Genomic DNA, 56812 nt, shown 5'->3' on the forward strand with positions numbered 1-56812 from the left:
CTTATTATATAGGTGAGGAGCTAGTTTTATCTTGAAGCCTAATTCTTTAAATTCACAGAGTTTCTTATCAATTTTATCTTTATTTTCAGGTGAAGCAGGAGCAATAATTCCAATTGTAGATGCTGAAGTAAGCTTTTTACCTTTTAACATAAAAACCTCCAAAAAAAGAGAGCAGTAATGCTCTCTTTTGTTTTTATTATATTTTATGCTTTAAGTATAAATGTGTTAACTGAACATATCTTTTTTATATAATATAAATGCTACTAATCCACAAATGCTAAATGTTATCCCCATAACTAACAAGAATGCGTATGGTTCATGTTGAAAAGGTAAGTCGACATTCATACCATATATACCAGACATTATGGTTGGTATGGCCATCAATATAGTAACAGAGGCCAAAACTTTCATTACTATATTAAGGTTATTAGAAATAACCGAAGCAAAGAAGTCCATAGTACTTGCTAATATGTTACTATATATTTCTGTCATTTCTATAGCCTGTTTATTTTCAATTATAACATCCTCTAATACATCTTTGTCTTCAGAATACTTTTGCATTACTTCAACTTTAAGCAGCTTTTCTAAAGTTATTTCATTAGCTTTTAAGGATGTAGAGAAGTAAACCAGTGATTTTTCTAGAGAATGTAATTGTATAAGCTCCCTATTCTTCATAGATTTATGAAGTCTCTTTTCAATCATTAAACTTTTTTTATCTATTTGTCTTAGATATAAAAGATAATATGTAGATATTCTATTTAATATCTGTAATATAAATCTTGACTTTTTAAAAGTAAAGAATGATTTTATTTTACCGTTTATAAAATCAGTAAGAACTTTACTATTCTTCAAACACACTGTTATAAGAAAACTTTCTGTATGTATAATAGCTAGAGGATATGTATCATACGTTAGTGAGTTATCTTCCATTTCTGTAAAGGGAATATCTACTATAACTATCATATTACCATCTTCTATATCAATTCTTGAAGTTTCTTCATCATCTAATGGCGCCTTTAAGAATTGTATAGGTACGCCAGTTTTCTTAGATATAAGAAGTAGTTCTTCGTCAGAAGGTGCAACCACATTTATCCAACATCCAGTTTCAATATTATCTAGCAGAGTAAGAGAAGAATTATTTTCGCTGGAACTTTTATATATCTGAATCATATTAAAGACCTCCTATTTTATACACGTTTATTATACTATTTTATAAATAATAATTAAAGTAAAAGGATAAAAAGGTTATTATTTTAAAAAGAGTAATAAAGTACAGTAAAATAGACATTTACTATGATATTAGTTAATAAATCCGATAAAGAAGGAAATATGGAAGATTAATATAGATTATTAAATAATTTGGATATGGATTAATTTAATAAAGCTATGTATAATCACAATTATCGTCTTAGAATTACTATTATCTGGGGGAAAGTATTATGATGCATAAAGAAGTAGTTGAGCGAAAAAAAACACATGTTATCGCTTTAATACTGTTATTAATTACTTGTGTGTTATACATTGTAGAAGGAATACAAGCATTAAGAATTGAGAACTCATTTGTTTTAAAAGTATGTGAATTTATATTATTATTATTTACAATTATTTTTATAATATTAGAGTATCTTAGTTGTAAGATTGCTTATAAGTATTCATTAATAGCGGACAAGCTAATTATTAATAAAATATATTATGGAAATGAAACTAATTTAGAAAGCATTAAACTATCAGATATTCTTTATCTAGGTAAGAAGAAGGACATACCAAAGAAATATAGATTAAAATGCACAGGAAAGTATACTTGTGAATTGTTTGGAAATGATAAAGTTTATTGCGTATATAAGAAAGAGAATAAAGTAGGTATATTTAATTTTGAGCCAAGTGAAGATTTTATAAGAAGAATAACAAAATATAAAAAGGCAGTTTAAAATAGAGCAAGACAAAGTCTTGCTCTATTTTTATGTGCGCCTAGCATGGCCGTACACTAATTGGAATATGCAAATATAATAAAAGGCCACTGGAAAATATCCGGTAGCCTAATTCTAAGTAAATTACTTTATATAAATATCTAGAATCAATAGGATTTGTTAGTCTTACACAAACATATCAAATGAAACATTAATTTCTAGTGGCCCAACGGTACGTATGGTGGTGTGAGAGGACGCTAAAAAATAATTATTTAGCTCCTACTCCATTATAGAATTCTTGTTTTATTTCCTGAAGAAGATCTTCACGTTCAATTAAATCTAATGCTGTACATGCTAATGAAGCACATGCCTTATGTATCTGTTCAAAACCATATTCAGATATTGTGCAATCGGCAAAATCAGTTGACCCATACTTAATATTTTCATCATCTTTTATAGATATATAAGGGTGAATTGTAGGTACCTTTTTACTAACAGCCCCAATGCTGAGTCCTGCATAAACATCAATAGGTGAACCTATATTTATAATCCCATTTTCTTTTAAATTGTGAGTAAATATTCTTGAAAGAGTTTTGTTTGTTACAAGTTCTTCGTTATATGATTCATATAATGAAATCTTATTTGGTATATGGGTTAAGTTAGAAACATATCTTACTATTTCACGTAGTTTGTTTTCTGCAAGTTCAGCCATTTCAAATTCCTTTGCACGAATATAGAATTTAGCTTCAGATTCCAAAGGAGTTAGCAAAGGAGTATATCCGCCCTTTGATAGTATGTAATTAACTTCCACATCCTTAGGAAAACCCTTAAGTAAGAAGTTAAGAATATTAAAGGTTAACAATATACAATCTAGTGAAGTATATTCATCTTTACTTAGAAAGCTTAATCCGCTATTTCCAATAAATTTTATGTTAAGAGGAATAATTGCTGATGAAGTACCACTTTCAGCAGTGGTATTATAAGGATGACATTCCATAACTACATCTATATCATCAAAAACTCCTTGCTTTACTAGAGTAAGTTTAGTTCCGCCTAAATATTCTCCAGGGCATCCTATAATAATGATTGTACCATTAGTTTGCTTTATTATTTCCCCTACGGAAATAGATGCACCAATAGATATTGCAGCTAATGCATTGTGTCCTGTTATATGTCCTTTCTCTTTAATAGCATCATATTCACAAAGAAAGCATATCTTAGGATATCCACTTCCCTTACTAGCATAGAATGAATTTGGAATATCTAAGTAGTTCTTTTGAATATTAAAGTTATATTTTTTTAACACTTCGCAAATATATGAGGATGATTTTTCTTCTTTATAGCTTTCTTCAGGATTTTTATATAAATACTCACATATATTCTTTACATCATTGAAGTTTTTAGTTAGAAATGATATGATTTCTTGTTTCATAATAAAACCTCCTAATTATATATTATTTATATTAGTTTTATCTCAATATAGAAAAAATATTATGAAAGTAAGATGAATATATAATAGCTTAAGAGGATAATATTGGATTATAATACTTTTGAATTTATTGTAAGAGATGATATAATAACATTACTAATATCGATAACGAAAGAGGTTATTAATAATGAAAAAAGGATTATTTATTGTATTTGAAGGTGGAGAAGGATCTGGTAAAAGTACAATATTAGAAAAAATATATAATTGGCTACTTGAAGAGAATAAGAATGTAGTAAAAACTAGGGAACCAGGAGGCATTAAAATTTCTGAGCAGATAAGAGAGATAATATTAAGCTCAGAAAATGAAGAAATGGATGGTAAGACAGAAGCTTTACTTTTTGCTGCTGCAAGAAGACAACATTTAGTGGAGAAAGTAATACCAGCGTTAATAGAAGGAAAGATAGTTTTATGTGATAGGTTTATAGATTCTTCACTAGCCTACCAAGGATATGCAAGAGGATATGGAATAGAAGAAATATATAAAATAAATTCCTTTGCTATAGGTGAATATATGCCAGACTTATCTATACTGTTTGATATAGAACCTTCTACAGGATTGGATAGAATAAAAAAGAACTCTAGTAGGGAAGTAAATAGATTAGATAAAGAGAGAGTAGAATTTCATAATAAAGTTAGAGAAGGATATCATGAAGTATTAAAAATAAACGATAAAATGATAAAAATTGATGCATCTAAATCAATTGAAGAAGTATTTGAGGATGTTAAAGAAATAATATTAAAACATATAGGGTAAAAAATTGTTTTTATGTAAAATAGAATTGAGTTTATGATAAAATATAAATATATAGGGAATTGAAGTTTAGGAGGGATGTATTATGAAAATGGTCATTGCTATTGTACAAGATGATGATGCTTTAGATTTAATTGATACACTTACAGAGAAAAAGTTTGGAGTAACAAAACTTGCGACAACAGGTGGGTTCTTAAAGTCAGGAAATACAACATTAATGATAGGTGTAGAGAAAGAACGTGTAGATGAAGTTATAGGCTTAATAAAGGATGTTTGTCAAAAGAGAACAGAGGTTGTAGCTTCACCATCTCCATTAACAGGAGGAGCGGGTGTTTATATGCAATATCCAATAGAAGTTGAAGTTGGAGGAGCAACATTATTCGTAATTGATGTTGATCAATTTTTAAGAGTGTAGATTATAAAAGAGGTGATTTTGTGGAAGAATTTATTGGATTTAATGACATAATAGAAGGATTTAACAAACGTGTAGATAAAGGTACTCTTTCACATGCTCACCTTATTGTTGGACCAGACGGGATAGGTAAAAGTATTTTAGCTAGGAAATTTGCTTTGAAAATATTAAATAAAGAGATAGATAAAGATTATATAGATATAATTCATTATAGAGCTAAGAAAGCTTCATTTGGAGTAGATGATGTAAGAGGAATTATTGAAGAGATAATGAAAAGGCCATATGAAGGAGATAAAAAGGTTGTTATTATACATGAAGGAAATAAGCTTACTGTTCAAGCACAAAATGCTTTGCTAAAAACAATTGAGGAGCCTCCAAAAGGAGTATACATAATATTATTAACTGATAGTATAGAGTTAATGTTGGATACTATAAAATCTAGATGTCAAATATATAAATTAACACCTTTAAGCAAGGATGAGGTTAATAGATATATTAGTAGGTTAGGAAATTTTGATGAAAATAAGGTTTTATCTGCTATAGCATATGGTGAGGGAATTCCAGGAAGAGCAGAAAGAATATTAAATGATGAAAAGCTTAATTTATTAAGAAATTGTATTATAGATTTGTTAACTGATATTGATAGTAGAAGTAATAATATAGTTTTAAATTATGAAAAAAGACTTGATTCTTTTAAAGATAGCAAAGAAGAAGTTTTAAATATATTAGAATCACTTATTAGGGATATTATAGTATATAAAGAACTACAAGATAAAAAAATGATAATGAACATTGATAAGTTAGAATATATTGATAGGTTTTCTAGTAATAAGTCGTATAAAAAGTTAAGTGCAATGTTAGAGAAGATTAGAGAAGCAAGAATAAATATAAGGAATAATGGAAATTATTCAATGGTCATAAGTGTAATGCTTATGGGACTTTCGGAGGGTTAATAATGATAAAAGTAGTAGGAGTAAGGTTCAAAAAAGCAGGGAAAATATATTATTTTGGACCTAATGAATTAAATATAAATAAGGGAGACTATGTAGTTGTTGAAACAGCAAGAGGTGTTGAATTTGGCGAATGCGTAATAGGGATTAAAGAGATAAAAGAAGAGGATGTAATTCCACCTCTAAAAAGTGTATTAAGGATAGCTGACGAAAATGATATAGCTAAGCATAAAGAAAATAAAGATAAAGAAGAAGAAGCTCTAAATATATGTATTTCTAAAATAGAAGAACATGGATTAAAAATGAAGCTAATAGATGTAGAATATACATTTGATAATAATAAGGTGATTTTCTATTTTACAGCAGATGGAAGAGTAGACTTTAGAGAATTAGTTAAGGATTTAGCAACAATATTTAAAACTAGAATTGAACTTAGACAAATTGGTGTAAGAGATGAAGCTAAAATGTTAGGTGGCTTAGGGCCTTGTGGCAGACCAATGTGTTGTTCTTCGTTTTTAGGAGACTTTACTTCTGTTTCAATAAAGATGGCAAAAGAACAGAATTTATCTTTAAATCCTACAAAGATATCAGGAATATGTGGTAGATTAATGTGTTGTTTAAATTATGAACAAAGCACATATGAGGATATTAGAAAGAGATTACCTAAGGTTGGTTCTGTGGTTCAAACTGAAGATGGCAAGGGCGAAGTTGTTAGTAATAATACAGTTAAAGAAGCTGTTAAGGTTAAATTAAGAAAAGGCGATGAAGAGGTAATAGAAGAATTTAAGATAGAAAATATAGCTTTGATTTCAGGTAGTTATGAAGATTCTGTAGATGAAAAAGAAATTAAGTTAGAAATTGAATCAGAAGAAGATAAAAGTCTTATTAAAGATTTAATTAATGAAAAATAGGGGGATTTCTATATGAAATCAGTTATTAAGATTTATGATATGAATAAATCATCTGATGCTATGAATATTCAAGGTGCTATAGCAAGTAATGAAGGAGTTATAGCATGTGAAGTTTCTTTGGATAAAAAAGAAATTCAATTAATATATAATGAAAGTTTTGTTACATTAGATAAGATTATTGAATCTATTGAAATTCTAGGATATATGGTAGTAAGTTAGATAGAAGTTAATTTTATTTAAATTACTTTTAAATGTTATGGAAACATGTTAAAATGTATATGGTGTAATTACCATAAATATTAGGAGGTGTTTTTCATGGCATACGTTATTAATGATTCATGTGTAAACTGCGGAGCTTGCGCTGCAGAATGTCCAGTTGAGGCTATAAGCCAAGGAGATACTCAATTCGTTATAGATGCAGATACTTGTATCGATTGCGGAAACTGCGCAAATGTTTGTCCAGTAGGAGCACCAAACGCAGAATAATTTATACTTAAAAGATCGTCATTTTATGACGATCTTTTTTCTTATATAGTATTTATGTAATTAGAGCTATCTTTGATTATTAATGTATTTAATGATGAGGAGCTATCTAATGTATTAGTATCAATACAGTCTTTATCTATTATAGTTATTTTTTTAGAATTAATAAAAAAATCTTTAGGACTATCTAAGAACTTTGTACAATTGGAGTTTCTATAATACATTGGAATAATATACTTTGGTTTAATTATATCTATTATGTCTAAAGCTTGAGGACTATTAATTGTAAAGTGTCCACCTATAGGTATAAATAATATGTCTATGTCTGATAAAGTGGATATAAGGTCAATTGAAAGATTATGGCCAATATGACCTAGATGACATAGTTTAATTCCTTCAATTTCTGTAGAGTAAATAATATTTTCACCTCTTTTTATCCCATATAGATTATCATGATATCCTTGGTATCCAGTAACTAAAATATCGTAAAATTTATATACACCCAAAGTATTGACTGTATTGCAATTTTTTAATATTGGTATAGAACTTTTATCTATATTAAGATAATTATGACTTAATGTAATTATACTTGGGTTTAGGCTAGATATTTTATTTATTGTAAGATTTAAAGGATCTAATAGAACCCTTCTACCATTTGAGACTTGAATTAAGAAACAAGATTCTCCTAGCCATCTTATAATCATACAAAAACCTCCTAAATATTTATAAGTATATTATGTGGAATTTTATAAAAACTAAACTAAGAAGTAATATTATGGCTTGATAATAATATGAATTAATATTATTATTAAAATATAGGTCAAAGTAAGTCAAAAACAACGTTTAAGAAGGTGATATTATGGCAAGACTTTCAGATATAATTGAAAGCTTTATTAAAGAAATGCTAAATGAGAATGGTGGCGATCAAGTTCAAATACAAAGAAATGAATTGGCTGATCAATTTAGATGTGCACCATCACAAATTAACTATGTATTAACTACACGATTTACCTCTGATAAAGGTTATGTTATAGAAAGTAGAAGAGGTGGCGGTGGTCATATTATAATAAAACAATTAACTTATGATGGAACAGAACAAAGAAGTAGATTAATATATGATGCTATAGGTTCATCAATTACATACCATAATGCATTATCAATAATAGAAAATTTATATGAATTAGATATAATTACAGAAAGAGAAAAAGAAATTATGAAGATTGCTATTAATGATAGATCTTTAATTTCTATAGAAGAGAAGAATAAATCTAGAGCAGATATTCTTAAAGGGATGGTTATGGTCATATTATCATAGGGGTGGTATTTATGTTGTGTGAGAAGTGTAATAAGAGAGTGGCAACAATACATTTAATAAAATTAATCAATGGAGAGAAGTCTGAAGTAAGACTTTGCGAAAGTTGTGCTAAAGAAATTTCTGATATTTCTTTAGTTGGTTCATTAGGAAGCATAGATGAAATTTCTATTCCCAATATTTTAGGTGGTTTTTTTGAATCCATTGATAAAAATAAACCAAATAAAATAGAAGTTATATGTAAAAAGTGTGGATTGACGTATTCTCAATTTAAAGCTAGTGGACAATTAGGTTGCGATGAATGTTATCAAAGTTTTTCTAGTTATTTAAGACCTATGTTTAAAAGAATACAAGGGGATTTAGAGCACATAGGAAAGGTTCCAAAACGTTCAGGTGTTAAGCTTGTTGAGAAAAAGAAGTATGTTAATTTAAAAAAGGAACTACAAAAAGCTATTTTAGAAGAAGAGTATGAGAGAGCTGCAGTCTTAAGAGATAAGATAAAAGATATAGAAAATAGTAGGACAGAGGTGGGCAAAGATGAGAAATTGGATTTATAGTAAGGCCCAAAATGATGATTTAATATTGTGTAGTAAACTTTCCTTAGCTAGAAATTTAGAAGGAATTTTATTTACAGATAAACTAGAGGTGGAGGATGCTAAAAAGAATGTAGATAAATTATCTAATGTTATATTTAGCAAACTAGATGATGAAGAGTTAAAAATAATAAAGTTTTGGGATAATCATATTGATTATATAAAGTCATATGAGGCAAAACTTTTAGTAACTAAGGAATTAGTTAAGAGAAAAGATAGAGCAGCCTTAATTATTAATAAAGAAGAAACAATTAGCATAATGATTAATGAGGTAGATCATTTAAATATACAATGTACTACGGAAGGAATGAATTTAAAAGAAGTATATGAAGTTGCTAATAAGATTGATGATTTAATAGAAGAATATATAACATATTCTTTTCACGAAGATTTTGGGTATTTAACAGCTACTCCTAGTAAAGTTGGTACTGGGATGAAAGCATCAGTAATACTACACTTACCTGCATTGTCAATGAGTGAAGAAATTACTAATATTTCAAAGGGGTTAAGTCAGGTAGGAATGACTATAAATCCAGTATATTCAGATGGTAATATATATGAGGTTTCAAATAGAATATCTTTAGGCATAACTGAAGATGAGATAATTAATAATCTGGAGGGAGTAGTTGAAAATATTATACAAGAAGAGATTAAGTTTAGGGATATAGTAATTAATAAATGTAAAGATGAATTAGAGGATAAGATATTTAGATCCTATGGAATATTAAAAAATGCTAAGTTAATGTCTTATAAAGAACTAGTAGAATTATTATCATATTTAAGGTTAGGAGTAGAGACGTATGTCCTAGACTTAAATAAAGATATCTTGAACAAGCTTCTAGTTTATACAAGTGATGAGGCTATACAAAATAAATTAGGTAAATCATTGACTAATAAAGAGAAAAAAGCTGAAAGAGCTGTATTGATAAAAGAATTATTAAAGTAATTATGGTAGGAGGTGTTGTAAATGTCATATGGGAAATTTACAGAAAGAGCTCAATTAGTAATAATGGGAGCACAAAAAGAGTCTCAAAAATTTAAGCATGGGTATATAGGAACTGAACACATATTGATAGGAATTATGGCTGAAAAGGGATACTCTAGTGAGTTGTTAGAAAAGTATGGTGTAGAAATAGAAGAAATAAGGAATATGCTAGAGGAATACTTAGGTTATGGAGACTCACTTATGCCAAAAGGCGAGTTATTACTAACTCCAAGGACTAAAAGATTATTTGATGAAAGTATTATAGAAGCAAGGAAATTAAATCATAAATATGTTAGCCCAGAACATCTTCTATTGGCATTGATAAATGAGGAAGAAGGAGTGGCGTATACCATATTATGCCAATTAAGACTAAATTTTAAAGAGATAAAAAGCGATCTGATTCTGTTTTTGTCAGGAAAAGAAGATGAAGAATTGAATGATGATGAAAATGAGAGTAGTAAAAAGAAAGATACTCCAATGTTAGATCAATATGGTCATGATTTAACTGAAATGGCAAAGGATGATAATCTTGATCCTGTTATAGGAAGAGAGCAAGAAAATCAAAGAGTTCTAGAAATACTATGTAGAAGGATAAAAAATAATCCATGTCTTATTGGTGAACCTGGAGTAGGTAAAACAGCTGTAGTTGAAGGATTAGCCCAAAGAATTGTTAATGGTAATATTCCAGAAATTCTTAGGAATAAAAGAATTATTAGTTTAGACTTAAGTGCTATGGTTGCAGGTGCTAAATATAGAGGTGAATTTGAAGATAGATTAAAAAAAGTTATGGAAGAAATAAAAAATAATCCAGATATCATCATATTTATTGATGAAATTCATACTATAATCGGTGCTGGAGGGGCAGAAGGTGCAATAGATGCATCAAATATATTAAAACCTGCCTTATCTAGAGGAGCAATTCAGTGTATAGGTGCTACCACCATTGATGAATATAGAAAACATATTGAAAAGGATACAGCTTTAGAGAGAAGATTTCAACCCATTATAGTAGGTGAACCTACAAAGGAAGAAACTCTTGAAATATTAAAGGGGTTAAGGGATAAGTATGAATCACATCATAGAGTGAAAATAACAGATGATGCTTTACATGCTGCTGTAGATTTAGCTGATAGATATATAACTGATAGATTTATGCCTGATAAAGCTATTGACTTAATTGATGAAGCTGCGGCTAAAATCAGAATAGAGAGTTTAGTTGCTCCGCCCAATTTAAAAGAAATTGAAGAGGAAATAGAAACAGTAGTAAAGGAAAAGGAAGAATCTATTAGAATACAAGACTTTGAAAAAGCTGCAAGATTAAGAGATGATGAAAAGAAACTTAAAGATGAGTTAAGTGAAATAAAGAAAGAATGGACTACCAATAACCAAGTTAATTCTCTTACAGTAAGTGAAGAAAATATAGCTAATGTAGTATCATCTTGGACTAAAATCCCAGTAGAAAAGTTAACTGAGAAAGAAAGCGATAAACTACTTAGAATGGAAGAAATTTTAAAGAAGAGAGTTGTAGGACAGGAAGAAGCGGTAAGGGCTGTAGCAAGAGCAGTAAGAAGAGCTAGAGTTGGTTTAAGAGATACTAAAAGACCAATAGGTAGTTTTATATTCTTAGGACCAACAGGGGTTGGAAAAACAGAACTATGTAAAGCCTTAGCAGAAGCTATGTTTGCAGATGAAAATAGCATAATTAGAATTGATATGTCTGAATATATGGAAAAACATTCAGTATCAAGACTTATAGGGTCACCTCCAGGGTATGTTGGATATGATGAAGGGGGACAGCTAACTGAAGCAGTTAGAAGAAGACCATATTCGGTTGTGCTTTTAGATGAGATAGAAAAAGCTCATCCAGATGTATTTAATGTGCTTCTTCAAATTATGGAAGATGGAAGACTTACTGATGGTAAAGGAAAGTTGGTTAACTTTAAGAATACAATAATAATAATGACATCTAATGTGGGGGCTCATACAATAAAGAAACAAAAAACTGTGGGATTTAGTGTAAATGATAGAAAAGAAACTGAATATGAAAAGATGAAAGAAAATATAATGGGAGAATTGAAAGAGAAATTCAAACCAGAGTTTTTAAATAGAATAGATGACACTATTGTATTTAAAAAGTTAGATGATGAAGATATGAAATCTATCATAGATTTAATGTTGAATTCTATTATTGAGAGACTTAAAAATAATAAAATTTACCTTAGATTAAGTGACGAATGCAAAGATTTCTTAGTTACCAAAGGATCTGACACTAATTATGGAGCTAGACCTTTAAGAAGAGTTATAACTAAAGAGGTAGAAGACAAATTAAGTGAAGAATTACTAACAGGAAATATAAAAATAGGAGATACAGTATTAGTTTCGGTAGAAGATAATAAGCTTAAATTTAAAGAACTACAAGAAAGTTAGGATATAAAATAAGCCTGCAAGCACATAATATTATTAGGATTTGCTTATGGGCTTATTTTTATATAATGTTAATTAATAATTATTATTGAATATTTCATAGATTGTGATATAATAAATATATACCCCCATAGGGTAAAGGAGTGATTGCATGAATAAAGATATAAAAGATATAGATTTAGTAATCTTGGGTGGAGGACCTGCAGGTTTAACTGCTGGAATTTATGCTTCAAGAGCTAAGTTAAATATGATAATACTTGAAAATTCTATCTTAGGAGGTCAAGTTAGAAATAGTTATACTATAGAAAATTATCCTGGATTTAAAAATGTAGAAGGAAGCATGTTAGCGGATATAATGCAAGAACAAGCAGAGGAACTTGGAGCGGTAATTGATGAGTTTGATCCAGTAGAGGATGTAAGACTTGATGGTGAATATAAACTTGTAGAAACTGAAAGCTATATTTACAAAGCAAAAAGTTTAATAATTGCAACAGGAGCTTCACCTAGAAAGTTACCTATTCCTAATGAAGGGAAATTTGCAGGCAAAGGAATTCATTATTGTGCTGTTTGTGATGGTGCAATGTATGAAGGAAAAGTTGTTGGTGTAGTAGGAGGAGGTAATTCTGCCTTAGAAGAAGCTATCTTTTTAACTAGATTTGCCAAGAAGGTATATCTTATTAGAAGATATGATTATTTTAGAGGAGAAAAGTCTTTATTAGATCAAGTTGAAAAGAATGAAAAAATAGAGATTCTATACAATGAAGATTTGGTAAATGTAGAAGGAACAAACTTTGTAGAAAAGGCTATAATAAAAAATACACTTACTAGAGAGGAAAAATCTATAGATATAGATGGTGTATTTGGCTATATTGGAACTGAGCCTAAAACAGATATGTTCGGTAAATACATTAACCTAACTAAGAATGGTTATATTATTACAGATGAAAATATGAACACTAATATACCTGGTGTATATGCAGCAGGGGATGTTAGAGAAAAGTTATATAGACAAATAACAACAGCAGTAGCTGATGGTACTATTGCAGCACTAGAGGCTGAAAAATTTATAATATCAAATAGGAGTGAATAAAAATGATAAAAATATATTCAACATCATGGTGTCCAGCTTGCGTAAAAGCTAAAAAGTATCTAGGTTTAAAAGGATTAGCATTTAGTGAGATAAATGTTGCAGATGCTCATGAAGATAGAGAAGAGGTATTTAAGGTTTCAGGTCAAAGAACTGTACCAGTATTAGATATTAATGGAGAAATAATTGTTGGATTTGATAAGAGTGCAATAGATACGGCTATCAATAAGTAGCCTATAGGATAGTATTAAAAGATATTTATAAAGGTATATTTTAATAATGGATATTTAAAAATACTATAAAAAACACCTAGAATGAATTGTTACCTGTATATTTACAGGAGCGTATCATAATGGGTGTTTTTTTATTAGTTTATTTAGTTAAAGCTGTATCTATAGCTGGTTTATCAAAACCAATTACAACAGTTCCATTTATGTCTAAAACAGGTACTCCCATTTGTCTGGATTTTTGAACCATTTCTTGTCTAGCATCCATATCTTCAGCTACGTTAAGTTCTTCAAAAGCTATATTTTTTGATTTTAAATAATTCTTAGCCTTTACGCACCAAGGGCAAGAATCTGTAGTATATACTTTAATCATTATATAATCCTCCTAATAAAAATTAATGGTTATTAATATTAATTTTAGTTTATAACTAAATATAGAAATTTTCAACAATAACTCTTATGTAATATATAATATGAAAAGATTATATGTTTTGTTATTTATTTTATTATATTTTCATTACTTAAATTAGAATTTAATATATGATTATTTATTTCATCATTAGATTGCTGTGATGAAAAAATGTCAGTAATATTAATTTTAGAGTTATCTTTTAAAATATTTTTTCCGGTAATATTTATATTATTTAATGTATTTTCAGTAAGCATAGAATCATCTCCTTAAATTGTTTATAATTAGTATTTGTAAGATGATAGATTTCTATGCTAATTCTTAATGTATAGTGGTCTAGACAAGTTAATTTTGGTTTGATATAATTATTGAGGAGGAAGTTAAGTATGATAGATAAAAGCAGTCCTATTCCTGTATATTATCAATTGAAAGAAGACATTCTAAAGAAGATAAGAGAAGGTGTTTGGAAGGTTGGTCAATGTATAGATAGCGAAAGGGAACTTTCTGAAAACTATGGTGTTAGTAGAATGACAATTAGGCAAGCTTTAGGAGAACTAGTTCAAGAAGGTATATTAGTAAGAGAAAAAGGAAAGGGCACTTTTGTTTGTGAGCCGAAAGTCAAGCAGAAAGATATGATGAGTTTCTCTGAAATAATTAAAAGAACTGGTAGGACTCTAGAAACTAAGGTTATTGAATTTAATAAAATACCTACTCCAGAAGATTTGACAGATACTTTTTCTTTTGAGGAAGTTTATAAGATAAATAGAAATAGAATAGTTGACGGTGAATGTATAGCCAATGAGGTTGTATATATACCTTCAGACTATTGTGGATTTATAAATGAAGAGAAGTTAAAAGGATCTTTATATAAGATATTAGAGGAGTTTGGATACTCTGTGGAATATTCGGAATCATCTATAAAAGCAGTTATAATGGATGAAACTAATAAAAAGATTTTTGGAGTGGATGAGCAAGTACCATTACTTCAGATAATTGGTAAAACTATAAATAGCGATGGAAAGGTACTTTTTGTAGAAGAGGCTACCTATAGATCAGATAAATATATTTTAGAAGTAAATATTTTAAGACGAGAGGGGAAATTAAAGTGAAAGTAATAATAGCTAAAGATTATGATGAAATGAGCAGATTAGCAGCGGAAGAAATGGCAAAGGTAGTAGAAGTTAAACCAAATGCTGTTTTAGGATTAGCTACAGGTGGAACTCCAGTAGGAATGTACAAAGAGTTAATAAAGATGAACAAAGATGGAAAAATTGATTTTTCTAATGTAACAACTGTAAACTTAGATGAATATGTAGGACTTGCTGGAGATCATCCACAAAGTTATAGATATTTCATGAATGATAACTTATTCAATCATATAAATATAGATAAGAGTAGAACTTTTGTACCTAATGGACTAGCTGAGGATATAGCTGAAGAAGGAAGAAACTATGATAAAAAAATAGATGAGTTAGGTGGAACTGATATTCAATTATTAGGTATTGGTAACAATGGACATATAGCATTTAATGAACCAGATCAAGATTTGGTTGCAGGAACTCATTTAACTGGATTAACTCAAAGTACAATAGAAGCAAATGCAAGATTCTTTGATTCTATTGATGAAGTTCCAAAGACAGCTATAACTATGGGACTTGGACAAATAATGAAAGCTAAAAAGATTCTTTTAGTTGCTAGCGGTGAAAGTAAGGCAGAAGCGATTAAAGGTGTATTAAGTGGTAAGATTACAACTTCAAATCCTGCAACTATGTTACAAATGCATAGAGATGTAGTTGTTATAATTGATGAAGCTGCAGCTAAGCTTGTAAAGTAATAAAGTTGGTAATAATAGAAGGTGAGATAAAAATATCTCACCTTTTCTTTTGGTTGGACGATAAATAAATGTAAAAAAATAAATTTGAATTGTAAATTATATTTTAAAATTATGATATTATTATATAGTTAGGAACGAAGATTAAAAATATATAAAGATAACAATATATAAATATAACAATATATAAAGTTGAGTTTTGAATATGGAAAGGAGGAGAGCGTATGGCTAAAATAAAAACTATTTTTACATGTCAAGAGTGTGGTTATGAATCACCAAGGTGGCTTGGAAAATGTCCTTCTTGCAATCAATGGAATACTTTTGTTGAGGAATTAAAAGATAACAATACCATAATAAAAGAAAAAATAAGTAAAAGTATATTGCCAGAAAATATGCCAAAGAGTATAGGGGAAATAAAGTCTGGAGAAAAAGAAAGATTTAAAACAAATCTAAAAGAACTTGATAGAGTACTTGGAGGAGGATTAGTAAAAGGATCTTTAACTTTAATTTCAGGGGACCCTGGAATAGGAAAGTCCACGTTACTATTACAAACAGCTAATAATATAGCGTCTAAGTACGGAAAAGTTTTATATGTATCTGGTGAAGAATCAGAAGAGCAAATTAAAATTCGTGGGGATAGGTTAGGGGTAACTGCTAAAGATTTATTTATAGTTTCCGAAACTAATTTAGATACAATTGATGCATACATAGAAAATATACAACCAGTGTTTGTTATAATAGATTCTATTCAAACTATTTATAAAGAGGGGGTAACATCTGCGCCAGGAAGTGTATCTCAGGTAAAGGAATGCTCAAATGAATTGATGAGAATAGGTAAAGGAAAAAATATACCTTTATTTATTGTTGCACATGTTACAAAACAAGGAGCTCTTGCAGGTCCAAGGGTATTAGAACATATGGTAGATACAGTTTTATACTTTGAAGGTGAAAGAACTGAAGAGTTTAGAATATTAAGAACCATAAAGAATCGTTTTGGAACAACTAGTGAAATTGGTGTTTTTGAAATGAGAGGGGAAGGTTTAGTTGAAATATACGATCCTTCAAAGATGTTTTTAGAGGATACAAACTTTAATCAAGAAGGTTCAGTTGTTATTGGTATAATGGAAGGAACCAGACCAATACTAGTAGAGATTCAAGCATTAGTTACTCAAACTAACGCTCCAATGCCAAGGAGAACTGGTGTTGGAATAGATAATCAAAGATTGAGTTTGATTCTTGCAGTTTTAGAAAAGAAGTTAAGAATACCTTTTTATAATCAAGATGTATATGTAAATGTTGTTGGTGGTTTAAACATAGATGGAACTACAGCTGATTTAGGTTTAGCATTAGCCTTATTATCTAGTGTAAAGAATAAAGGTATATCTTTACCTAAGGTAGCTATAATTGGAGAAGTTGGATTAACAGGAGAAATAAGACCTATAAACTCAATTGATAGATTAGTAAATGAAGCAGAAAAAATGGGGTTTGAATATGCTATAATACCTTTTAGAAATAAAGATAGAATTAGCAATGAATCAATTAAGGTTATAGGTGTAAGTAATTTAAGAGAAGCTATTGGAAAAGTTTTTTAAAAAGTGGGTGAGTGTATGAGGTTAGAGAAAGATTTAGAAATAAAAAAGATATTAGAGTTAATGTGCCCAGGAACTGCATTAAGGGAAGGGTTAGAAAACATATTAAGGGCTAAGACTGGTGGATTAGTAGTATTAGGTGATAGTGAAGATATAATGAGCATAGTAGATGGCGGATTTTATATTAATTCTGAATACACTCCAGCTTATGTATATGAATTAGCTAAAATGGATGGGGCTATAGTAATTAGTGGAGATTTAAAGAAGATAGTTTGTGCAAATGCTCAACTAGTACCTTCATCAACAATTCCTACCTACGAAACAGGTACTAGACATAGAACAGCAGATAGAGTAGCAAAGCAAACTGGAAGGGTAGTTATTGCTATTTCTCAACGTAGAAATATAATTACAGTATACAAAGGTGATATTAAGTATGTATTAAGAGAAAGTAGTATTATATTAGCAAGGGCTAACCAGGCTGTTCAAACTCTTGAAAAATATGTTGCTGTTTTAGATAGAGTAATTAATAATTTAAATTTATTAGAGTTTCAAGATTTAACAACTTTATTTGATGTGGTTACAGCTATTCAAAGAACTGAAATGGTTATGAGAATAGTAGAAGAAATAGATATATATATATTGGAGTTAGGGAACGAAGGTAGACTTATATCTATGCAATTAAATGAGTTAGTAAGACATATAGAGAGAGATGGAATTCTATTAATAAGAGATTACTTTAAGAAAGATGATACTGTTGATAATATATATAAAGATATACAAAAGTTATCTCAAGAGGAATTGCTAGACTTAGAAGTAATATCTAGAGTATTAGGATATTCAGGAGAATCTTTAGTTGATACATTAGTTTCTCCAAAAGGATATAGAATATTAAGTAAGGTGCCTAGAATTCCTTCAAATGTTATAGAAAACTTAATTAAGCATTTTGATAGATTTAATCAAATAATAGATGCTGATATAGAAGAATTAGATCAAGTAGAAGGAATTGGAGAAGCAAGAGCAAGAGCGATAAGAAATGGATTAAAGAGGATAAACGAACAGGTTTATTTAAATAAAGAATTATAAATTAAAACTGTGTCTATAATATATAAGACACAGTTTTTTATTCTACAGAAAGATTTTATCTAAATGTAAACTTACCTAGTGTGTTAATTCTATCATGTTCCTTTAATAGGACATCATAAAGATTAATGCCAAGGTCATTGCATAAAGATGTTAGATAAAAAAGATTATTTCCCATTTCTCTCTCAATAATTTCACGACAGTTGTCACATAAATCACCTTTAATATGTGTATCAAGTAATTCGCTTATATCTTCTATCGAATCATCAGGAAGATGTTGCTTCTTTGCATTAATAGTAAGACATCCACAATTTGTAACAGATTTTGCAATAGCTCTGTTTACCCTAGAACATGACTCAGAGTATTTAGTAATTAAATCTAAAATACTTTTGTGTCTTAATAAAGAATCGTTAACAGAGTTTTGAAAATCATCAAATATTATATCCTTCATGTATCTCACTCCTTTGTGTTTTTAAAGGTGTTACTTTAAAATAATTATAGTTATAAAAAGTTAAAAATGTCAATAATAGGTTGTTGGTTACCCTTAGCCTATGTACCTATAATAATAGAATAATTACTTAATTAATAGGGGGTACAAAAATTAAAAATATCTGAATTTAAAACATATTTTAACTAGAGTATAGTTTGGTATGATATAATGTAAATAAATCCTAATATAGTGGGGATTTAAATAAAATAAATTGTCAATAATTATATAAGGAGGTGGTAAAATGCTTAAAAAATTAATTAGAGGGTTGTTTTCTATAGCAGGACTAATTATTGGTTATGTTGTTGGAGATGCCGTTATTAAAATTGATAAAATTCAAAGTTTAGGTATTCTTTCAAAAACTTATGGTTCGGTCTTATTTATAGTTCTTATTTGTTTATTATTTGGTCTTATTTTTTATCTTATTTCACCTGCGATATATACAGCAATATCTAATTTAATTGATTATATTGAAAAAAATATTCAAAAGTTAACAATTAGCGAAATTGCTTATGGTGCAATAGGTGCTTTAATTACCTTGATTATTACTGCATTATTGACTAGGCCTGTAATGGATTTTCATCCAATAATGGGTCCGTTATTAGTAGTTTTAATAAATGTAATTGCAGCAATAATTGGCATGGATATTATGATAAAGAAAAAGGATGATATAACAAATATATTAGTTGGACTTAAAAAGAATAGTAGCGTTAAAGAAAAGAAAACAAAAACTACTATAAAAACTATACCTAAAGTTCTAGATACATCTGTAATTATAGATGGAAGAATTTTTGATATATGTCAAACAGGTTTTGTAGAAGGACCTTTAGTGATACCTAATTTCGTATTAGATGAACTAAGGCACATATCAGATTCATCAGATGGATTAAAAAGAAATAGAGGCAGAAGAGGACTAGATATATTAAATAAGATTCAAAAGGAGCTACCTATAGAAACTCAAATTTGGGAAGGTGATTTTCCAAAGATTGAAGAGGTAGATAGTAAACTATTAAAACTTGCACAAACTTTAAGTGGAAAAGTAGTTACAAATGATTTTAATTTAAATAAAGTAGCAGAGGTTCAAGGTGTACCAGTATTAAATATCAATGAACTATCGAATGCTGTAAAACCTGTAGTAATTCCTGGTGAAGAGATGACTGTAGATGTTGTTAAAGATGGTAAGGAATCAAGTCAAGGTGTAGCTTATTTAGATGATGGAACAATGATAGTAGTTGAAGGTGGTAAAAAGCATATAGGATCAACAATAGATGTTATTGTTACGTCTGTCCTTCAAACAGCTGCTGGAAGAATGATTTTTGCGAAACCAAAAGATAGCTAAGAGAGGATTAATATGATATCTGCGATTATTTTAGCAGGTGGTAGAGGCAAAAGAATGGGTGCAGATGTGAGTAAGCAATTTATCCATATCAATGATAAGCCCTTAATCTACTACACATTAAAAAGATTTATTAATTGTACTTTAATAGATAAAGTTGTATTAGTGTTGCCTAAAAATGAAATTGAGTATTGTAAAAATGAAATACTCAATAAGTATTTGTTAAAGGTAGATTATATTGTAGAGGGTGGAGCAGAAAGGCAGGATTCTGTCTATAATGGATTAAAGGTGTTAAATAATACAGATATAGTTTTAATTCATGATGGTGCAAGACCTTTTGTAAGTGAAAGAATGATAAAAGATGGTATTGATAATGCCAGAAAGTATGGAGCTACGGCCCCTGGAGTTATGCCTAAAGATACAATTAAAGTTAAGGATGATGAATCTTTTTCAGTAGATACTCCTGATAGAAGTACTCTTGTATCAGTGCAAACTCCTCAAGTTTTTAAGTATGATTTAATTATGAGTTGTCATGAGAGTGTTAAATCTGAAGGAAAGATAGTAACTGATGATACTATGGTGGTAGAATTATACGGAAATAAGGTGTATTTATATAATGGTGAATATACTAATATTAAAGTTACAACACCAGAAGATTTAATTATAGCTCAGTATTTGGCTAAAGACTTTCACTAGAGTTGACACCTTTTTACCTACAAGTTATAATAAGTATTACTAAAAAATTATAAAAGTTTATGTAAAAAGCAATGATGAAGAATAGTAAAAATCGCACTTTCAGAGAGAAAATCCATGGCTGTAAGATTTTCAATAGATTTTGAACCAGCTTCGGAGCAATAGGCAAAAACTATCGGTTTAATACCGTTATCATTATTAGAGAATCAATTTAGGTGGTACCGCGATTAATAATTCGCCCTAATATATTTAGGGCGGATTTTTTTATTTTAAATGTAGATTAATTTGTTAAAACATATAGAATGATACGAGGAGGAAGTTTATTATGAAAATGTCAAATATGTTAATGTTAACATTAAGAGAAGTTCCAGCGGAAGCTGAAATAGAAAGCCATAAGTTAATGCTTAGATCAGGAATGATGAGAAAGATGGCTTCTGGGGTATATAACTATATGCCACTAGGACTTAAGGTTTTAAAAAACATAGAAGATATAATCAGAGAAGAAATGAATGCTGCAGGGGCTCAAGAATTCTTAGCATCTGCGTTACTACCAGCTGAATTATGGCAAGAATCAGGTAGATGGGATGTTTATGGAGCAGAAATGTTCAGATTAAAAGATAGAAACAATAGAGATTTTTGTCTTGGGCCAACTCATGAAGAAGTATTCACTGATATAGCTAGAAATGAAATTAAGTCATATAAGCAATTACCAGTAAATTTATATCAAATTCAAACTAAGTATAGAGATGAAAGAAGACCTAGATTTGGGGTTATGAGAAGTAGAGAATTTGTTATGAAGGATGCCTATAGCTTTGATAAAGATCAAGCAGGATTAGATCTTTCATATAATAAAATGCATGATGCATATGTTAAAATATTTAATAGATGTGGAATTGATGCTAAATGTGTAGCTGCCGATTCTGGTGCAATTGGTGGTGCAAATTCGGCTGAATTTATGGTTAAATCAGAGGTTGGTGAAGATGATGTAGTGTTCTGTACAGTTTGTGATTATGCTGCTAATATAGAAAAAGCAGAAGCTACTCCTGATATAGCAAAAGCAGAAGAATTATTAGAAGTTGAAAAGGTTGCTACTCCTGACAGTAGAGGAATAGATGAAGTATCTTCATACTTAAATGTATCCCCAAAGAAAACAGTAAAACTTTTAATGTACAATATAGATGGAAAGATAGTTGGGGTAGTTGTTAGAGGAGATAGAGAAGTTAATGAAGTAAAAGTATCAAATGCTGCAAATGCTGCCACTGATATAATGATGGCATCTCATGAAGAATATAAAAATGCTACAGGATGTGAAGTGGGATTTGGTGGACCAGTAGGTTTAAAAGTAGATTTATTATTAGTTGATGAAGAAGTTAAGAATATGTATAACATGATTGTTGGAGCTAACGAAACTGGATATCACTTAAAAAATGTTAATTATGGAAGAGATTTTGAAGGGACTGTAGGAGACTTCAGAAATGTAGAAGATGGTGGGAAATGTCCATTATGTGGTGGAAAAGTTTCTATAGCTAGAGGTACAGAAGTAGGGCATATATTTAAGCTAGGAACTAAGTACTCAGAAGCTATGAATGCTACTTTTATAGATGAAAATGGAAAGAATACTCCATTTGTAATGGGATGTTATGGTATTGGAGTTACAAGAACCATGGCTTCAATAATAGAACAACATCATGATGAAAATGGTATAGTATGGCCATTATCTGTTGCACCATATCATGTGTCAGTAATTCCTGTAAATATAAAAGATGAAGAACAAATGAAGGTTGCAGAAAAATTATACAATTCATTAAAAGACCTAGGTGTGGAAGTTTTAATGGATGATAGAAATGAAAGAGCTGGTGTTAAGTTCAAGGATTCTGAAATAATCGGAATACCTATGAGAGTTACTGTTGGTAAGAAGATTAGTGAAGGGGCAGTTGAATTTAAGTTAAGAGCTGGCGGCGATAATGAGGTTATTAAGATAGAAGATGTTTGTAATAGAGTAAAAGCGTTATTTGAAGAAAACAACCTTAAATTAAAGTGATTTAGGAGGATAAAAGATGAAGCTATATAATACTCTGACAAGAAAAAAAGAAGAATTTGTACCTATTACTCCAGGGGAAGTAAAGATGTATGTCTGTGGTCCTACAGTATATAATTTCTTTCATATAGGAAATGGTAGAACTTTTATTGTATTTGATACAATTAGAAGATACCTAGAGTATAGAGGATACAAGGTGAAGTTTGTACAAAATTTTACTGATATAGATGATAAAATGATAAATAAAGCTAATGAAGAGGGAACAACAGTAAAAAACATTGGAGATAAGTATATATCAGAATATTATACAGATGCTGATGCACTTAATATTGAAAGAGCAACTGTAAACCCAAGAGCTACAGAGTTTATAGATGATATTATTGACTTTGTATCTAAGTTAATAGAAAAGGGATATGCTTATGAAGTAGATGGAGATGTGTACTTTAGAACTAAGAAGTTTGAAGCGTATGGTAAACTTTCAGGACAAAGTTTAGAAGACCTTCAAATGGGAGCTAGTAATAGAACTTCATCTGCAGCAGATGAAAGAAAAAAAGATCCTATGGATTTTGCTATTTGGAAAGCTCAAAAGCCAGGAGAACCTGCTTGGGATTGTCCGTGGGGTAAAGGAAGACCAGGATGGCATATTGAATGCTCATGTATGGCTAAAAAGCTACTAGGAGAAACAATTGATATTCATGCTGGAGGAATGGATTTAGCGTTTCCTCATCATGAAAATGAAGTGGCTCAAAGTGAAGCATTAACTGGTAAGACGTTTGCTAATTATTGGTTACATTCTGCTTATGTAAATGTAAATAATCAAAAAATGTCTAAGTCTCTAAATAATTTCTTCACAGCTAGAGATATATTAAAAGAATATGATGCAGATGTAATTAGATTCTTTATGATGTCAGCACACTATAGAATACAAATTAACTTTAGTAAAGAGTTATTGGATTCAGCTAAAGCATCTATGGATAGATTATATAATGCAGTATCTAATTTAGAAAACTTAATAGGTGAAGTTTCTAAAGAAGAAATGAATGAAGAAGAGAAGAGTTATTTGGATTCTCTAGATAAGTATAGAGAAAGATATATTCAAAAGATGGATGATGATTTTAATACTGCTGACGCATTAACTGTATTATTTGAATTATCTAAGGATATAAATACTAATATAACTATTAATTCTTCAAAGGAATTAGCTACAAAGGCCTTAGAATTAATAAGAGAGTTAGGAGGTCCTTTAGGAATCCTACAAAAATCAACAAAAGGTGATCTTGAGAGTGAAATAGAAGAATTAATAGAGCAAAGACAAAATGCAAGAAAGAATAGAGATTTTGCATTAGCTGATAAAATTAGAGATGATTTGAAGGCTAGAGGAATTGTGCTTGAAGATACTCCACAAGGAGTTAGGTGGAAAAAGGTAAATTAAGATATTTATTAAGGGTTGCAGGATTTGCAACCCTTATTTAAAGGAGAATAAAATGTTAGAGGATTTAAGAGTAAGAGAATTTACTAAAGATGAAGCTAGAATGTTAAATCCACTTCAGCTTGCATTAGTTGGAGATGGTGTATATGAAGTGTTTATAAGAAACTATATATTATCTTCTAATTCTGAGTTATCGGCTCATAAAATGCATAAAGAGGCTATAGGATATGTAAAGGCTAAGAGTCAATCATTGGCTATGCATAAATTGGAAGATGAGCTTACAGAAGAGGAGTTATATATATATAAAAGAGGTAGGAACACTAAGTCGGCCACTGTACCTAAGAATTCAGATGTTAGAGATTATAGAATGGCAACTGGTTTTGAAAGCTTAGTTGGATATATATATTTAATAGGAAATAAGGAAAGATTAAGTTATATAATGAATAAAAGTATCGAAATAATAAATAACGAAGAGTAAAGGAGTAACTTACATGGCTAAAAGAGAAAAAAATACTGTAAATAAACATAAAGAAAAGTCGTCTAGAGGCGAAAATCATACTGTAGAGGAAAGAGAAGATTTAATAGCTGGGAGAAATGCAGTTACAGAAGCTATTAAAAGTGACAGGACAATTGAAGCGTTATACATAGCTAAGGGACAGACTGAAGGGTCAATAAATAGTATTATTTCTTTAGCAAAAGAAAAAAAGTTGGTTATAAAAGAAGTTGATAGAAAAAAGTTAGATTTATTATGTGGGGGTATAGTACATCAAGGTGTAGCTGTAAGGATTACTCCATATAAATACTATGAAGTATCTGACATATTAAATTTTGCAAAGAAAAAGGGAGAAGCACCGTTTATTGTAATATTAGATGAAATAGAAGATCCTCACAATCTTGGCTCTATAATAAGAACGGCTGAGTTATGTGGAGTTCATGGAATTATAATTCCTAAAAGAAGAAATGTAGGTGTTACTTCTACTGTATATAAGTCTTCAGTTGGTGCGATAGAACATATGAAGGTAGCAAAGGTAACTAATATAAATAAGGTTATAGATGAGTTGAAAGAAGAAGGTATATGGGTGTATGGAGCCGATATAGATGGTGTGGAATATAGCTATGAAGTGAATTTTTCAGGACCATGCGCCATTATTGTTGGGAGTGAAGGTAAAGGGATATCTAAACTTACTCTTAAAAAGTGTGACAAGTTGGTTAAGATACCTATGGTAGGAAAAATTAACTCTTTAAATGCTTCTGTTGCAGGGGGTATAATGATGTATGAAGTGTTAAAAGGAAGATTAATTAAATAAATGAGGGATACTTGTGAAGTTAGTATTTGTAGATGGGTATAATGTTCTTAATAGTTGGCCTAATTTAAAGACTGATAAAGAGTATACTTTTGATGGTACAAGGGAAAAGTTGATTGACATAATGCATAATTATGGTTCCTATAGTGACTGCAAGGTTATATTAGTTTTTGATGGGTATAAGGTCGCTGGCAATAGAGAGAAAAAAGAAGAAAAAAATAAAAATTTAACTATTGTTTTTACGAAGGATGGTCAGACAGCAGATAGTTACATAGAAAAAGAAGTTCATAATGTAGGTAGAAAGTATGAAGTGTATGTAGTTACATCTGATTGGATGGAACAACAAACTATATTTCAAAGAGGTGCAGTTAGAATGTCATCTCTTGAATTCTACAATGAAGTTATGAAAACCGAAAAGAATATACGAATGAAGTCTGAAAAAATTAAAAATCCTAATAAAAATCATTTGCAAGATAATATTGATAATGAAGTGCTTAAGAAGTTAGAAGATATGCGAAGGAGCAAGTGAAAAATTTGACTTAATTTAATAGGGTAGAGTATAATTTTAATTATATAATATCATAGTTCGGAGGGGGAGAAGTGTTTAACGAAGGGTATTTGATGGAAAACTATTCAGAGTTTGATGAAAAGTTAGATGAAGAAATTGTTTTAGAAGCAAAAAACGGTAATGTAAGAGCACAAGAGTATCTTATATCTAAGTATGAGAACTTTGTGAAGGCAAAAGCTAAATCTTACTTTTTGATTGGTGCTGATAAAGAAGATATATATCAAGAAGGTATGATAGGACTTTATAAAGCCATAAGGGATTTTAAACCTGATAAGTTAACCTCCTTTAAAGCATTTGCTGAACTATGTGTTACAAGACAAATAATAACAGCAATTAAGACGGCAACAAGGCAAAAACATATTCCCCTAAATACATATGTGTCTTTAAATAAACCAATTTATGAAGAAGAGTCAGATAGGACACTTTTAGATGTGTTAGCTGGATTTAGGATAACTGATCCAGAAGAGCTAGTTATAAGCCAGGAGCAAATGGAGCATATTGAGGGAGAAATATCAAAAGTATTATCTGATTTAGAATTAGAGGTACTTACATCATATCTAGATGGTAAATCTTATCAAGAGATTGCTTGTGATTTAGATAGACATGCTAAATCTATAGATAATGCACTACAAAGAGTTAAGAGAAAACTTGAAAAATGCTTGCATTTGGAGTAGTTAATTTGTTGTTGACAAATAAAAAATTTGATAGTAAACTTTATAATTGGTATATTGAAAAAGTCAATATATGAGTGCTCACGTAGCTCAGTCGGTAGAGCGTCGCCTTGGTAAGGCGGAGGTCGTCGGTTCAATCCCGATCGTGAGCTCCACGAAATAAGCAGTGAACGCTAGGCAAAGTTTATTTAAGAAATAGTAAGGAGGAATTACAATGGCAAAGGAAAAATTCGAGAGAAATAAGCCCCACGTAAATATTGGAACAATCGGTCACGTAGACCACGGTAAGACAACACTTACAGCAGCAATCACAACAGTTTTAGCAAACAGAGGATTCGCTGAAGCATTCGATTACGCAGAAATCGATAAGGCACCAGAAGAAAAAGAAAGAGGAATCACAATCAACACTGCACACGTTGAATATCAAACAGATAACAGACACTATGCACACGTTGACTGTCCAGGACACGCTGACTACGTTAAGAACATGATTACAGGAGCTGCACAAATGGATGGAGCTATCTTAGTATGTTCAGCAGCAGATGGTCCAATGCCTCAAACAAGAGAACATATACTACTAGCATCAAGAGTTGGTGTTGACTATATCGTAGTATTCTTAAACAAAGCAGATATGGTAGACGATCCAGAATTACTTGAATTAGTAGAAATGGAAGTTAGAGAATTATTAAGCGAATACAACTTCCCAGGAGATGACATTCCAGTAATAACTGGTTCAGCATTAAAAGCATTAGAAAACCCAACAGATGAAGAAGCTACTAAGTGCATCATGGAATTAATGGAAGCAGTAGATAGCTACATTCCAACTCCAGAAAGAGCAACAGATAAGCCATTCTTAATGCCAGTAGAAGATGTATTTACAATCACTGGTAGAGGAACAGTTGCAACAGGAAGAGTTGAAAGAGGTATCCTACATGTTGGAGACGAAGTTGAAGTAGTAGGATTAAAAGAAGAAAAGATGAAGACTGTAGTAACAGGAATCGAAATGTTCAGAAAGTTACTAGACGAAGCGCAAGCTGGAGATAACATTGGAGCATTATTAAGAGGTGTTCAAAGAACTGATATCGAAAGAGGTCAAGTATTAGCTAAGACTGGATCAGTACACCCACACAGCAAGTTCGTAGGTCAAGTATACGTACTTAAGAAAGAAGAAGGTGGAAGACATACTCCATTCTTTGATGGATACAGACCACAATTCTACTTCAGAACAACAGACGTTACAGGATCAATCAAATTACCAGAAGGTATGGAAATGGTTATGCCTGGAGATCACATCGATATGAACGTTGAATTAATAACTCAAGTAGCAATGGACGAAGGTTTAAGATTCGCGATCAGAGAAGGTGGAAGAACTGTAGGTTCAGGTGTTGTTACTAGCATAATAGAATAATTGATATAAAATTGGTTTAAAGTATTAGGACTGGGTATTAATACCTAGTCCTTTGCAAAGGAAGACCATATTGACAGTAGACAACTTTTATGATAATGTGGAAAAGTAACTCATAATTACAAAATTAATTGAAACAGTAAGAGAAATTGTCTCTTAAAATATAATATATAGGAATAACTGGAGGTGCAGACCGTGAGAGTAAAGATAACTTTAGCATGCACAGAGTGTAAGCAAAGAAACTACAACTCAATGAAGAATAAGAAGAACAACCCAGACAGAATGGAAATGCAAAAGTATTGTAAGTTCTGTAAGAAGCACACTCTTCATAGAGAAACTAAGTAATTAGCGATTTAAGTAAAGACACATACTTACCAATTTTAAGGATGTGATAAAATGGCTGACAATAGTAAAGTTAAATCCAATACTGCTAAAAAAGGCGGTATATTTAAGTTTTTTAGAGAGGTTAAGGCAGAAGTTAAAAGAATAACTTGGCCTTCTAAAAATGAAACTAAAAAAGCATTAATTGCTGTAGCTGTGTTCGTCTTAATCTATGTTGTAATAATAGGCGGATTCGATTATATTTTTCAAAACCTCTTTGAAGTGATTTTGAAACTTAAGTAAGGGAGGTTTAGGTGGATATCACCGGAATAAATATGAGTGAAAGAGCAAGATGGTATGTAGTACATACATACTCAGGATATGAAAACAAAGTGAAAGCTACTATTGAAAAAACTATTGAAAATAGAAATCTTCAAGAACTATTTGTTGATATACAAGTTCCAATGGAAGAAGTTATTGAAGAAAAAGATGGTAAGCAAAAAGTAACTTTGAAAAAGAAGTTTCCTGGTTATGTGCTAATAAAAATGCTAATGTCAGATGAATCTTGGTATGTAGTAAGAAATACCAGAGGAGTGACAGGGTTTGTTGGACCTGGATCTAAGCCAGTTCCGCTTACTGAAGAAGAAATTGAATCTATGGGAATTGTTGAACTTCCACAAGAAATTGATTTAGAAGTAGGCGAAGGGGTTAGAGTAATATCAGGACCATTAAGAGATTTCGTTGCACTAGTGCAAGAAATTAATGCTGAAAAGCACAAAATAAAAGCATCAGTAGATATGTTCGGTAGAGAAACTTTAGCCGAACTAGATTTTAATCAAATCGAGAAGTTAGTTTAATAGTTATATAAATTATTAACTAATGTTTTTTAATTAAGTGGGAGGATTGAAAAAATCCGTAATCACCACAGTATAGGAGGAATAACAAATGGCTAAGAAAGTAACTGGAATGATTAAACTTCAACTTGCAGCAGGTAAGGCTACACCAGCACCACCAGTTGGTCCAGCATTAGGTCAACATGGTGTAAACATAATGGGATTCTGTAAGGAGTTTAATGCTAAAACTGCAAATCAAGCTGGATTAATAATACCAGTAGTAATCACAGTATACCAAGACAGATCTTTTAGTTTCATATTAAAGACACCTCCAGCTGCAGTTCTAATTAAGAAAGAATTAGGATTAGAAAGCGGTTCAGGTGTACCAAACAGAACTAAGGTTGGTAAGTTAACAAAGGAACAAGTAAGAAAGATTGCTGAATTAAAAATGCCAGACTTAAATGCTGCTACAATCGAAGCTGCTATGAGCATGATCGAAGGTACTGCAAGAAGTATGGGCGTAACTATCGAAGAGTAATTCATAAATTCGTGGGAGGTCTAGGCCGTTATTACCACAAAGGAGGCTTATTATGGGAAAGAAATATGTTGAAAGTGCAAAGTTAATAGATAAGAATACTTTATACAATCCAGCAGAAGCTTTAGAGCTATCTGTAAAAACTGCAAAAGCTAATTTCGATGAAACTATCGAATTACATGTAAGACTTGGGGTAGATCCAAGACATGCAGATCAACAAGTTAGAGGAGCAGTTGTATTACCAAACGGAACTGGTAAGACTGTAAGAGTATTAGTATTTGCTAAAGGAGATAAGGCTAAGGAAGCAGAAGCGGCAGGAGCAGAATTTGTCGGAGCTGAAGAATTAGTTCAAAAGATCCAATCAGAAAACTGGTTCGACTACGATGTAGTTGTAGCAACTCCAGATATGATGGGTGTTGTTGGTAGAATAGGTAGAATACTTGGACCTAAGGGATTAATGCCAAACCCTAAGTCAGGAACAGTAACATTTGATGTTGCTAAGGCAATTGCTGACATTAAGGCTGGTAAGGTTGAATATAGAGTTGATAAGACTGCTATAGTTCACTGCCCAATTGGTAAGAAGTCATTCGGTGCTGAAAAGTTAAAGGAAAACTTCCACGCATTAATGGAAGCTTTAATTAAGGCTAAGCCAGCAGCAGCTAAGGGACAATATGTAAAATCAGTAACTGTTTCAAGCACAATGGGACCAGGAGCTAAGATTAACCCAGTAAAAGTTTTAGAATAGTGTTGACTTGAACTGAATTAGATGCTATAATCGGTTGTGTTGTTAAAAAGATAATATTATTTCCGTAGACAGTAGGTGCTATTGCATAACGTATAACAACCTACCGAGGTACCAATAAAGTTAGTTATGTTTACTTTAGGTCTTCCTTGTCTACGGGAAGACCTTTATTAATATTAAGCAGTTATAAACTGTGAGGAGGTGGACACACAGTAATGAACAAGAACAGACAAATGAAAGAAGCAAAGGTTGCTGAAATCAAAGAAAAGTTAGAAAAGTCACAATCTGTAATTCTTGCAAGCTATCAAGGTCTTACTGTTGAAGAAGATACTCAATTAAGAAAGAACTTAAGAGAAGCTGGTGTTGAATATAAAGTATACAAGAATACTTTAGTAACATTAGCTGCTAAGGAATTAGGATTAGAAGCTATTTCTGAATATTTAGAAGGACCAGTTTCTATAGCATTCGGATATGAAGATGCTACTGCTCCTGCAAGAATCTTAAATGATTTTGCTAAGGATCATAAGAAACTTGAATTAAAAGCAGGTATTGTTGAAGGACAAATCTTTGATAAAGAAAAGGTTTCTCAACTTGCTACAATACCATCAAAAGAAGTTCTTATTGCGAAACTTCTTGGAAGTATCAAGGCTCCTTTATCAAACCTTGCATACTTATTAAGTGCAATTAAAGATCAAAAAGAAGCTGAATCAGCTGAATAATAACAAAACAATGTGTTAAGTAATTTTGGAGGTGCAATTAAAATGACAAGAGAAGATATCATTCAAGCTATAAAAGAAATGAGCGTTTTAGAATTAAATGAATTAGTAAAAGCTTGCGAAGAAGAATTCGGAGTAAGCGCTGCTGCTCCAGTAGCAGTAGCAGGTGCAGCAGTTGCAGGTGGAGCTGCTGAAGAAAAGACTGAATTTGATGTAGTATTAGCAAATGCTGGATCTCAAAAGATTAAAGTAATCAAGGTTGTAAGAGAACTTACTGGATTAGGATTAAAGGAAGCTAAGGAAATAGTTGACGGAGCTCCTAAGACATTAAAAGAAGCAGTTTCTAAGGAAGAAGCTGAAGACATCAAGGCTAAATTAGCTGAAGTTGGTGCAGAAGTAGAAGTTAAGTAATTTAACTTGGAATATAAAAAGGTGCTGTATAGCACCTTTTTTATTGTCCAATAGTACGGAAGAAAAAAATAAAAAATATTGACATTAATTTGGGAATATGATACTATCATTAAATGTACTGTTCAATATGGATAAGTATATAAAAATGGCAAAATATGTATAGGTGCATAAAAATGTGGCTATACTAAAAAGATGATGTTCTCCGAAAGCATAAAGTCCTTAGGGAAGCTATGCTTTTGGTTATTTTAGTTTATACAAGGGGTGAAGATTCATGGTACATCCTGTCCAAGTTGGGAAAAGAACAAGAATGAGTTTTGGTAAGGTTAAAGACGTAACCGAAATGCCAAATCTAATTGAAGTACAATTAGATTCGTATCAGTGGTTTTTAAGAGAAGGGCTTCATGAGGTTTTTGATGATGTCAATCCGATAAGCAACTTTACTGGTAATCTAGTACTTGAATTCGTAGACTATAAGCTTGATATGGATAATATTAAGTATTCAGTGGAAGAGTGTAAGGAAAGAGACGCTACTTATGCTGCACCACTAAAGGTTTCTGTAAGATTACAGAACAATGAAACAGGAGAAATAAAAGAACAAGAAGTCTTCATGGGTGATTTCCCATTAATGACTGAACAAGGAACTTTTATTATTAATGGTGCTGAAAGAGTAATAGTCAGCCAATTAGTAAGATCTCCAGGTGTATATTACAGTTATAGTAGAGATAAGAGTGGTAAAAAGCTGTTTTCTTCTACAGTAATTCCAAACAGAGGAGCTTGGTTAGAATATGAAACTGACTCTAATGACGTAATATATGTAAGAATTGATAAGACTAGAAAGCTACCAATCACTATTTTAGGAAGAGCAATGGGATTTGGAAGTGATCAAGAATTATTAGATTACTTTGGAGAAGAAGAAAGATTCAAGGCAACAATTGAAAAAGACAATACTAAAACGAAAGAAGAAGCACTATTAGAAATCTATAAAAGATTAAGACCAGGTGAACCACCTACAGTAGATAGTGCAGTATCTTTAATTGATTCTTTATTCTTTGATGCAAAAAGATATGATTTGTCTAGAGTAGGTAGATATAAGTTCAACAAGAAACTTGCATTAAACTTAAGAATTGCAAATCAAATAGCTGCTAATGACATTATTAATCCATCAACTGGAGAAATAATGGTTGAAAGCGGCCAAAAAATTAGTAGAACAATTGCTGAAGAAATTAGAAATGTAGGAATAAATTCGGTTGATGTTTTAGTGGAAGATAGAGTTGTAAGAGTAATCGGAAATAACTTTGTTGATATAACTAAGCATGTTAACTTTGATGTGACAGACTTAAACATTAAGGAATATGTACATTACCCTACATTAAGAGAAATTTTAGATAATTACTCTGATGAAGATTCAATAAAAGAAGAAATCAAGAAAAATATCAATAAATTAATTCCTAAGCATATTATAAGAGATGATATTTTTGCGACTATTAGTTACGAAATTGGATTGGCTTATAATATAGGATATGTTGACGATATTGATCATCTTGGAAATAGAAGAATTAGATCAGTTGGTGAATTACTACAAAACCAATTTAGAATTGGTTTATCAAGAATGGAAAGAGTAGTTAAAGAAAGAATGACTATTCAAGATCAAGAAGCAATTACTCCTCAAATGTTAATAAACATTAGACCAGTAGCTGCTGCTATTAAAGAATTCTTTGGTAGTTCTCAATTATCACAATTCATGGATCAGATTAACCCACTTTCAGAATTAACTCACAAGAGAAGATTATCTGCTCTTGGACCAGGTGGTTTATCAAGAGAAAGAGCTGGTTTTGAAGTTAGAGACGTTCACCATTCTCATTATGGAAGAATGTGTCCTATCGAGACTCCAGAAGGACCTAACATAGGTCTTATAAACTCCTTAGCAACATTTGCAAGAGTTAATGAATATGGGTTTATAGAAACACCATATAGAATTATAGATAAAGAAACTAATACAATTACAAATGAAATAAGATATTTTACGGCAGATGAGGAAGATCAATATTTAGTTGCACAAGCTAAAGAACCGATTGACGGAAATGGTCACTTTGTTGATAAAAAGGTAACAGTAAGAAATAAGGAAGATGTATTTGTTGTACCAGCAGAAGATGTAGATTTAATAGACGTATCGCCTAGACAAATAGTATCAGTTGCTACTGCAATGATACCTTTCCTTGAGAATGACGATGCCTCAAGAGCACTGATGGGATCAAACATGCAACGTCAAGCTGTTCCATTATTAAAGACTCAAGCTCCTATCGTTGGTACAGGAATAGAGTACAAAGCAGCAGTAGACTCAGGAGTACTTCCTAAGGCTAAAAATGCTGGTGTTGTAACTTATGTAAGTGCTAACGAAGTGAGAATTAAAAGAGATATTGATGGCGGAATTGATACTTATAAATTACTTAAATTTAAGAGAAGTAACCAAGGTATGTGCATAAATCAACGACCAATAGTTGATAAAGGTGAAATAGTATTTAAGAATCAAGTATTAGCTGATGGTCCATCAACAGATCTAGGTGAAATATCATTAGGTAAAAATATCAGAATGGGATTCATTACGTGGGAAGGATATAACTACGAAGATGCTATGCTTATTTCTGAAGAACTAGTTAGAGAAGATGTATTTACATCTATTCATATAGAAGAATATGAATGTGAAGCTAGAGACACAAAATTAGGACCAGAAGAAATCACTAGAGATATTCCTAATGTAAGTGAAGATGCACTTAAGGATATCGATGAAAGAGGAATAATAAGAGTAGGTGCTGAAGTAAGATCTGGAGATATTCTTGTTGGTAAGGTTACTCCAAAGGGTGAAACTGAATTAACAGCTGAAGAAAGACTGCTAAGAGCAATATTCGGTGAAAAGGCAAGAGAAGTAAGAGATACTTCATTAAGAGCTCCTCATGGTGAAGCTGGTATAATTGTAGATGTTAAAGTGTTTACAAGAGAAAATGGAGACGAATTAAATCCGGGCGTAAATGAACTTGTAAGAGCTTATATTGCGCAAAAGAGAAAGATATCTGTAGGGGATAAGATGGCTGGACGTCATGGTAACAAGGGGGTTATTTCAAGAGTACTTCCTGAAGAAGATATGCCATTTTTACCAGACGGAAGACCGCTACAAATATGTTTAAATCCTTTAGGGGTTCCTTCACGTATGAACATCGGTCAGGTACTTGAAGTTCACTTAGGATGGGCTGCTAGCCAATTAGGATGGCATATAGCTACTCCAGTATTTGATGGAGCAACTGAAGAAGATATAGAAGAATGTCTTGAAAAAGCAGGTTATAATGCTAATGGTAAAACTGTTTTATATGATGGTAGAACAGGAGAACCATTTGATAATGAAGTTACAGTTGGTATAATGTATATCTTAAAGCTAGCTCACTTAGTTGACGATAAGATTCATGCTAGATCAACTGGACCATACTCACTAGTTACACAACAACCACTTGGAGGTAAAGCTCAATTTGGTGGTCAAAGATTTGGTGAAATGGAAGTTTGGGCATTAGAAGCATATGGTGCTGCGCATACATTACAAGAAATATTAACTGTTAAGTCAGATGATGTTGTAGGTAGAGTTAAGACATATGAAGCAATAGTTAAGGGTGAAAATATCCCTGAACCAGGTGTTCCAGAATCATTTAAGGTTCTTATTAAAGAACTTCAAGCTCTTTGCTTAGACATTAAAGTTTTAAATGAAGAAAATCAAGAAGTTCAATTAAAAGAATTCGCAGATGAGGATATGGAAAACTTAGAGGTGAATATAGAAGGAACAGAAGAATTTACTTCTGAACCAGAAGCGGAAATTGATGATAGCTATACAGTAGAAGAAGTAGAACCAGAACAAGAAGAAGATTTCGAAAGTTTTCAAATCGAGGGACTACAAGAAGATTTAGTACTAGATGATTTTAATGACGAACACTAATTTTGAAGGGAGGATATACCCTTGTTTGAGTTAAATAATTTTGATGCAATACAAATAGGATTAGCATCTCCTGAGCAAGTAAGAAAATGGTCAAGAGGAGAAGTTAAGAAACCAGAAACAATAAACTATAGAACATTAAAGCCTGAAAGAGATGGTCTATTCTGTGAAAGAATATTTGGACCAATGAAGGACTGGGAATGTCACTGTGGTAAATATAAAAGAGTAAGATATAAAGGTATAGTTTGTGATAGATGTGGAGTTGAAGTCACAAAGGCTAAAGTTAGAAGAGAGAGAATGGGGCATATAGAACTGGCTGCCCCAGTATCTCATATATGGTACTTCAAAGGAATTCCATCAAGAATGGGATTAATACTTGATATGTCACCAAGAGCTTTAGAAAAAATACTATACTTTGCTTCATACGTAGTAATTGATCCTAAGGAAACACCACTTTTAAAGAAGCAACTTCTTAATGAAAAAGAATATAGAGAAGCTGCAGATAAATATGGTGAAGAAAGCTTTGTTGCAGGTATGGGTGCAGAAGCTGTTAAACAACTTCTAGGAGAAATAGATTTAGAAGCACAATCTATAGAGTTAAAAGAAGAGTTAAAGCAAAGTACAGGTCAAAAAAAGGTAAGAATAATTAGAAGACTTGAAGTTATTGAATCCTTCAAAAAGTCTGGTAATGATCCAAAGTGGATGATTATAGATGTAATTCCTGTTATTCCACCAGATTTAAGACCAATGGTACAATTAGATGGTGGAAGATTTGCAACATCTGATTTAAATGATCTTTACAGAAGAGTTATAAATAGAAATAACAGACTTAAGAAGTTATTAGATTTAGGAGCTCCTGATATCATTGTTAGAAATGAAAAAAGAATGCTTCAAGAAGCAGTAGATGCTCTTGTAGATAATGGAAGAAGAGGAAGAGCTGTAACAGGTCCTGGTAATAGACCATTAAAGTCTTTATCAGATATGCTTAAAGGTAAGCAAGGTAGATTTAGACAAAACTTACTTGGTAAGAGAGTTGACTACTCAGGTAGATCTGTTATCGTTGTTGGTCCAGAATTAAAAATGTACCAATGTGGTCTTCCTAAAGAAATGGCTCTTGAATTATTCAAGCCATTTGTAATGAAAAAATTAGTTGAAGATGGAATAGCTCATAACATAAAGAGTGCTAAGAGAATGGTAGAGAGAGTAATGCCACAAGTATGGGATGTATTAGAAGAAGTTATTGCAGACCATCCGGTATTATTAAACCGTGCTCCTACACTTCACAGATTAGGTATTCAAGCATTCCAACCAGTATTAGTTGAAGGTAGAGCTATAAAGTTACATCCATTAGTTTGTACAGCATATAATGCTGACTTTGATGGTGACCAAATGGCTGTTCACGTACCTTTATCTGTAGAAGCACAAGCAGAAGCAAGATTTTTAATGCTTGCGGCTGGTAACATATTAAAGCCATCTGATGGTAAACCAGTTTGTGTTCCTACTCAAGATATGGTTCTTGGCTCTTATTATTTAACAATAGATAAGGAACAAGAAAAGGAAGATAAATATTTCTACTCAAAAGAAGAAGCTATAATGGCTTATGAGTTAAAAGAAATAGGAGTACATGATAAAATACATGTAAAGTTATTTAAGACTGTAGATGGAGTTGAAAAAACAGGAATAATTAAAACTACTGTTGGTAAATTAATATTCAATGAATCAATTCCACAAGATCTTGGATTTGTTGATAGAAATAATAAAGATGAAGAGTTTAACTTAGAAGTAGACTTCTTAGTCACTAAGAAATCTTTAGGTAAGATAATAGATAAGTGTTACTTAAAGCATGGTCCAACTGAAACTTCGATAATGTTGGATAAAATAAAAGCCTTAGGATATCACTATTCGTCAATCGGAGCTATAACTGTTGCTGCATCAGATATGATTGTACCTAAAGAAAAGTATGATTTATTAAGAGATGCGGATGAAACAATAGAAAAGATTGAAAAAATGTATAAAAGAGGTTTCATATCTGATGATGAAAGATATGAAAGAGTTATAGAAAAATGGACTAAGACAACTGAAGAAGTTGCTGATACTCTAATGGAAAGCCTTGATAAATTTAACCCAATATTTATGATGGCTGACTCTGGTGCCAGAGGTTCTAAGTCACAAATTAAGCAATTAGCTGGTATGAGAGGACTTATGGCAAGTCCATCTGGTAAGATTATAGAATTACCAATTAGAGCATCCTTTAGAGAAGGTCTAGATGTACTTGAATACTTCTTATCTACTCACGGAGCTAGAAAAGGTAATGCCGATACCGCCTTAAAGACTGCCGATTCAGGATACTTAACTAGAAGATTAGTTGATGTTTCTCAAGACGTAATTGTAAGAGAAGAAGACTGTGGCGCTACAGATGGTATGGTTGTATCTGAAATTAGAGAAGGTAATGAAGTTGTTGAAGGCTTAGCTGAAAGATTAACAGGTAGATATCTTGCAGAAGATGTAATAAACCCTTCTACAGGAGAAGTTATTGCTAATAACGATACTTATGTTGATTCAGAAATGGCAGAAACAATAGTAGCCACAGGAGTTAAAAAGGTTAAAATTAGATCTGTATTTACATGTAAGTGTAAAATAGGTGTATGTGCTAAGTGTTATGGAATGAATATGGCTACTGCTAAGAAGATAAACATAGGTGAAGCAGTTGGTATAATAGCTGCTCAATCTATCGGTGAACCAGGAACTCAGCTTACAATGAGAACATTCCATACAGGTGGTGTTGCCGGTGCGGATATAACACAAGGTCTTCCTAGAGTTGAAGAATTATTTGAAGCTAGAAAACCTAAGGGTCTTGCAATTGTAAGTGAAATTAGTGGTACTGTAAGAATAGAGGAAACTAAGAAAAAGAGAACTGTATATGTAATGGGAGCTGATGGCGAAGAAAAGAGCTATGATATTCCATTTGGATCAAGACTAAAAGTTAACGATAATGATGTTATAGAAGCTGGAGATGAAGTTACAGAAGGTTCTGTTAACCCACATGATATCATGAATATCAAGGGTATAGATGGTGCTAGAAGATATCTGCTTAGTGAAGTTCAAAAAGTTTATAGACTTCAAGGGGTTGATATTAATGATAAGCACTTAGAAGTAGTTGTTAGACAAATGACTAGAAAGATTAAAGTTACAGATTCTGGTGATACTGAACTATTACCTGGAACAATGATTGATATATTTGACTTCGAAGAAGCAAATGAAAAGGTAAGAGAGTTTGGTGGAGAAGAAGCTACAGGAGAACAAGCGCTATTAGGAATTACTAAAGCTGCTCTTGCAACTGACAGTTTCTTATCAGCAGCATCATTCCAAGAAACAACAAGAGTACTTACAGAAGCTGCAATAAAGGGTAAAACTGATCCTCTTGTTGGATTGAAGGAAAATGTAATAATAGGTAAGCTGATTCCAGCTGGAACTGGTATGATGAGATACAGATCAGTAAAGCTTGATGTTGAAGAAGATTTAACTATGGATGACAGCTTATTAAAGGTAGAATAATACAATTCAAATTTATTGACATGCGTATGCTTAAATGATAAAATACGAGATGTGTGATTTTTAGATTCACATAGATTTGATTGTCTACATGTTTCATGGAGGCAAAGTAATTATTACTTTGCCTTTATGAATTTAATTAACTTGTTTTATCTTTTTATATTTAAATAGATAAATAAAATTCAGGAGGTGAAAGAATGCCAACTATAAGCCAATTAGTAAGAAAAGGAAGAAAAGTAGCTGTTACAACTTCAACTGCTCCAGCACTTAAGGAGTGTCCTCAAAAGAGAGGTGTTTGTACTGTTGTTAAGACTACTACTCCAAAGAAGCCTAACTCAGCGTTAAGAAAGATTGCCAGAGTAAGACTTACAAATGGATATGAAGTTACTGCATACATTGGTGGTGTAGGACACAACTTACAAGAACATAGCGTTGTTCTTATAAGAGGTGGTAGAGTAAAGGACCTTCCTGGTGTTAGATACCATATCGTAAGAGGAGCATTAGACTGTGCTGGTGTAGCTAACAGAATGCAAGGAAGATCAAAGTATGGAGCTAAGAGACCTAAGAAGAAATAGTCTCTTAACCAATTGTAGTGCTTATCTTCAGCATTTACATAGATTTATAACTTAAGTTTATATAGATGAAGGAGTTAGCACTTTACGGTATCGAAATAGTACCGAGTACCGATGAACTTAAATTATCATGTTAAGGAGGGAAGAAAAGTGCCAAGAAAAGGACATATAGCAAAGAGAGATGTATTACCAGATCCAATGTACAACTCAAAGGTTGTTACTAAGTTAATAAACAACATAATGGAAGATGGTAAAAAGGGAGTAGCTCAAAAAATATGTTACAATGCATTTGAAGTTATGGCTCAAAAGACTGGTAAAGATGCATTAGAAGTATTTGAAGAAGCTATGAACAATGTAATGCCTTTACTAGAAGTAAAAGCAAGAAGAATAGGTGGAGCTACTTACCAAGTTCCAATAGAAGTTAGAGCAGAAAGAAGACAGACTTTAGGTATCAGATGGATACTAGCTGCTGCTAGAAAAAGAGGAGAAAAGCTTATGGCAGAAAGATTAGCTGGAGAATTATTAGATGCAGCTAATAATACTGGTGCTGCTGTTAAGAAGAGAGAAGATACTCACAAGATGGCAGAAGCTAATAAGGCTTTCGCTCACTACAGATACTAATATAAAAACTGTTTTGGTTCTTTTACCAAAACAGTTTTCTAGAATTTATAATTACTCGTTGAGAGGAGGAAATTAAATGGCAAGACAATATCCGTTAGAAAAATTCCGTAATTTCGGAATAATGGCCCATATAGATGCAGGTAAGACTACAACTACAGAACGTATATTATTCTATACAGGAAGAACACACAAAATTGGTGAAACTCATGAAGGGGCTTCTCAAATGGACTGGATGGTTCAAGAACAAGAAAGAGGTATAACAATTACTTCTGCAGCAACAACTTGTTTCTGGGAAGGTCATGAATTAAATATCATTGATACTCCAGGTCACGTAGACTTCACAGTAGAAGTTGAAAGATCATTAAGAGTACTTGATGGAGCAGTTACTGTTCTAGATGCTAAGAGTGGGGTTGAACCTCAAACTGAAACTGTTTGGAGACAGGCAGATAAGTACGGCGTACCAAGAATGATTTATGTAAATAAGATGGATGCGACTGGAGCAGATTTCTTCAGATGTGTTCAAACAGTAAGAGATAGATTAAAGGCTAACGCTGTTCCAATACAAATTCCAATAGGATCAGAAGACCAATTTAAAGGAATGGTAGATCTTATATCAAATAAGGCTATATTATTCTATGACGATCTTGGAAAAGATGTTAGAACTGAAGAAATTCCAGCAGATTTAGTAGATCAAGCTGAAGAATACAGAAATGCTATGATAGAAGCAATAGCTGAAACTGATGAAGAATTAATGATGAAATACCTTGAGGGTGAAGAAATAACAGCAGATGAATTACATGCTGCTTTAAGAAAAGCTACAATAGCTAATGAAATTTATCCTTGTATTTGTGGTTCTTCATACAAAAACAAAGGTGTTCAAGAAATGATTAATGGAGTTGTTGCATACTTACCATCTCCACTAGACATTCCTGCTGTAGAAGGTACTAATTTAGAAGGTGAAGCAGCTACAAGAGAAGCTTCAGATGAAGCGCCTTTATCAGCATTAGCATTCAAGATTGCTACTGACCCATTCGTAGGAAAGCTTGCTTTTGCTAGAATTTACTCTGGTATAATAGAAAGTGGTTCTTACGTTCTTAACTCAACTAAGGGTAAGAAAGAAAGAATTGGTAGACTTGTTAAAATGCATGCTAATCATAGAGAAGAAGTTGAATCACTAGAAGCTGGTGAATTAGGAGCAATTATAGGATTAAAGAATACTACAACTGGAGATACTCTATGTGCAGAAAATAATCCAATAATTCTTGAATCAATGGAATTCCCAGAACCAGTTATAAACATTGCGATTGAACCAAAGACTAAAGCTGGTCAAGAAAAGATGGGGTTAGCATTAGCTAAGCTTGCAGAAGAAGATCCAACTTTCAAGACTTGGACTGATCAAGAAACTGGTCAAACAATTATCGCAGGTATGGGTGAACTTCACTTAGATATTATTGTTGATAGACTTCAAAGAGAATTCAAAGTTGAGTGTAATGTAGGTGCACCTCAAGTTTCATATAAAGAAACAATTAAGAAGGCTGTTAAGGCTGAAGCTAAGTATGCTAAGCAATCAGGTGGTAAAGGACAATACGGTCACGCTGTAATTGAAATGGAACCAACTGAAGGAGAATATTCATTTGAAAATGCTGTTGTTGGTGGAGCTATTCCAAAGGAATACATTCCAGCAATCGATGCAGGTATTCAAGAAGCAGCTTTAACTGGTAACATAGCTGGATACAATGTTATTAACTTTAAGGTTAAGTTAGTACACGGATCTTACCATGAAGTCGATTCTTCAGAAATGGCGTTTAAGATTGCTGGTTCTATGGCATTTAAGAATGCTATGGCTAAAGCAGATCCAGTATTATTAGAACCAATGATGAAGGTTGAAATAACTGTACCTGAAGAATACATGGGAGACGTTATAGGTGACGTTAACTCAAGAAGAGGTAGACTAGAAGGTATGGATTCAGTAAATGGAGCTCAAGTAATTAGAGCATTTATTCCATTAGCTGAAATGTTTGGTTATGCAACATCATTAAGATCAAGAACTCAAGGTAGAGGTGTTTACGCAATGGTATTCGATCACTACGAAGAAGTTCCAAAGAGCATACAAGAACAAATCGCTGGAAATAGAAGTAAATAGTTTGTTTGGTGTTACATAAAGGTAACACCAAACACTTATTAATATAAGTATTTATAAGTAAACTACAATATAAATATAGATATTGTGATATTTATAGGTTATAATAATGACTGAAAAAAGTCTTTAAATTTATTGATATATTTTAAGGAGGAATTTGCAATGGCAAAGGAAAAATTCGAGAGAAATAAACCCCACGTAAATATTGGAACAATCGGTCACGTAGACCACGGTAAGACAACACTTACAGCAGCAATCACAACAGTTTTAGCAAACAGAGGATTCGCTGAAGCATTCGATTACGCAGAAATCGATAAGGCACCAGAAGAAAAAGAAAGAGGAATCACAATCAACACTGCACACGTTGAATATCAAACAGATAACAGACACTATGCACACGTTGACTGTCCAGGACACGCTGACTACGTTAAGAACATGATTACAGGAGCTGCACAAATGGATGGAGCTATCTTAGTATGTTCAGCAGCAGATGGTCCAATGCCTCAAACAAGAGAACATATACTACTAGCATCAAGAGTTGGTGTTGACTATATCGTAGTATTCTTAAACAAAGCAGATATGGTAGACGATCCAGAATTACTTGAATTAGTAGAAATGGAAGTTAGAGAATTATTAAGCGAATACAACTTCCCAGGAGATGACATTCCAGTAATAACTGGTTCAGCATTAAAAGCATTAGAAAACCCAACAGATGAAGAAGCTACTAAGTGCATCATGGAATTAATGGAAGCAGTAGATAGCTACATTCCAACTCCAGAAAGAGCAACAGATAAGCCATTCTTAATGCCAGTAGAAGATGTATTTACAATCACTGGTAGAGGAACAGTTGCAACAGGAAGAGTTGAAAGAGGTATCCTACATGTTGGAGACGAAGTTGAAGTAGTAGGATTAAAAGAAGAAAAGATGAAGACTGTAGTAACAGGAATCGAAATGTTCAGAAAGTTACTAGACGAAGCGCAAGCTGGAGATAACATTGGAGCATTATTAAGAGGTGTTCAAAGAACTGATATCGAAAGAGGTCAAGTATTAGCTAAGACTGGATCAGTACACCCACACAGCAAGTTCGTAGGTCAAGTATACGTACTTAAGAAAGAAGAAGGTGGAAGACATACTCCATTCTTTGATGGATACAGACCACAATTCTACTTCAGAACAACAGACGTTACAGGATCAATCAAATTACCAGAAGGTATGGAAATGGTTATGCCTGGAGATCACATCGATATGAACGTTGAATTAATAACTCAAGTAGCAATGGACGAAGGTTTAAGATTCGCGATCAGAGAAGGTGGAAGAACTGTAGGTTCAGGTGTTGTTACTAGCATAATAGAATAATTTTAGAATCATATAATGTTTAAATTTAAACTTGGTTATAAAGAGTAGGGGAGACGTCTTCTACTCTTTCTTTATAGAAAAATTATTATATAAAGAGAAGTTATTTATTATAACATTACTAAACTTTGGATAATATATAAGTATTAAGCATTAAATACATAATAAAGTGCTTGAAAGTGAATAAAAAAGAATATAAAATAAAGTACAGTTGAGATGAAAAAACAGTTAATATTATACAAATAAAAATTAAAAATAATGTAATTAAAAAACTTGAAAACATTAATGAAAAATAGTATAATAAAGAAGTTGCAGAGCAAACAGCGATGAATCAAGAGGTTGCCGGACTTCCGGGTAATTCTTGATGAGTATGTCTGGATCTAGAATCCGACGACAGGGAATCTGTTAGATTTGTTTAAAAGTGTGAAACACCAGGAACAGTTTACAGATAACCGCTGTTGTGCGTTAGAAGTAAAGCGTACATGAAAAGGAGGGAAACCAAGATGTCAAAACAAAAAATAAGAATAAGATTAAAGGCTTTTGATCACACAATATTAGATCAATCAGCTGAAAAAATCGTTGAAACTGCTAAATCAACAGGAGCTAAGGTTGCTGGTCCAGTACCACTACCAACAGAAAAAGATGTTGTTACAATATTAAGAGCAGTTCACAAATACAAGGACTCTAGAGAGCAGTTCGAAATAAGAACTCACAAGAGACTTATAGATATCGTTAATCCATCACCAAAGACTGTTGATGCATTAATGAGATTAAATCTACCAGCAGGTGTAGATATCGAAATAAAGCTTTAATAGCAAAACTTTTAAATAGAGATTGAACTATTATGATTGTGTTACAATCCGCTAATTAGTTTGGGAGGTGTAAGTAAAATGAAAAAAGCTATTATAGGTAAGAAAATAGGAATGACTCAAATTTTCAATGAAAATGGAAAGATGATTCCTGTAACAGTAGTAGAAGCAGGTCCATGTGTTGTTGTTCAAAAGAAGACAACAGAAAAAGATGGGTATGAAGCTATCCAAGTTGGTTTTGGTGAAATAAGAGAAAAATTAGTTAACAAGCCAGCTAAGGGACATTTTGCTAAAGCAGGAGTTTCATTAAGAAGAACACTTAAAGAATTCAAACTTGAAAATGCTAGCGAATATGAAGTTGGTCAAGAAATAAAGGCTGACGTTTTTGCGGTAGGAGATAAGGTTGATGTATCAGGAATTTCTAAAGGTAAGGGATTCCAAGGTGTAATTAAGAGATGGAATGCTCAAAGAGGACCAATGTCACATGGTTCTAAGTTCCATAGAGCAGTAGGTTCAATGGGAGCATCATCAGATCCATCAAGAACATTTAAGAATAAACATATGCCAGGTCACATGGGTGCTGTTAATACAACAGTATTAAACTTAGAAGTAGTTAAAGTTATAGCTGAAAAGAATTTAATACTAATAAAGGGTGGAATCCCAGGACCTAATAAAGGTACAGTAGTTATTAGAAATACAGTTAAGGCTTAATTTCTGTAAGAAAGGAGGACGCACAGGATGCCTACAGTAGGATTATTTAATAAAGAAGCAAAGCAAATTGGAGAAATTCAATTAAACGATAATGTTTTCGCAGTTGAAGTTAATAAGGATGCAATGCACCAAGTAGTTGTTGCATTACTTGCAAACAAGAGACAAGGAACTCAATCAGCTAAGACAAGAGCTGAAGTAAGAGGAGGCGGAATCAAGCCTTGGAGACAAAAGGGAACAGGTAGAGCAAGACAAGGTTCTATAAGAGCTCCACAATGGATTAAGGGTGGTGTTGTTTTTGCACCAAAGCCAAGAGATTACAGAATGTCAGTACCAAAGAGCATGAGAAGAGTAGCTATGAAGTCTGCATTAACTTGTAAGGTTCAAAATGAAGAGATGATCGTTTTAGAAAATCTTGAATTTGAAGCAATCAAGACTAAGTCTATGGCAGAAATGCTAAAAGCTTTCAATGCTAATAAGACATTAATAGTAACAGCTGAATCAAACGAAGTGGTTTATAAGTCAGCTAGAAATATTGAAGGAGTTTCAGTAATTCCTGTAAACAACATCAATGTTTATGATTTACTAAAGTTTGAAAAAGTGATCATGACTAAAGATGCTGTATCAAAGATTGAGGAGGTGTACGCATAATGAAGTTAACAAGCCATGATATAATAAGAAAGCCTGTTATAACTGAAAAGACTATGACAGCTATGGCAGAAAATAAGTACACTTTCATAGTTCACATTAATTCAAACAAGTCTCAAATAAAGAGAGCTGTTGAAGAAGTGTTTGGAGTTAAAGTTGCTAGCGTTCAAACTATAAGAACTATGGGAAAAACTAAGAGAATGGGCGTACATGTAGGAAAGAGATCTGACTACAAGAAAGCTATTGTAACACTTGCAGCAGATAGCAAGGGAATAGAATTCTTTGAAGGATTACAATAGTTAAATAAAGGTGATTTATTGGTGTAAAACACCAGATAAGCTGTAAGAAGGAGGCAACAAAATGGCAGTTAAAAAGTTTAAACCAACTACCCCTTCAAGAAGAGAAATGACAATGGCAACATTTGAAGAAATTACAACAAATGTACCTGAAAAATCACTTCTTGTTTCTTTAAAGAAAAATGGTGGTAGAAATGCACAAGGTAAAATAACTGTTAGACATCGTGGTGGCGGTGCTAAGAGAAAGTATAGAGTAATTGATTTTAAGAGAAATAAGGATGGTGTTCCAGCAAAGGTTGCTACAATAGAATACGATCCAAATAGATCAGCATACATTGCTTTAGTAGTATATGCAGATGGTGAAAAGAGATACATAATAGCTCCAGCTGGTTTAGCTGTAGGAGATGTAGTTGTATCAGGACCAGAAGCAGATATCAAAGCAGGTAATGCTCTTCCGTTAAAGAATATACCAGTTGGTACAGTTGTTCACAACATAGAGTTACAAGCTGGAAAAGGAGCTCAATTAGTTAGATCTGCAGGAGCTTCAGCTCAATTAATGGCTAAAGAAGGAGACTACGCTACATTAAGATTACCTTCAGGTGAAATGAGATATGTAAGAATCGAATGTAGAGCTACTGTAGGAACTGTATCTAACTCAACTAATGATATAGTTAATATAGGTAAAGCAGGTAGAAAGAGACACATGGGATGGAGACCTACTGTTAGAGGTTCTGTAATGAACCCTTGCGATCACCCTCATGGTGGTGGTGAAGGTAGATCACCAATCGGTAGACCAAGTCCAGTTACTCCATGGGGTAAACCAGCACTTGGATACAAGACTAGAAAGAATAAGAAGTATTCTGATAGATTTATCATTAAGAGAAGAAACGATAAGTAATATGAAGAGAACCTATTCTCTTCATGGCTTATCAGCCTAAGGTTAGTGAAGGGAGGCAATATAAGTGAGTAGATCAACAAAAAAAGGACCTTTTGTCCATGAAGGATTAATTAAAAAGATTGAAGAAATGAATGCAAATGGTGAGAAAAAGGTTATAAAGACTTGGTCAAGAAGTTCAACAATTTTCCCACAAATGATAGGTCATACAATAGCTGTTCACGATGGAAGAAAGCATGTTCCTGTATATGTATCAGAAGATATGGTTGGACATAAGCTTGGAGAGTTCGCTTTAACTAGAACTTTCAAAGGGCACGTGGACACAGATAAGAAGTCTAAAAGATAGTATAGGCGCCAGGAAAGGAGGAACAAGATATGGAAGCTAAGGCTATAGCTAAGTATGTAAGAATGTCTCCAATTAAGGTAGGAGCAGTTACAGATTTAATAAGAGGAAAAGATGTTAAAGAAGCTTTTGCTATTTTACAATACACTCCAAGAGAAGCAGCAGTAGTTATTAACAAAGTTTTAAAATCAGCTGTTGCAAATGCAGAAAATAATTTTGCATTAGATACTGACAAATTATATGTTTCAGAAATACACGTTGGTCAAGGTCCAACACTAAAGAGATTTAGACCAATGGACCATGGTAAAGCGTTTAAGATTCTTAAGAAAACAAGCCACATAACTGTAGTTGTTAAAGAAAGAGCTTAGAAGAAGGAGGGAAATATAAGTGGGTCAAAAAGTACATCCTCACGGACTTAGAGTAGGTGTTATCAAAGAGTGGGATGCAAAGTGGTATGCTAATAAAAAAGACTTTGCTGATAACTTAGTTGAAGATAACAAGATCAGAGAATATGTAAAAAAAGAATTATTCTCAGCAGGTATTTCAAAGATCGAAATAGAAAGAGCTGCTAAGAGAATTAAGTTAAACATACACACTGCAAAGCCAGGTGTTGTTATTGGAAAAGGTGGAGCTGGAATCGAAGCCTTAAAGCAAAAGATAAATAAGTTAATTGGCGGAAAGAATGTTTTAATAAACATTGTTGAAGTTAAGAATGCTGAAGCAGATGCTCAATTAATGGCAGAAAATATTGCTGCTCAATTAGAAAAGAGAATCTCATTCAGAAGAGCTATGAAGCAAACAATTCAAAGAGCTATGAAACACGGAGTAAAGGGTGTTAAGACTGCTTGTTCAGGAAGATTAGGAGGAGCAGAAATAGCTAGAACAGAACAATATCACGAAGGAACAATTCCACTACAAACTTTAAGAGCAGACATTGATTATGGATTTGCTGAAGCAGATACAACATACGGTAAGATCGGAGTTAAGGTTTGGGTTTATAATGGAGAAGTTCTTCCAACTAAAAAAGTTGAAAAGGAAGAAGTTGACGCGTAAGAAAGGAGGAATAGATCATGTTAATGCCTAAAAGAGTAAAGCATCGTAAGGTACAACGTGGTAGAATGAAAGGTAAAGCTACAAGAGGAAATTTCCTTGCTTATGGAGATTTCGGTATTCAAGCTACTAGTTGTGGTTGGATTACAAGTAATCAAATCGAGGCAGCCAGAATTGCTATAAATAGATACATCAGAAGAGGAGGAAAACTTTGGATAAAGATTTTCCCAGATAAGCCAGTAACTGAGAAACCAGCTGAAACAAGAATGGGTTCAGGTAAAGGTTCACCAGAATATTGGGTAGCAGTAGTTAAGCCTGGTAGAGTTTTATTTGAGTTATCAGGAGTTAATGAAGAAGTTGCAAGAGAAGCTATGAGACTTGCATCACACAAACTTCCTGTAAAAACAAAGTTTGTTACAAGAAGAGATTTTGAGGAAATGGGTGGTGAAGAATAATGAAGGCTAGAGAATTAAAAGAATTAAGAGCAAATAATCCTCAAGATTTACAAGCTAAATTAGGAGATTTAAAAGCTGAATTATTCAACTTAAGATTCCAATTAGCTACAGGACAATTAGAAAATCCTATGAGAATAAGAGAAGTTAAGAAATCTATAGCCCAAATAAAAACCATCTTAAGAGAAGAAGAGCTAAAGGTTCAACAGTAATCGGAAGGAGGTATTCTTTAAATGGAACAAAGAGCACTAAGAAAGAAAAGAATTGGTAGAGTTGTTTCTGACAAAATGGATAAAACTATCGTAGTTGCTGTTGAAACTAAGGTAAGACATCCGTTATATGGTAAGACTGTTAACAGAACTACTAAGTTTAAAGCTCATGATGAAAATAATGAAGCTAGAATAAATGATAGAGTATTAATAATGGAGACTAGACCATTATCTAAAGATAAGAGATGGAGACTTGTTGAGATAGTTGAAAAAGCAAAATAAGCTTTAAAGACTGAAAGGAGGGTAATTCAATGATACAACAACAAACCTTACTAAAGGTAGCAGATAACTCAGGTGCAAAAGAAATCATGTGTATCAGAGTTTTAGGCGGATCTAAGAGAAAGTTCGGTAACATTGGAGATGTAATAGTTGCTAGCGTTAAAAGTGCAACACCAGGCGGAGTTGTTAAAAAAGGTGACGTAGTAAAGGCTGTTATAGTTAGATCTGTAAGAGGATTAAGAAGAGCAGATGGTTCATACATTAAGTTTGATGAAAATGCTGCAGTTATAATAAAAGATGATAAGCAACCAAGAGGAACTCGTATCTTCGGACCAGTTGCTAGGGAGCTAAGAGATAAAGAATTTAATAAAATCTTATCATTAGCACCTGAAGTTCTATAATAGAGGAGGTGGCTAACTTGAAGGTACATGTAAGAAAGAACGACACAGTTGTAGTTATTTCAGGAAAAGACAAAGGAAAAACTGGAGAAGTTTTAAAAGTATATCCTAAGACAGGAAAAGTTCTTGTAAAAGGAGTTAACATAGTTAAGAAGCACCAAAAGGCTACTAGAAATCAAGCCGAAAGTGCTATTATAGAAAAGGAAGCTGCTATATACAGCTCAAAGGTTATGTTATATTGTACAAAGTGCAAGAGTGCAACTAGAATTAGCAATAAGTTATTAGAAGACGGAGCTAAGGTAAGAGTTTGCAAGAAGTGCGGAGAAACATTCTAGAATCTGAAAGGAGGTAAATCAATATGACAAGACTTCAAGAAAAGTACGAAAAAGAAATTATACCAGCTATGATTGAAAAGTTTGGTTATAAAAATATAATGGAAGTTCCAAGACTTGAAAAGATAGTAATCAATATGGGTGTTGGAGAAGCTAAAGAAAATCAAAAGGTTTTAGAAGCAGCAGTTAATGATTTAACATTAATAGCTGGTCAAAAGCCAATATTAACTAGAGCAAAGAAATCTGTTGCTAACTTTAAGATAAGAGAAAATATGCCATTAGGATGTAAAGTTACATTAAGAAAAGCAAAGATGTATGAATTTGCTGATAAGCTAATGGCAATCGCTCTACCAAGAGTTAGAGACTTCAGAGGTGTTTCAAGCAAGTCATTTGATGGAAGAGGAAACTATTCACTAGGAATTAAAGAGCAATTAATATTCCCAGAAATAGAGTACGATAAAATCGATAAAGTGAGAGGAATGGATATAATCTTCGTAACTACAGCTAACACTGACGAAGAAGCAAGAGAATTATTAAGATTCCTTGGAATGCCATTCGCTCAATAATAAGGAGGGAAAGTCGTGGCACGTAAAGCTATTATTGAAAAGTGGAATAAGACACCTAAATATAAAACAAGAGCTTATACAAGATGTAGAATATGTGGTAGACCACATGCAGTACTTAAAAAGTTCGGTATATGCCGTATTTGTTTCAGAGAACTTGCTTATAAGGGACAAATCCCTGGATGCAAGAAAGCAAGCTGGTAATATCGATTCATAGAGCGAAAGGAGGCACATTAAATGGTTATGACAGATCCTATAGCAGATTTGCTAACTCGTATTAGAAACGCAAATGCTGTAAGACATGAGGTAGTAGAAGTACCTTCTTCAAATGTAAAGAAGGCAATAGCAAATATATTATTACAAGAAGGATATATTAAAGAAATAGATGAGTACAATGATGGTGTTGTACCAATGTTAAGAATATCTCTTAAATACGGTTCTAACAAAGAAAGAGTTATTACTGGAATAAAGAGAATATCTAAGCCAGGATTAAGAGTTTACTGTAAAAAAGATGAAACTCCAAAGGTGTTAAACGGATTAGGAATAGCTGTTATATCAACTTCTAAGGGAATAATGGTTGATAGAGAAGCTAGAAAGATGGGACTAGGCGGAGAAGTAGTTTGCTACGTTTGGTAGTATCTTATATAGGAAGTAACTAGATAGATTAAATATATGTTTGTACGAGAAGAATACAGGAGGTGCAATTATGTCAAGAGTAGGTAGATTACCAATAGCTATTCCTGCTGGCGTAACTGTAACTGTATCAGCAGATAATGTTGTTACAGCTAAGGGACCAAAAGGTGAGCTAGTAAATGCTATGCACAAAGACATTAAGATAGTGGTTGAAAACAACGAAGTTGTTGTTACTAGACCTAGTGATGTAAAAGAGCACAGAGCTCTTCACGGATTAACAAGAGCACTTATTAATAACATGGTAATTGGAGTTAACGAAGGTTACCAAAAGACTTTAGAATTAGTAGGTGTTGGTTATAGAGCTCAACTACAAGGAAAGAAACTTGTAATGAACCTTGGATACTCACATCCAGTTGAAATAGAACCAATGAATGGAATTACTTTCGAAACTCCTGCTGCAACAAAAGTTGTTATCAAAGGTATAGATAAGCAAGTTGTTGGAGCACAAGCGGCTGATATCAGACGTTGGAGAAAGCCAGAACCATATAAGGGTAAAGGAATTAAATTCGAAGGCGAAGTAATCAGACGTAAAGAAGGTAAAACTGGTAAGAAATAATAGAAAGGAGTGAGCTTTATGTTCAAGAAGGTAGACAAAAAAGCAAGTAGAGTAAAACGTCACCTTAGAGTTCGTAAGAAAGTTTTCGGTACTCCTGAAAGACCAAGACTTTCAGTATACAGAAGTGAAAAAAATATTTATGCACAAATAATTGATGATATAAATGCTGTAACTATAGTTTCTGCTTCAAGCTTAGAAAAAGACTTCTCTGCAAAGGGCGGTAACAAAGAAGGTGCTAAACTTGTAGGAGAACTAGTAGCTAAGAAGGCATTAGAAAAAGGAATTAAAGATGTTGTGTTCGACAGAGGTGGATATGTATATCACGGAAGAGTACAACAATTAGCAGAAGCTGCTAGAGAAGCAGGATTAAATTTCTAAAAAATAAGGAGGGAAATACATGAGAATCGATCCTAGTCAACTAGACCTTAAAGAAAAGGTTGTTTATATAAACAGAGTTACTAAGGTTGTTAAGGGTGGTAGAAACTTCAGATTCAGCGCTCTAGTTGTTGTTGGTGACGAAAACGGACACGTTGGAGTTGGAATGGGAAAATCTATCGAAATTCCAGTAGCAATCAAAAAGGGAATAGAAGATGCTAAGAAAAACTTAGTAAAAGTTTCTATGGTTGGAACAACTGTTCCTCATGAAATATATGGAACTTTCGGAACAGGAAAAGTTCTTATAATGCCAGCTAAAGAAGGTACAGGAGTTATTGCTGGGGGTCCTGCAAGAGCTGTACTTGAATTAGCAGGATTAAAGGATGTTAGAGCTAAGTCATTAGGTTCAAACAATCCAAGAAACATGGTAAATGCAACTATCAACGGATTAGCAAACTTAAGAACAGCTGAAGATATAGCTAAATTAAGAGGAAAATCTGTTGAAGAGATTCTAGGTTAGGAGGGAATTGGCGATGGCTAAGTTAAGAGTTACTCTAGTTAAGAGCTTAATAGGTAGAAAGAAAGACCATATCGCTACTGCAAATGCCCTAGGACTAAAGAAAATTGGTAAAACAGTAGAAAAAGAGGAAACTCCTCAAATAAAAGGTATGATTAAGAAGATTGACTATTTACTAAAGGTAGAAGAAGTATAATTTAGAGGAGGTGTACTGATAATGAAACTTCATGAATTAAAGCCAGCAGCAGGTAGCAAAAAGGCTCCTAAGAGAGTTGGTAGAGGTACTGGTTCTGGTTTAGGTAGAAATGCCGGAAAAGGTGAAAAAGGACAAAACGCTAGATCAGGCGGTGGAGTAAGACCAGGTTTTGAAGGAGGTCAAATGCCTCTTTACAGAAGACTTCCAAAGAGAGGTTTTACAAATATATTTGCTAAGAAGATCGTTAGTATTAATGTGGATAGATTAAATATATTTGAAAACGGAACTGAAGTTACTCCTGAAGTATTACTTGAGAAGAGAGTAATAAGTAAAGTTATGGATGGAGTTAAGATTCTTGGAAACGGAAACTTAGAAAAGAGCTTAACTATAAAAGGATGTAAACTTTCAAAATCTGCAGTAGAGAAGATCGAAGCAGCTGGAGGAAAAGTTGAGGTGATTTAATATGCTATCAACCCTACGTAATGCCTGGAAGGTTCCAGAATTGAGAAAAAAATTCTGTTGGACAATATTTTTAGTAGCGATTTTCAGGATGGGAACTCATATTCCTGTTCCTGGAATCAATGCTGAATTTATATCAAGAATACAAGAGATGACTCAATCTGGGTTACTTGGTTTCTATGATTTAATATCTGGTGGAGCATTTAGTAACTTTAGTATATTAGCATTAGGTGTAACACCATATATTAATGCATCAATTATAATGCAATTATTAACAATAGCTATTCCATCTTTAGAGCAACTATCTAAAGAGGGGCAAGAGGGTAGAAAAAAAATACAAAATGCTACTCGTTATGTCGCTATTGTAATTGCTATAATATTAGCTATTGGTTCAGTAGCTTCATTTGGTTCACAAGGTGCAATGATATCTAGTTCAAGTTTAGAATTAGTTATAGTAATAATGTCCCTTGTTGTTGGATCAACATTCTGTATTTGGTTAGGAGATCAAATTACAGTTAAGGGATTTGGTAATGGAACATCAATATTAATTTTTGTTAATATTATTTCTAGATTACCACTTACAGTTAGTAAAGTTTTAAGTTTAGAAGTAGATAAAGTAGCATTAGCTTTATTTATAGTAGCTGTTATTGCTCTATTAGCAATATCTATTTTCTTTAGTCTTGCTGAAAGAAAGATTCCAGTACAATATGCAGGTAAAGCTGTTGGTAATAAAGTTATGAAAGGACAATCTACACATATTCCGTTAAGTATAATAAGTGCAGCTGTAATTGCAATTATATTTGCAATGTCAGTAATGGGATTCCCAAAAGCTATAGCTCAGTTTTTCCCTAACAGCAGTGTTTCACAATGGATTATAGGTAGTAGTTACAGCATCTTTAATGAAAAGACATGGATGTATCCAGTAATATTTGCTTTATTAACAGTATTCTTTACTTGGTTCTATAATGAAGTTACTTTAAAACCAGATGAGATGGCTGAAAATCTAAATAAGTCAGCAGGTTTTGTTCCTGGAATAAGACCAGGTGAGCAAACAACTGAATATTTTGAAAAAATATTAGCTAGAGTATCAATTATAGGTGGTGTGTTTGCTGCATTTTTAGCAGTAACTCCTATTTTAGTGGAACAATACACACCATTTAAAGGAATTCAATTTGGTGCAACAGCAGTGTTAATTGTAATAGGAGTAGCAATGGACTTCTCAAGACAGTTACAATCTCAAATGGTGATGCGTCATTATGAAGGATTTCTTAAATAGAAAATAAAATGGAGATGATGCCCGTGAAGATTATATTACTAGGTCCTCCTGGTGCAGGAAAAGGAACACAGGCAAAATCAATTAGTAATAGATATTCAATTCCTCATATTTCAACAGGAGATATTTTTAGAAAGAATATTTCGGAAAATACTCCACTTGGAATAGAAGCTAAAAAGTATATTGATAATGGTCAGTTAGTTCCTGATCAAGTTACAATAGATATGGTAAAAGATAGACTTCAACATGATGATTGTGAGAATGGATATTTATTAGATGGCTTCCCAAGAACGGTAAGCCAAGCAGAAGCTCTTCAAGAGTTCTTACAAAAGAGAAAAGAGTCTTTAGATACTGCTTTATGTATAGAGGTACCTAGAGATTTTATACTTGAAAGAATGACAGGAAGAAGAGTGTGTCCATCATGTGGGGCAAGTTATCACATAAAATTTAATCCACCGATTGAAGGCAAGTGTGAGCTTTGTGGTTCGGATGTAGTTCAAAGAAAAGATGATACAGAAGAAACAGTAAAAGAAAGACTTGATGTATATGAGAGACAAACACAACCACTAATTGATTTCTATAAAGAGAGAGAGTTACTTTCTACAGTAGATGGTACAAAAGCTATTAATGAAGTGTTTGAAAGTATTTGTACTATATTAGGAGAGCCAGTTTAGTGATTATTATAAAGAATAATAATGAACTTAACTATATGAGGAAATCAGGCCGAATAGTAGCAGAAACATTATTATTAATAGAAGAAAAAATAAAACCTGGTATAACTACAGCGGAGTTAGATAGGATAGCAGAGGAGTTTATTATTAAACAAGGAGCCAAACCTTCTTTTAAGGGATTGTATGGATTTCCTTCATCACTTTGTATATCAATCAATGAGCAAGTAGTTCATGGAATACCAGGAGCCTATAAGTTAACTGAGGGCGATATTGTAAGTGTAGACTGTGGTGCTGTTTTTGAAGGTTTTCATGGAGATGCAGCAAGAACTTTTTCAGTAGGAAATGTTTCACAAGAAGCACAAAAGTTAATTGAAGTTACGAAAGATTGTTTTTTTGAGGGAGTTAAATTTGCTCATATAGGAAACAGACTAACAGATATTTCACATGCAATTCAAATGTATGTTGAACATTCAGGTTTCTCAGTTGTAAGAGATTTCGTAGGTCATGGAATCGGAAGAAATCTACACGAAGATCCTGAAGTACCCAATTTCGGTATGCCGGGTAGAGGTCCAAAGTTAAGAGAAGGAATGGTATTAGCAATTGAACCTATGGTTAATGTAGGTGATTGCAAAGTACTAACTCTATCTGATGGGTGGACTGTTGTTACAAAAGATAGGAAACTATCAGCACATTATGAAAATACTGTTGCGATTTTACCAGATGGGCCCGAAATATTAACACTAATAAAATAATAGTGTTGCTTAGTTATAAATTCGTAATGTTACGGTTTATACTAAGGTAATCATCGAGGTGAAGAATTTGCAAAACAATGACTTGATTGGAAAAGTAGTACTATCAAAAGCTGGAAGAGATAAAAATCATTTATATATAATAACTAATCAGATTAATAGTGAATACGTACTAGTAGCCGATGGTAATATTAAGACTAT

At 32.4% G+C, this 56812-nt stretch carries 70 protein-coding genes, 1 tRNA gene and 2 other annotated features (1 of these 73 cut by a window edge); of the genes, 65 read left to right on the plus strand and 6 right to left on the minus strand.

The window, feature by feature from the left end; all coding sequences use genetic code 11:
• Window positions 1-225 precede the first annotated feature (225 nt).
• Window positions 226-1170, minus strand: a complete 945-nt coding sequence (locus tag DR024_RS04985; protein ID WP_027099150.1) for a magnesium transporter CorA family protein — start codon at window positions 1168-1170, stop codon at window positions 226-228.
• A 269-nt stretch (window positions 1171-1439) separates the two neighbouring features.
• Between DR024_RS04985 and DR024_RS04990 the strand changes: the two genes are divergently transcribed.
• On the plus strand, window positions 1440-1928 hold the full coding sequence (locus tag DR024_RS04990) for a hypothetical protein (RefSeq protein WP_051196026.1): 489 nt from the start codon (window positions 1440-1442) through the stop codon (window positions 1926-1928).
• 247 nt (window positions 1929-2175) lie between these two features.
• On the opposite strand, the gene DR024_RS04995 is transcribed toward DR024_RS04990, so the two are convergent.
• Window positions 2176-3339: a zinc-binding metallopeptidase family protein gene (locus tag DR024_RS04995; protein WP_055185211.1), complete on the minus strand. Its 1164-nt coding sequence runs from the start codon at window positions 3337-3339 to the stop codon at window positions 2176-2178.
• A 184-nt stretch (window positions 3340-3523) separates the two neighbouring features.
• Between DR024_RS04995 and tmk the strand changes: the two genes are divergently transcribed.
• The 6 genes from tmk (at window position 3524) to DR024_RS05025 (ending at window position 6906) form a co-directional block, all read left to right on the plus strand.
• Window positions 3524-4150, plus strand: a complete 627-nt coding sequence (tmk, locus tag DR024_RS05000; RefSeq protein WP_027099147.1) for a dTMP kinase — start codon at window positions 3524-3526, stop codon at window positions 4148-4150.
• 82 nt (window positions 4151-4232) lie between these two features.
• Entirely contained in the window at window positions 4233-4562 is a 330-nt protein-coding gene (locus DR024_RS05005) for a cyclic-di-AMP receptor (RefSeq protein ID WP_027099146.1), read from the plus strand.
• A 20-nt stretch (window positions 4563-4582) separates the two neighbouring features.
• Complete coding sequence (locus DR024_RS05010; protein ID WP_055185209.1) at window positions 4583-5512, plus strand: DNA polymerase III subunit delta'; 930 nt, start codon at window positions 4583-4585, stop codon at window positions 5510-5512.
• Between the two features lie 2 nt (window positions 5513-5514).
• Window positions 5515-6420 (plus strand): PSP1 domain-containing protein, encoded by a 906-nt coding sequence (locus DR024_RS05015; RefSeq protein WP_027099144.1) that lies wholly within the window; start codon window positions 5515-5517, stop codon window positions 6418-6420.
• A 12-nt stretch (window positions 6421-6432) separates the two neighbouring features.
• On the plus strand, window positions 6433-6639 hold the full coding sequence (locus tag DR024_RS05020) for a heavy-metal-associated domain-containing protein (RefSeq protein WP_027099143.1): 207 nt from the start codon (window positions 6433-6435) through the stop codon (window positions 6637-6639).
• A 96-nt stretch (window positions 6640-6735) separates the two neighbouring features.
• A complete protein-coding gene (locus DR024_RS05025; protein WP_027099142.1) occupies window positions 6736-6906 on the plus strand; it encodes a DUF362 domain-containing protein in 171 nt (56 codons plus the stop codon).
• Between the two features lie 41 nt (window positions 6907-6947).
• On the opposite strand, the gene DR024_RS05030 is transcribed toward DR024_RS05025, so the two are convergent.
• Window positions 6948-7607 carry an MBL fold metallo-hydrolase gene (locus DR024_RS05030; RefSeq protein WP_051196025.1) on the minus strand — a complete coding sequence of 220 codons (660 nt, stop codon included), beginning with the start codon at window positions 7605-7607 and terminating at the stop codon, window positions 6948-6950.
• 155 nt (window positions 7608-7762) lie between these two features.
• Here DR024_RS05030 and DR024_RS05035 point away from each other — a divergent pair, with 155 nt between their 5' ends.
• From DR024_RS05035 to DR024_RS05060, 6 genes are all read left to right on the plus strand, one after another.
• Window positions 7763-8218 carry a CtsR family transcriptional regulator gene (locus tag DR024_RS05035; RefSeq protein WP_027099141.1) on the plus strand — a complete coding sequence of 152 codons (456 nt, stop codon included), beginning with the start codon at window positions 7763-7765 and terminating at the stop codon, window positions 8216-8218.
• 11 nt (window positions 8219-8229) lie between these two features.
• Entirely contained in the window at window positions 8230-8772 is a 543-nt protein-coding gene (locus DR024_RS05040; protein ID WP_027099140.1) for a UvrB/UvrC motif-containing protein, read from the plus strand.
• Window positions 8753-9754 carry an ATP--guanido phosphotransferase gene (locus DR024_RS05045; RefSeq protein WP_111918284.1) on the plus strand — a complete coding sequence of 334 codons (1002 nt, stop codon included), beginning with the start codon at window positions 8753-8755 and terminating at the stop codon, window positions 9752-9754. Before DR024_RS05040 ends, DR024_RS05045 begins: the two co-directional genes overlap by 20 nt.
• Before the next feature lie 21 nt (window positions 9755-9775).
• A complete protein-coding gene (locus DR024_RS05050) occupies window positions 9776-12220 on the plus strand; it encodes an ATP-dependent Clp protease ATP-binding subunit (protein ID WP_027099138.1) in 2445 nt (814 codons plus the stop codon).
• Window positions 12221-12368: 148 nt separating this feature from the next.
• Complete coding sequence (gene trxB, locus DR024_RS05055) at window positions 12369-13307, plus strand: thioredoxin-disulfide reductase (RefSeq protein ID WP_027099137.1); 939 nt, start codon at window positions 12369-12371, stop codon at window positions 13305-13307.
• Window positions 13308-13309: 2 nt separating this feature from the next.
• The gene (locus DR024_RS05060; RefSeq protein WP_111918286.1) at window positions 13310-13537 is read left to right on the plus strand and encodes a glutaredoxin domain-containing protein; all 228 of its coding nucleotides are present in this window, start codon (window positions 13310-13312) and stop codon (window positions 13535-13537) included.
• 139 nt (window positions 13538-13676) lie between these two features.
• On the opposite strand, the gene DR024_RS05065 is transcribed toward DR024_RS05060, so the two are convergent.
• Together DR024_RS05065 and DR024_RS17645 are read right to left on the minus strand one after the other, a co-directional pair.
• A complete protein-coding gene (locus tag DR024_RS05065; RefSeq protein ID WP_027099135.1) occupies window positions 13677-13904 on the minus strand; it encodes a glutaredoxin family protein in 228 nt (75 codons plus the stop codon).
• Between the two features lie 125 nt (window positions 13905-14029).
• Complete coding sequence (locus tag DR024_RS17645) at window positions 14030-14197, minus strand: hypothetical protein (RefSeq protein WP_172458922.1); 168 nt, start codon at window positions 14195-14197, stop codon at window positions 14030-14032.
• A gap of 129 nt (window positions 14198-14326) precedes the next feature.
• Between DR024_RS17645 and DR024_RS05070 the strand changes: the two genes are divergently transcribed.
• The 4 genes from DR024_RS05070 (at window position 14327) to disA (ending at window position 18443) form a co-directional block, all read left to right on the plus strand.
• Window positions 14327-15049 carry a GntR family transcriptional regulator gene (locus DR024_RS05070; protein WP_027099134.1) on the plus strand — a complete coding sequence of 241 codons (723 nt, stop codon included), beginning with the start codon at window positions 14327-14329 and terminating at the stop codon, window positions 15047-15049.
• Window positions 15046-15774: a glucosamine-6-phosphate deaminase gene (nagB, locus tag DR024_RS05075; RefSeq protein WP_027099133.1), complete on the plus strand. Its 729-nt coding sequence runs from the start codon at window positions 15046-15048 to the stop codon at window positions 15772-15774. Before DR024_RS05070 ends, nagB begins: the two co-directional genes overlap by 4 nt.
• Window positions 15775-15995: 221 nt before the next feature.
• Window positions 15996-17363 carry a DNA repair protein RadA gene (gene radA, locus DR024_RS05080; RefSeq protein WP_027099132.1) on the plus strand — a complete coding sequence of 456 codons (1368 nt, stop codon included), beginning with the start codon at window positions 15996-15998 and terminating at the stop codon, window positions 17361-17363.
• Window positions 17364-17378: 15 nt separating this feature from the next.
• Window positions 17379-18443: a DNA integrity scanning diadenylate cyclase DisA gene (gene disA / locus DR024_RS05085; RefSeq protein WP_027099131.1), complete on the plus strand. Its 1065-nt coding sequence runs from the start codon at window positions 17379-17381 to the stop codon at window positions 18441-18443.
• Window positions 18444-18498: 55 nt separating this feature from the next.
• Here the strand turns inward: disA and DR024_RS05090 are convergent, their stop codons facing one another.
• Window positions 18499-18891 carry a nucleoside triphosphate pyrophosphohydrolase family protein gene (locus DR024_RS05090; RefSeq protein WP_027099130.1) on the minus strand — a complete coding sequence of 131 codons (393 nt, stop codon included), beginning with the start codon at window positions 18889-18891 and terminating at the stop codon, window positions 18499-18501.
• 280 nt (window positions 18892-19171) lie between these two features.
• Between DR024_RS05090 and DR024_RS05095 the strand changes: the two genes are divergently transcribed.
• The 48 genes from DR024_RS05095 to DR024_RS05330 form a co-directional block, all read left to right on the plus strand.
• Window positions 19172-20266, plus strand: a complete 1095-nt coding sequence (locus tag DR024_RS05095; protein ID WP_027099129.1) for a PIN/TRAM domain-containing protein — start codon at window positions 19172-19174, stop codon at window positions 20264-20266.
• 12 nt (window positions 20267-20278) lie between these two features.
• Entirely contained in the window at window positions 20279-20959 is a 681-nt protein-coding gene (gene ispD / locus DR024_RS05100; RefSeq protein ID WP_099314457.1) for a 2-C-methyl-D-erythritol 4-phosphate cytidylyltransferase, read from the plus strand.
• Window positions 20960-21021: 62 nt separating this feature from the next.
• Window positions 21022-21202, plus strand: a binding site (T-box leader).
• A gap of 79 nt (window positions 21203-21281) precedes the next feature.
• On the plus strand, window positions 21282-22997 hold the full coding sequence (locus DR024_RS05105; RefSeq protein WP_027099127.1) for a proline--tRNA ligase: 1716 nt from the start codon (window positions 21282-21284) through the stop codon (window positions 22995-22997).
• A gap of 16 nt (window positions 22998-23013) precedes the next feature.
• Window positions 23014-24426: a cysteine--tRNA ligase gene (cysS, locus tag DR024_RS05110; RefSeq protein WP_027099126.1), complete on the plus strand. Its 1413-nt coding sequence runs from the start codon at window positions 23014-23016 to the stop codon at window positions 24424-24426.
• Between the two features lie 52 nt (window positions 24427-24478).
• Window positions 24479-24901 (plus strand): Mini-ribonuclease 3, encoded by a 423-nt coding sequence (locus DR024_RS05115; RefSeq protein WP_111918288.1) that lies wholly within the window; start codon window positions 24479-24481, stop codon window positions 24899-24901.
• Window positions 24888-25730, plus strand: a complete 843-nt coding sequence (rlmB, locus tag DR024_RS05120; protein WP_373208017.1) for a 23S rRNA (guanosine(2251)-2'-O)-methyltransferase RlmB — start codon at window positions 24888-24890, stop codon at window positions 25728-25730. Before DR024_RS05115 ends, rlmB begins: the two co-directional genes overlap by 14 nt.
• A 13-nt stretch (window positions 25731-25743) precedes the next feature.
• Window positions 25744-26256, plus strand: coding sequence for an NYN domain-containing protein (locus DR024_RS05125; RefSeq protein WP_027099123.1), 513 nt, complete (start codon window positions 25744-25746; stop codon window positions 26254-26256).
• Between the two features lie 92 nt (window positions 26257-26348).
• Window positions 26349-26969, plus strand: coding sequence for an RNA polymerase sporulation sigma factor SigH (gene sigH, locus DR024_RS05130; protein ID WP_027099122.1), 621 nt, complete (start codon window positions 26349-26351; stop codon window positions 26967-26969).
• 76 nt (window positions 26970-27045) lie between these two features.
• A tRNA-Thr gene (locus tag DR024_RS05135) sits at window positions 27046-27121 on the plus strand.
• Window positions 27122-27180: 59 nt separating this feature from the next.
• On the plus strand, window positions 27181-28374 hold the full coding sequence (tuf, locus tag DR024_RS05140) for an elongation factor Tu (protein ID WP_027099121.1): 1194 nt from the start codon (window positions 27181-27183) through the stop codon (window positions 28372-28374).
• Window positions 28375-28566: 192 nt separating this feature from the next.
• On the plus strand, window positions 28567-28716 hold the full coding sequence (gene rpmG / locus DR024_RS05145; protein WP_027099171.1) for a 50S ribosomal protein L33: 150 nt from the start codon (window positions 28567-28569) through the stop codon (window positions 28714-28716).
• A 51-nt stretch (window positions 28717-28767) separates the two neighbouring features.
• Window positions 28768-28995, plus strand: a complete 228-nt coding sequence (gene secE, locus DR024_RS05150; RefSeq protein WP_027099172.1) for a preprotein translocase subunit SecE — start codon at window positions 28768-28770, stop codon at window positions 28993-28995.
• Window positions 28996-29027: 32 nt separating this feature from the next.
• Window positions 29028-29549: a transcription termination/antitermination protein NusG gene (nusG, locus tag DR024_RS05155; RefSeq protein ID WP_027099173.1), complete on the plus strand. Its 522-nt coding sequence runs from the start codon at window positions 29028-29030 to the stop codon at window positions 29547-29549.
• Window positions 29550-29637: 88 nt separating this feature from the next.
• Window positions 29638-30063: a 50S ribosomal protein L11 gene (rplK, locus tag DR024_RS05160; RefSeq protein WP_027099174.1), complete on the plus strand. Its 426-nt coding sequence runs from the start codon at window positions 29638-29640 to the stop codon at window positions 30061-30063.
• A 52-nt stretch (window positions 30064-30115) separates the two neighbouring features.
• On the plus strand, window positions 30116-30805 hold the full coding sequence (gene rplA / locus DR024_RS05165; RefSeq protein ID WP_027099175.1) for a 50S ribosomal protein L1: 690 nt from the start codon (window positions 30116-30118) through the stop codon (window positions 30803-30805).
• Between the two features lie 44 nt (window positions 30806-30849).
• Window positions 30850-30983: a sequence feature (ribosomal protein L10 leader region), on the plus strand.
• A 34-nt stretch (window positions 30984-31017) separates the two neighbouring features.
• Window positions 31018-31521 carry a 50S ribosomal protein L10 gene (gene rplJ, locus DR024_RS05170; RefSeq protein ID WP_027099176.1) on the plus strand — a complete coding sequence of 168 codons (504 nt, stop codon included), beginning with the start codon at window positions 31018-31020 and terminating at the stop codon, window positions 31519-31521.
• 42 nt (window positions 31522-31563) lie between these two features.
• On the plus strand, window positions 31564-31929 hold the full coding sequence (gene rplL, locus DR024_RS05175) for a 50S ribosomal protein L7/L12 (protein ID WP_027099177.1): 366 nt from the start codon (window positions 31564-31566) through the stop codon (window positions 31927-31929).
• 271 nt (window positions 31930-32200) lie between these two features.
• Window positions 32201-35905, plus strand: coding sequence for a DNA-directed RNA polymerase subunit beta (gene rpoB, locus DR024_RS05180; RefSeq protein WP_027099178.1), 3705 nt, complete (start codon window positions 32201-32203; stop codon window positions 35903-35905).
• A 21-nt stretch (window positions 35906-35926) separates the two neighbouring features.
• A complete protein-coding gene (rpoC, locus tag DR024_RS05185) occupies window positions 35927-39457 on the plus strand; it encodes a DNA-directed RNA polymerase subunit beta' (protein ID WP_027099179.1) in 3531 nt (1176 codons plus the stop codon).
• A gap of 194 nt (window positions 39458-39651) precedes the next feature.
• Complete coding sequence (rpsL, locus tag DR024_RS05190) at window positions 39652-40029, plus strand: 30S ribosomal protein S12 (RefSeq protein ID WP_027099180.1); 378 nt, start codon at window positions 39652-39654, stop codon at window positions 40027-40029.
• A 147-nt stretch (window positions 40030-40176) separates the two neighbouring features.
• Complete coding sequence (gene rpsG / locus DR024_RS05195) at window positions 40177-40647, plus strand: 30S ribosomal protein S7 (RefSeq protein WP_027099181.1); 471 nt, start codon at window positions 40177-40179, stop codon at window positions 40645-40647.
• A gap of 76 nt (window positions 40648-40723) precedes the next feature.
• Complete coding sequence (fusA, locus tag DR024_RS05200; protein ID WP_027099182.1) at window positions 40724-42790, plus strand: elongation factor G; 2067 nt, start codon at window positions 40724-40726, stop codon at window positions 42788-42790.
• 159 nt (window positions 42791-42949) lie between these two features.
• Entirely contained in the window at window positions 42950-44143 is a 1194-nt protein-coding gene (tuf, locus tag DR024_RS05205) for an elongation factor Tu (RefSeq protein ID WP_027099121.1), read from the plus strand.
• Window positions 44144-44643: 500 nt separating this feature from the next.
• Window positions 44644-44952 (plus strand): 30S ribosomal protein S10, encoded by a 309-nt coding sequence (rpsJ, locus tag DR024_RS05210; RefSeq protein WP_021876938.1) that lies wholly within the window; start codon window positions 44644-44646, stop codon window positions 44950-44952.
• Between the two features lie 78 nt (window positions 44953-45030).
• On the plus strand, window positions 45031-45660 hold the full coding sequence (rplC, locus tag DR024_RS05215; protein ID WP_027098786.1) for a 50S ribosomal protein L3: 630 nt from the start codon (window positions 45031-45033) through the stop codon (window positions 45658-45660).
• A gap of 27 nt (window positions 45661-45687) precedes the next feature.
• Window positions 45688-46308 carry a 50S ribosomal protein L4 gene (gene rplD / locus DR024_RS05220; protein ID WP_099328279.1) on the plus strand — a complete coding sequence of 207 codons (621 nt, stop codon included), beginning with the start codon at window positions 45688-45690 and terminating at the stop codon, window positions 46306-46308.
• On the plus strand, window positions 46308-46604 hold the full coding sequence (gene rplW / locus DR024_RS05225; RefSeq protein ID WP_027098788.1) for a 50S ribosomal protein L23: 297 nt from the start codon (window positions 46308-46310) through the stop codon (window positions 46602-46604). Before rplD ends, rplW begins: the two co-directional genes overlap by 1 nt.
• Window positions 46605-46665: 61 nt before the next feature.
• Entirely contained in the window at window positions 46666-47499 is an 834-nt protein-coding gene (gene rplB, locus DR024_RS05230) for a 50S ribosomal protein L2 (protein ID WP_027098789.1), read from the plus strand.
• A gap of 64 nt (window positions 47500-47563) precedes the next feature.
• Complete coding sequence (rpsS, locus tag DR024_RS05235; RefSeq protein ID WP_027098790.1) at window positions 47564-47842, plus strand: 30S ribosomal protein S19; 279 nt, start codon at window positions 47564-47566, stop codon at window positions 47840-47842.
• Window positions 47843-47871: 29 nt separating this feature from the next.
• A complete protein-coding gene (rplV, locus tag DR024_RS05240) occupies window positions 47872-48207 on the plus strand; it encodes a 50S ribosomal protein L22 (RefSeq protein WP_049179288.1) in 336 nt (111 codons plus the stop codon).
• Between the two features lie 19 nt (window positions 48208-48226).
• Window positions 48227-48892 carry a 30S ribosomal protein S3 gene (rpsC, locus tag DR024_RS05245; RefSeq protein WP_027098792.1) on the plus strand — a complete coding sequence of 222 codons (666 nt, stop codon included), beginning with the start codon at window positions 48227-48229 and terminating at the stop codon, window positions 48890-48892.
• Window positions 48893-48909: 17 nt separating this feature from the next.
• Entirely contained in the window at window positions 48910-49344 is a 435-nt protein-coding gene (gene rplP, locus DR024_RS05250) for a 50S ribosomal protein L16 (protein ID WP_027098793.1), read from the plus strand.
• Complete coding sequence (rpmC, locus tag DR024_RS05255) at window positions 49344-49553, plus strand: 50S ribosomal protein L29 (RefSeq protein ID WP_027098794.1); 210 nt, start codon at window positions 49344-49346, stop codon at window positions 49551-49553. The genes rplP and rpmC overlap by 1 nt, the downstream gene beginning before the upstream one ends.
• 21 nt (window positions 49554-49574) lie before the next feature.
• Window positions 49575-49832 (plus strand): 30S ribosomal protein S17, encoded by a 258-nt coding sequence (gene rpsQ / locus DR024_RS05260; RefSeq protein ID WP_027098795.1) that lies wholly within the window; start codon window positions 49575-49577, stop codon window positions 49830-49832.
• 29 nt (window positions 49833-49861) lie between these two features.
• Window positions 49862-50230: a 50S ribosomal protein L14 gene (rplN, locus tag DR024_RS05265; protein ID WP_027098796.1), complete on the plus strand. Its 369-nt coding sequence runs from the start codon at window positions 49862-49864 to the stop codon at window positions 50228-50230.
• A gap of 17 nt (window positions 50231-50247) precedes the next feature.
• The gene (rplX, locus tag DR024_RS05270; protein ID WP_027098797.1) at window positions 50248-50562 is read left to right on the plus strand and encodes a 50S ribosomal protein L24; all 315 of its coding nucleotides are present in this window, start codon (window positions 50248-50250) and stop codon (window positions 50560-50562) included.
• Window positions 50563-50585: 23 nt separating this feature from the next.
• Window positions 50586-51125, plus strand: coding sequence for a 50S ribosomal protein L5 (gene rplE, locus DR024_RS05275; RefSeq protein WP_027098798.1), 540 nt, complete (start codon window positions 50586-50588; stop codon window positions 51123-51125).
• Window positions 51126-51140: 15 nt separating this feature from the next.
• On the plus strand, window positions 51141-51326 hold the full coding sequence (locus DR024_RS05280; protein ID WP_027098799.1) for a type Z 30S ribosomal protein S14: 186 nt from the start codon (window positions 51141-51143) through the stop codon (window positions 51324-51326).
• Window positions 51327-51359: 33 nt separating this feature from the next.
• Window positions 51360-51758, plus strand: coding sequence for a 30S ribosomal protein S8 (rpsH, locus tag DR024_RS05285; RefSeq protein ID WP_027098800.1), 399 nt, complete (start codon window positions 51360-51362; stop codon window positions 51756-51758).
• Between the two features lie 70 nt (window positions 51759-51828).
• A complete protein-coding gene (gene rplF, locus DR024_RS05290) occupies window positions 51829-52371 on the plus strand; it encodes a 50S ribosomal protein L6 (protein WP_027098801.1) in 543 nt (180 codons plus the stop codon).
• A gap of 18 nt (window positions 52372-52389) precedes the next feature.
• On the plus strand, window positions 52390-52749 hold the full coding sequence (gene rplR / locus DR024_RS05295) for a 50S ribosomal protein L18 (RefSeq protein WP_027098802.1): 360 nt from the start codon (window positions 52390-52392) through the stop codon (window positions 52747-52749).
• A 19-nt stretch (window positions 52750-52768) separates the two neighbouring features.
• A complete protein-coding gene (gene rpsE / locus DR024_RS05300; protein WP_027098803.1) occupies window positions 52769-53266 on the plus strand; it encodes a 30S ribosomal protein S5 in 498 nt (165 codons plus the stop codon).
• A 13-nt stretch (window positions 53267-53279) separates the two neighbouring features.
• Entirely contained in the window at window positions 53280-53459 is a 180-nt protein-coding gene (rpmD, locus tag DR024_RS05305) for a 50S ribosomal protein L30 (protein WP_027098804.1), read from the plus strand.
• Window positions 53460-53480: 21 nt separating this feature from the next.
• Window positions 53481-53921 carry a 50S ribosomal protein L15 gene (rplO, locus tag DR024_RS05310; protein ID WP_027098805.1) on the plus strand — a complete coding sequence of 147 codons (441 nt, stop codon included), beginning with the start codon at window positions 53481-53483 and terminating at the stop codon, window positions 53919-53921.
• Between the two features lies 1 nt (window position 53922).
• Window positions 53923-55194 (plus strand): preprotein translocase subunit SecY, encoded by a 1272-nt coding sequence (secY, locus tag DR024_RS05315; RefSeq protein ID WP_027098806.1) that lies wholly within the window; start codon window positions 53923-53925, stop codon window positions 55192-55194.
• A gap of 23 nt (window positions 55195-55217) precedes the next feature.
• Entirely contained in the window at window positions 55218-55865 is a 648-nt protein-coding gene (locus DR024_RS05320) for an adenylate kinase (RefSeq protein ID WP_027098807.1), read from the plus strand.
• Complete coding sequence (map, locus tag DR024_RS05325; protein WP_055185087.1) at window positions 55865-56614, plus strand: type I methionyl aminopeptidase; 750 nt, start codon at window positions 55865-55867, stop codon at window positions 56612-56614. Before DR024_RS05320 ends, map begins: the two co-directional genes overlap by 1 nt.
• Before the next feature lie 67 nt (window positions 56615-56681).
• Window positions 56682-56812, plus strand: the start of a protein-coding gene (locus DR024_RS05330) for a KOW domain-containing RNA-binding protein (RefSeq protein WP_027098809.1). It continues 151 nt past the right edge of the window; 131 of the gene's 282 nt are visible here — the first part of the coding sequence; its start codon is at window positions 56682-56684; the stop codon falls past the right edge of the window.

It is taken from the genome of Clostridium paraputrificum (assembly GCF_900447045.1).
GTDB lineage: Bacteria > Bacillota > Clostridia > Clostridiales > Clostridiaceae > Clostridium > Clostridium paraputrificum.

Coding starts and splice junctions, on each gene's coding strand:
- rplP (WP_027098793.1), top strand. CDS start 48,910: ATGTTAATGCCTAAAAGAGTAAAGCATCGTAAGGTACAACGTGGTAGA.
- DR024_RS05015 (WP_027099144.1), top strand. CDS start 5,515: ATGATAAAAGTAGTAGGAGTAAGGTTCAAAAAAGCAGGGAAAATATAT.
- nusG (WP_027099173.1), top strand. CDS start 29,028: ATGAGTGAAAGAGCAAGATGGTATGTAGTACATACATACTCAGGATAT.
- rpsE (WP_027098803.1), top strand. CDS start 52,769: ATGAGAATCGATCCTAGTCAACTAGACCTTAAAGAAAAGGTTGTTTAT.
- rpmC (WP_027098794.1), top strand. CDS start 49,344: ATGAAGGCTAGAGAATTAAAAGAATTAAGAGCAAATAATCCTCAAGAT.
- DR024_RS17645 (WP_172458922.1), bottom strand. CDS start 14,197: ATGCTTACTGAAAATACATTAAATAATATAAATATTACCGGAAAAAAT.
- DR024_RS05070 (WP_027099134.1), top strand. CDS start 14,327: ATGATAGATAAAAGCAGTCCTATTCCTGTATATTATCAATTGAAAGAA.
- tuf (WP_027099121.1), top strand. CDS start 42,950: ATGGCAAAGGAAAAATTCGAGAGAAATAAACCCCACGTAAATATTGGA.
- DR024_RS05030 (WP_051196025.1), bottom strand. CDS start 7,607: ATGATTATAAGATGGCTAGGAGAATCTTGTTTCTTAATTCAAGTCTCA.
- DR024_RS05115 (WP_111918288.1), top strand. CDS start 24,479: ATGTTAGAGGATTTAAGAGTAAGAGAATTTACTAAAGATGAAGCTAGA.
- rpsQ (WP_027098795.1), top strand. CDS start 49,575: ATGGAACAAAGAGCACTAAGAAAGAAAAGAATTGGTAGAGTTGTTTCT.
- DR024_RS05020 (WP_027099143.1), top strand. CDS start 6,433: ATGAAATCAGTTATTAAGATTTATGATATGAATAAATCATCTGATGCT.
- rpsL (WP_027099180.1), top strand. CDS start 39,652: ATGCCAACTATAAGCCAATTAGTAAGAAAAGGAAGAAAAGTAGCTGTT.
- rplO (WP_027098805.1), top strand. CDS start 53,481: ATGAAACTTCATGAATTAAAGCCAGCAGCAGGTAGCAAAAAGGCTCCT.
- DR024_RS05095 (WP_027099129.1), top strand. CDS start 19,172: ATGCTTAAAAAATTAATTAGAGGGTTGTTTTCTATAGCAGGACTAATT.
- DR024_RS04990 (WP_051196026.1), top strand. CDS start 1,440: ATGATGCATAAAGAAGTAGTTGAGCGAAAAAAAACACATGTTATCGCT.
- rplV (WP_049179288.1), top strand. CDS start 47,872: ATGGAAGCTAAGGCTATAGCTAAGTATGTAAGAATGTCTCCAATTAAG.
- cysS (WP_027099126.1), top strand. CDS start 23,014: ATGAAGCTATATAATACTCTGACAAGAAAAAAAGAAGAATTTGTACCT.
- radA (WP_027099132.1), top strand. CDS start 15,996: ATGGCTAAAATAAAAACTATTTTTACATGTCAAGAGTGTGGTTATGAA.
- secE (WP_027099172.1), top strand. CDS start 28,768: ATGGCTGACAATAGTAAAGTTAAATCCAATACTGCTAAAAAAGGCGGT.
- rplK (WP_027099174.1), top strand. CDS start 29,638: ATGGCTAAGAAAGTAACTGGAATGATTAAACTTCAACTTGCAGCAGGT.
- DR024_RS05105 (WP_027099127.1), top strand. CDS start 21,282: ATGAAAATGTCAAATATGTTAATGTTAACATTAAGAGAAGTTCCAGCG.
- fusA (WP_027099182.1), top strand. CDS start 40,724: ATGGCAAGACAATATCCGTTAGAAAAATTCCGTAATTTCGGAATAATG.
- disA (WP_027099131.1), top strand. CDS start 17,379: ATGAGGTTAGAGAAAGATTTAGAAATAAAAAAGATATTAGAGTTAATG.
- DR024_RS05035 (WP_027099141.1), top strand. CDS start 7,763: ATGGCAAGACTTTCAGATATAATTGAAAGCTTTATTAAAGAAATGCTA.
- DR024_RS04985 (WP_027099150.1), bottom strand. CDS start 1,170: ATGATTCAGATATATAAAAGTTCCAGCGAAAATAATTCTTCTCTTACT.
- ispD (WP_099314457.1), top strand. CDS start 20,279: ATGATATCTGCGATTATTTTAGCAGGTGGTAGAGGCAAAAGAATGGGT.
- secY (WP_027098806.1), top strand. CDS start 53,923: ATGCTATCAACCCTACGTAATGCCTGGAAGGTTCCAGAATTGAGAAAA.
- rpsJ (WP_021876938.1), top strand. CDS start 44,644: ATGTCAAAACAAAAAATAAGAATAAGATTAAAGGCTTTTGATCACACA.
- DR024_RS05090 (WP_027099130.1), bottom strand. CDS start 18,891: ATGAAGGATATAATATTTGATGATTTTCAAAACTCTGTTAACGATTCT.
- DR024_RS05060 (WP_111918286.1), top strand. CDS start 13,310: ATGATAAAAATATATTCAACATCATGGTGTCCAGCTTGCGTAAAAGCT.
- rplD (WP_099328279.1), top strand. CDS start 45,688: ATGCCTACAGTAGGATTATTTAATAAAGAAGCAAAGCAAATTGGAGAA.
- DR024_RS05005 (WP_027099146.1), top strand. CDS start 4,233: ATGAAAATGGTCATTGCTATTGTACAAGATGATGATGCTTTAGATTTA.
- rplN (WP_027098796.1), top strand. CDS start 49,862: ATGATACAACAACAAACCTTACTAAAGGTAGCAGATAACTCAGGTGCA.
- DR024_RS05045 (WP_111918284.1), top strand. CDS start 8,753: ATGAGAAATTGGATTTATAGTAAGGCCCAAAATGATGATTTAATATTG.
- rplJ (WP_027099176.1), top strand. CDS start 31,018: ATGAACAAGAACAGACAAATGAAAGAAGCAAAGGTTGCTGAAATCAAA.
- DR024_RS05040 (WP_027099140.1), top strand. CDS start 8,230: ATGTTGTGTGAGAAGTGTAATAAGAGAGTGGCAACAATACATTTAATA.
- rpsH (WP_027098800.1), top strand. CDS start 51,360: ATGGTTATGACAGATCCTATAGCAGATTTGCTAACTCGTATTAGAAAC.
- tmk (WP_027099147.1), top strand. CDS start 3,524: ATGAAAAAAGGATTATTTATTGTATTTGAAGGTGGAGAAGGATCTGGT.
- rpmD (WP_027098804.1), top strand. CDS start 53,280: ATGGCTAAGTTAAGAGTTACTCTAGTTAAGAGCTTAATAGGTAGAAAG.
- rplE (WP_027098798.1), top strand. CDS start 50,586: ATGACAAGACTTCAAGAAAAGTACGAAAAAGAAATTATACCAGCTATG.
- rplC (WP_027098786.1), top strand. CDS start 45,031: ATGAAAAAAGCTATTATAGGTAAGAAAATAGGAATGACTCAAATTTTC.
- rplB (WP_027098789.1), top strand. CDS start 46,666: ATGGCAGTTAAAAAGTTTAAACCAACTACCCCTTCAAGAAGAGAAATG.
- rplA (WP_027099175.1), top strand. CDS start 30,116: ATGGGAAAGAAATATGTTGAAAGTGCAAAGTTAATAGATAAGAATACT.
- rplW (WP_027098788.1), top strand. CDS start 46,308: ATGAAGTTAACAAGCCATGATATAATAAGAAAGCCTGTTATAACTGAA.
- DR024_RS05025 (WP_027099142.1), top strand. CDS start 6,736: ATGGCATACGTTATTAATGATTCATGTGTAAACTGCGGAGCTTGCGCT.
- rplF (WP_027098801.1), top strand. CDS start 51,829: ATGTCAAGAGTAGGTAGATTACCAATAGCTATTCCTGCTGGCGTAACT.
- sigH (WP_027099122.1), top strand. CDS start 26,349: ATGGAAAACTATTCAGAGTTTGATGAAAAGTTAGATGAAGAAATTGTT.
- trxB (WP_027099137.1), top strand. CDS start 12,369: ATGAATAAAGATATAAAAGATATAGATTTAGTAATCTTGGGTGGAGGA.
- rpoB (WP_027099178.1), top strand. CDS start 32,201: ATGGTACATCCTGTCCAAGTTGGGAAAAGAACAAGAATGAGTTTTGGT.
- rplL (WP_027099177.1), top strand. CDS start 31,564: ATGACAAGAGAAGATATCATTCAAGCTATAAAAGAAATGAGCGTTTTA.
- DR024_RS05050 (WP_027099138.1), top strand. CDS start 9,776: ATGTCATATGGGAAATTTACAGAAAGAGCTCAATTAGTAATAATGGGA.
- tuf (WP_027099121.1), top strand. CDS start 27,181: ATGGCAAAGGAAAAATTCGAGAGAAATAAGCCCCACGTAAATATTGGA.
- rplR (WP_027098802.1), top strand. CDS start 52,390: ATGTTCAAGAAGGTAGACAAAAAAGCAAGTAGAGTAAAACGTCACCTT.
- DR024_RS05065 (WP_027099135.1), bottom strand. CDS start 13,904: ATGATTAAAGTATATACTACAGATTCTTGCCCTTGGTGCGTAAAGGCT.
- DR024_RS04995 (WP_055185211.1), bottom strand. CDS start 3,339: ATGAAACAAGAAATCATATCATTTCTAACTAAAAACTTCAATGATGTA.